This is a genomic window from Pseudomonas sp. EA_105y_Pfl2_R69 (genome assembly GCF_963970915.1).
Classification (GTDB): domain Bacteria; phylum Pseudomonadota; class Gammaproteobacteria; order Pseudomonadales; family Pseudomonadaceae; genus Aquipseudomonas.
Genome location: NZ_CAXAOO010000010.1, coordinates 1 through 57464, shown reverse-complemented (window position 1 = coordinate 57464; position 57464 = coordinate 1). Strand labels below are relative to the sequence as shown.

52 protein-coding genes (1 of these 52 running past the window's edge) are annotated in these 57464 nt (G+C 61.9%); 23 read left to right on the top strand and 29 right to left on the bottom strand.

Annotation, left to right across the window (positions count from 1 at the left end; all coding sequences use genetic code 11):
• Positions 1-23: the 5' end (the start) of a LysR substrate-binding domain-containing protein gene (locus AACY13_RS21760; protein WP_339463679.1), read on the bottom strand. The gene continues 847 nt to the left of window position 1, outside the view; 23 of the gene's 870 nt are visible here — the first part of the coding sequence; its start codon is at positions 21-23; the stop codon falls past the left edge of the window.
• A 110-nt stretch (positions 24-133) separates the two neighbouring features.
• Between AACY13_RS21760 and AACY13_RS21755 the strand changes: the two genes are divergently transcribed.
• Positions 134-559, top strand: a complete 426-nt coding sequence (locus AACY13_RS21755; protein ID WP_339463678.1) for a VOC family protein — start codon at positions 134-136, stop codon at positions 557-559.
• Positions 560-747: 188 nt separating this feature from the next.
• Here AACY13_RS21755 and AACY13_RS21750 read toward each other — a convergent pair whose 3' ends face one another.
• The 5 genes from AACY13_RS21750 to AACY13_RS21730 are packed head-to-tail and all read right to left on the bottom strand — an operon-like array spanning position 748 to position 4703.
• The gene (locus AACY13_RS21750) at positions 748-1380 is read right to left on the bottom strand and encodes an SCO family protein (protein ID WP_339463677.1); all 633 of its coding nucleotides are present in this window, start codon (positions 1378-1380) and stop codon (positions 748-750) included.
• An 11-nt stretch (positions 1381-1391) separates the two neighbouring features.
• Positions 1392-2291, bottom strand: coding sequence for a heme o synthase (gene cyoE / locus AACY13_RS21745; RefSeq protein ID WP_339463676.1), 900 nt, complete (start codon positions 2289-2291; stop codon positions 1392-1394).
• A 24-nt stretch (positions 2292-2315) separates the two neighbouring features.
• Positions 2316-3356: a COX15/CtaA family protein gene (locus AACY13_RS21740; RefSeq protein ID WP_339463675.1), complete on the bottom strand. Its 1041-nt coding sequence runs from the start codon at positions 3354-3356 to the stop codon at positions 2316-2318.
• A gap of 56 nt (positions 3357-3412) precedes the next feature.
• Positions 3413-3997 (bottom strand): hypothetical protein, encoded by a 585-nt coding sequence (locus AACY13_RS21735; protein WP_339463674.1) that lies wholly within the window; start codon positions 3995-3997, stop codon positions 3413-3415.
• Complete coding sequence (locus AACY13_RS21730) at positions 3972-4703, bottom strand: SURF1 family protein (protein ID WP_339463673.1); 732 nt, start codon at positions 4701-4703, stop codon at positions 3972-3974. Before AACY13_RS21730 ends, AACY13_RS21735 begins: the two co-directional genes overlap by 26 nt.
• Positions 4704-4777: 74 nt before the next feature.
• Between AACY13_RS21730 and AACY13_RS21725 the strand changes: the two genes are divergently transcribed.
• Positions 4778-4981: a twin transmembrane helix small protein gene (locus tag AACY13_RS21725; RefSeq protein ID WP_339463672.1), complete on the top strand. Its 204-nt coding sequence runs from the start codon at positions 4778-4780 to the stop codon at positions 4979-4981.
• Between the two features lie 43 nt (positions 4982-5024).
• On the opposite strand, the gene AACY13_RS21720 is transcribed toward AACY13_RS21725, so the two are convergent.
• The 4 genes from AACY13_RS21720 to coxB are packed head-to-tail and all read right to left on the bottom strand — an operon-like array spanning position 5025 to position 9246.
• Entirely contained in the window at positions 5025-5921 is an 897-nt protein-coding gene (locus AACY13_RS21720) for a cytochrome c oxidase subunit 3 (protein ID WP_339463671.1), read from the bottom strand.
• Between the two features lie 11 nt (positions 5922-5932).
• Positions 5933-6499 (bottom strand): cytochrome c oxidase assembly protein, encoded by a 567-nt coding sequence (locus tag AACY13_RS21715; RefSeq protein WP_339463670.1) that lies wholly within the window; start codon positions 6497-6499, stop codon positions 5933-5935.
• Between the two features lie 12 nt (positions 6500-6511).
• Positions 6512-8116: a cytochrome c oxidase subunit I gene (ctaD, locus tag AACY13_RS21710; protein ID WP_339463669.1), complete on the bottom strand. Its 1605-nt coding sequence runs from the start codon at positions 8114-8116 to the stop codon at positions 6512-6514.
• Between the two features lie 5 nt (positions 8117-8121).
• Positions 8122-9246, bottom strand: coding sequence for a cytochrome c oxidase subunit II (gene coxB, locus AACY13_RS21705; protein WP_339463668.1), 1125 nt, complete (start codon positions 9244-9246; stop codon positions 8122-8124).
• Between the two features lie 360 nt (positions 9247-9606).
• Between coxB and AACY13_RS21700 the strand changes: the two genes are divergently transcribed.
• Positions 9607-10263, top strand: coding sequence for a hypothetical protein (locus AACY13_RS21700; RefSeq protein WP_339463667.1), 657 nt, complete (start codon positions 9607-9609; stop codon positions 10261-10263).
• Positions 10264-10311: 48 nt separating this feature from the next.
• Here the strand turns inward: AACY13_RS21700 and AACY13_RS21695 are convergent, their stop codons facing one another.
• From AACY13_RS21695 to AACY13_RS21670, 6 genes are all read right to left on the bottom strand, one after another.
• The gene (locus tag AACY13_RS21695) at positions 10312-11025 is read right to left on the bottom strand and encodes a carbonic anhydrase (RefSeq protein ID WP_339463666.1); all 714 of its coding nucleotides are present in this window, start codon (positions 11023-11025) and stop codon (positions 10312-10314) included.
• A 154-nt stretch (positions 11026-11179) separates the two neighbouring features.
• Positions 11180-12238 carry a PA0069 family radical SAM protein gene (locus AACY13_RS21690; RefSeq protein WP_339463665.1) on the bottom strand — a complete coding sequence of 353 codons (1059 nt, stop codon included), beginning with the start codon at positions 12236-12238 and terminating at the stop codon, positions 11180-11182.
• Positions 12239-12590: 352 nt separating this feature from the next.
• Complete coding sequence (locus AACY13_RS21685) at positions 12591-13370, bottom strand: DUF1835 domain-containing protein (RefSeq protein ID WP_339463664.1); 780 nt, start codon at positions 13368-13370, stop codon at positions 12591-12593.
• 252 nt (positions 13371-13622) lie between these two features.
• Complete coding sequence (locus AACY13_RS21680; protein ID WP_339463663.1) at positions 13623-13898, bottom strand: YheV family putative zinc ribbon protein; 276 nt, start codon at positions 13896-13898, stop codon at positions 13623-13625.
• A complete protein-coding gene (gene prlC / locus AACY13_RS21675) occupies positions 13895-15943 on the bottom strand; it encodes an oligopeptidase A (protein ID WP_339463662.1) in 2049 nt (682 codons plus the stop codon). Before prlC ends, AACY13_RS21680 begins: the two co-directional genes overlap by 4 nt.
• Positions 15944-16133: 190 nt before the next feature.
• Positions 16134-17843, bottom strand: coding sequence for a 7TM diverse intracellular signaling domain-containing protein (locus AACY13_RS21670; protein ID WP_339463661.1), 1710 nt, complete (start codon positions 17841-17843; stop codon positions 16134-16136).
• A 385-nt stretch (positions 17844-18228) separates the two neighbouring features.
• Here AACY13_RS21670 and AACY13_RS21665 point away from each other — a divergent pair, with 385 nt between their 5' ends.
• The gene (locus AACY13_RS21665) at positions 18229-18774 is read left to right on the top strand and encodes a gamma carbonic anhydrase family protein (RefSeq protein WP_339463660.1); all 546 of its coding nucleotides are present in this window, start codon (positions 18229-18231) and stop codon (positions 18772-18774) included.
• Between the two features lie 11 nt (positions 18775-18785).
• On the top strand, positions 18786-19433 hold the full coding sequence (locus AACY13_RS21660) for an HAD family hydrolase (RefSeq protein WP_339463659.1): 648 nt from the start codon (positions 18786-18788) through the stop codon (positions 19431-19433).
• 103 nt (positions 19434-19536) lie between these two features.
• Here the strand turns inward: AACY13_RS21660 and AACY13_RS21655 are convergent, their stop codons facing one another.
• Positions 19537-19767, bottom strand: a complete 231-nt coding sequence (locus AACY13_RS21655; RefSeq protein ID WP_339463658.1) for a DUF1161 domain-containing protein — start codon at positions 19765-19767, stop codon at positions 19537-19539.
• Positions 19764-20906: an aminopeptidase gene (locus AACY13_RS21650; protein ID WP_339463657.1), complete on the bottom strand. Its 1143-nt coding sequence runs from the start codon at positions 20904-20906 to the stop codon at positions 19764-19766. Before AACY13_RS21650 ends, AACY13_RS21655 begins: the two co-directional genes overlap by 4 nt.
• Positions 20907-21255: 349 nt before the next feature.
• On the opposite strand from AACY13_RS21650, the gene AACY13_RS21645 reads away from it, so the two are divergent.
• Complete coding sequence (locus tag AACY13_RS21645; protein ID WP_339463656.1) at positions 21256-21669, top strand: PA0061/PA0062 family lipoprotein; 414 nt, start codon at positions 21256-21258, stop codon at positions 21667-21669.
• 30 nt (positions 21670-21699) lie between these two features.
• Here AACY13_RS21645 and AACY13_RS21640 read toward each other — a convergent pair whose 3' ends face one another.
• The 3 genes from AACY13_RS21640 to AACY13_RS21630 all read right to left on the bottom strand — a co-directional run bounded on the left by AACY13_RS21640 (position 21700) and on the right by AACY13_RS21630 (position 24182).
• Positions 21700-22695 carry an LLM class flavin-dependent oxidoreductase gene (locus tag AACY13_RS21640; RefSeq protein ID WP_339463655.1) on the bottom strand — a complete coding sequence of 332 codons (996 nt, stop codon included), beginning with the start codon at positions 22693-22695 and terminating at the stop codon, positions 21700-21702.
• A gap of 270 nt (positions 22696-22965) precedes the next feature.
• Complete coding sequence (locus tag AACY13_RS21635) at positions 22966-23181, bottom strand: dodecin (RefSeq protein ID WP_339463654.1); 216 nt, start codon at positions 23179-23181, stop codon at positions 22966-22968.
• 92 nt (positions 23182-23273) lie between these two features.
• Complete coding sequence (locus AACY13_RS21630; RefSeq protein WP_339463653.1) at positions 23274-24182, bottom strand: LysR family transcriptional regulator; 909 nt, start codon at positions 24180-24182, stop codon at positions 23274-23276.
• A gap of 167 nt (positions 24183-24349) precedes the next feature.
• Between AACY13_RS21630 and trpB the strand changes: the two genes are divergently transcribed.
• The 3 genes from trpB to AACY13_RS21615 all read left to right on the top strand — a co-directional run bounded on the left by trpB (position 24350) and on the right by AACY13_RS21615 (position 27114).
• The gene (gene trpB / locus AACY13_RS21625; RefSeq protein ID WP_339463652.1) at positions 24350-25564 is read left to right on the top strand and encodes a tryptophan synthase subunit beta; all 1215 of its coding nucleotides are present in this window, start codon (positions 24350-24352) and stop codon (positions 25562-25564) included.
• Positions 25561-26370 (top strand): tryptophan synthase subunit alpha, encoded by an 810-nt coding sequence (gene trpA, locus AACY13_RS21620; RefSeq protein ID WP_339463651.1) that lies wholly within the window; start codon positions 25561-25563, stop codon positions 26368-26370. Before trpB ends, trpA begins: the two co-directional genes overlap by 4 nt.
• A 111-nt stretch (positions 26371-26481) precedes the next feature.
• Entirely contained in the window at positions 26482-27114 is a 633-nt protein-coding gene (locus AACY13_RS21615; RefSeq protein ID WP_339463650.1) for a TetR/AcrR family transcriptional regulator, read from the top strand.
• Positions 27115-27167: 53 nt separating this feature from the next.
• On the opposite strand, the gene AACY13_RS21610 is transcribed toward AACY13_RS21615, so the two are convergent.
• From AACY13_RS21610 to AACY13_RS21600, 3 genes are all read right to left on the bottom strand, one after another.
• Positions 27168-29120 (bottom strand): DUF7844 domain-containing protein, encoded by a 1953-nt coding sequence (locus AACY13_RS21610; protein WP_339463649.1) that lies wholly within the window; start codon positions 29118-29120, stop codon positions 27168-27170.
• The gene (locus AACY13_RS21605; protein WP_339463648.1) at positions 29117-29437 is read right to left on the bottom strand and encodes a DUF2388 domain-containing protein; all 321 of its coding nucleotides are present in this window, start codon (positions 29435-29437) and stop codon (positions 29117-29119) included. Before AACY13_RS21605 ends, AACY13_RS21610 begins: the two co-directional genes overlap by 4 nt.
• A 160-nt stretch (positions 29438-29597) precedes the next feature.
• Positions 29598-29915 (bottom strand): DUF2388 domain-containing protein, encoded by a 318-nt coding sequence (locus tag AACY13_RS21600; RefSeq protein WP_339463647.1) that lies wholly within the window; start codon positions 29913-29915, stop codon positions 29598-29600.
• A gap of 392 nt (positions 29916-30307) precedes the next feature.
• Here AACY13_RS21600 and AACY13_RS21595 point away from each other — a divergent pair, with 392 nt between their 5' ends.
• The 14 genes from AACY13_RS21595 (at position 30308) to AACY13_RS21530 (ending at position 46336) form a co-directional block, all read left to right on the top strand.
• Positions 30308-31810 (top strand): glycosyltransferase, encoded by a 1503-nt coding sequence (locus AACY13_RS21595; protein WP_339463646.1) that lies wholly within the window; start codon positions 30308-30310, stop codon positions 31808-31810.
• Positions 31807-33369: a glycosyltransferase gene (locus tag AACY13_RS21590; protein ID WP_339463645.1), complete on the top strand. Its 1563-nt coding sequence runs from the start codon at positions 31807-31809 to the stop codon at positions 33367-33369. The genes AACY13_RS21595 and AACY13_RS21590 overlap by 4 nt, the downstream gene beginning before the upstream one ends.
• Positions 33366-34238, top strand: coding sequence for a class I SAM-dependent methyltransferase (locus AACY13_RS21585; protein WP_339463644.1), 873 nt, complete (start codon positions 33366-33368; stop codon positions 34236-34238). The genes AACY13_RS21590 and AACY13_RS21585 overlap by 4 nt, the downstream gene beginning before the upstream one ends.
• 43 nt (positions 34239-34281) lie before the next feature.
• Positions 34282-35127: a class I SAM-dependent methyltransferase gene (locus AACY13_RS21580; RefSeq protein WP_339463643.1), complete on the top strand. Its 846-nt coding sequence runs from the start codon at positions 34282-34284 to the stop codon at positions 35125-35127.
• Between the two features lie 13 nt (positions 35128-35140).
• Entirely contained in the window at positions 35141-36310 is a 1170-nt protein-coding gene (locus AACY13_RS21575) for an acyltransferase family protein (RefSeq protein WP_339463642.1), read from the top strand.
• A 13-nt stretch (positions 36311-36323) separates the two neighbouring features.
• Complete coding sequence (locus AACY13_RS21570; RefSeq protein ID WP_339463641.1) at positions 36324-37193, top strand: FkbM family methyltransferase; 870 nt, start codon at positions 36324-36326, stop codon at positions 37191-37193.
• A 110-nt stretch (positions 37194-37303) separates the two neighbouring features.
• Positions 37304-38224 (top strand): GDP-mannose 4,6-dehydratase, encoded by a 921-nt coding sequence (locus AACY13_RS21565; RefSeq protein WP_339463640.1) that lies wholly within the window; start codon positions 37304-37306, stop codon positions 38222-38224.
• On the top strand, positions 38224-39195 hold the full coding sequence (locus AACY13_RS21560; protein ID WP_339463639.1) for a GDP-mannose 4,6-dehydratase: 972 nt from the start codon (positions 38224-38226) through the stop codon (positions 39193-39195). Before AACY13_RS21565 ends, AACY13_RS21560 begins: the two co-directional genes overlap by 1 nt.
• A gap of 4 nt (positions 39196-39199) precedes the next feature.
• Complete coding sequence (locus AACY13_RS21555) at positions 39200-40639, top strand: mannose-1-phosphate guanylyltransferase/mannose-6-phosphate isomerase (RefSeq protein WP_339463638.1); 1440 nt, start codon at positions 39200-39202, stop codon at positions 40637-40639.
• The gene (locus tag AACY13_RS21550; protein ID WP_339463637.1) at positions 40639-41436 is read left to right on the top strand and encodes an ABC transporter permease; all 798 of its coding nucleotides are present in this window, start codon (positions 40639-40641) and stop codon (positions 41434-41436) included. Before AACY13_RS21555 ends, AACY13_RS21550 begins: the two co-directional genes overlap by 1 nt.
• Entirely contained in the window at positions 41436-42716 is a 1281-nt protein-coding gene (locus AACY13_RS21545; protein WP_339463636.1) for an ABC transporter ATP-binding protein, read from the top strand. Before AACY13_RS21550 ends, AACY13_RS21545 begins: the two co-directional genes overlap by 1 nt.
• Positions 42697-44091 carry a glycosyltransferase family 4 protein gene (locus tag AACY13_RS21540; RefSeq protein ID WP_339463745.1) on the top strand — a complete coding sequence of 465 codons (1395 nt, stop codon included), beginning with the start codon at positions 42697-42699 and terminating at the stop codon, positions 44089-44091. Before AACY13_RS21545 ends, AACY13_RS21540 begins: the two co-directional genes overlap by 20 nt.
• Entirely contained in the window at positions 44075-45208 is a 1134-nt protein-coding gene (locus AACY13_RS21535) for a glycosyltransferase family 4 protein (protein ID WP_339463635.1), read from the top strand. Before AACY13_RS21540 ends, AACY13_RS21535 begins: the two co-directional genes overlap by 17 nt.
• The gene (locus AACY13_RS21530) at positions 45209-46336 is read left to right on the top strand and encodes a glycosyltransferase family 4 protein (protein WP_339463634.1); all 1128 of its coding nucleotides are present in this window, start codon (positions 45209-45211) and stop codon (positions 46334-46336) included.
• A gap of 24 nt (positions 46337-46360) precedes the next feature.
• Here the strand turns inward: AACY13_RS21530 and AACY13_RS21525 are convergent, their stop codons facing one another.
• The 5 genes from AACY13_RS21525 to AACY13_RS21505 all read right to left on the bottom strand — a co-directional run.
• Positions 46361-46567, bottom strand: coding sequence for a DUF1127 domain-containing protein (locus tag AACY13_RS21525; protein ID WP_339463633.1), 207 nt, complete (start codon positions 46565-46567; stop codon positions 46361-46363).
• 310 nt (positions 46568-46877) lie between these two features.
• Positions 46878-47093 (bottom strand): DUF1127 domain-containing protein, encoded by a 216-nt coding sequence (locus AACY13_RS21520; protein WP_339463632.1) that lies wholly within the window; start codon positions 47091-47093, stop codon positions 46878-46880.
• Positions 47094-47574: 481 nt separating this feature from the next.
• On the bottom strand, positions 47575-54693 hold the full coding sequence (locus AACY13_RS21515) for an autotransporter-associated beta strand repeat-containing protein (RefSeq protein ID WP_339463631.1): 7119 nt from the start codon (positions 54691-54693) through the stop codon (positions 47575-47577).
• Between the two features lie 138 nt (positions 54694-54831).
• Positions 54832-55821 carry a helix-turn-helix domain-containing protein gene (locus tag AACY13_RS21510; protein WP_339463630.1) on the bottom strand — a complete coding sequence of 330 codons (990 nt, stop codon included), beginning with the start codon at positions 55819-55821 and terminating at the stop codon, positions 54832-54834.
• A 258-nt stretch (positions 55822-56079) separates the two neighbouring features.
• Positions 56080-57464, bottom strand: a 1385-nt coding sequence (locus AACY13_RS21505) for an NAD(P)(+) transhydrogenase (Re/Si-specific) subunit beta (RefSeq protein WP_339463629.1), incomplete at its 5' end; no start/stop codon positions are given.

Here is a 57464-nt window from a genome sequence, read left to right as displayed (position 1 = left end):
AAGGTTTTCAGCTCACGCAGCATCGAGGCCCCGACTGATCGATTTTATTTGTGCTTGCGAGCAAGAATATTCGCTTTTAATCAGTATCACTGCTGCTGAGAATCGACAGACCGCACTTCCAAGGAGTCAGCACATGGCACTCGCCCCGTTTCACCTGGCTATTCCCGTCTACGATCTGGCGGCCGCACGGCACTTCTATGGCGAGGTGTTCGGCTGCGCCGAGGGCCGCAGCAGCGCGCACTGGGTGGATTTCGACTTTTTCGGCCATCAACTGGTGATCCACCAGGCAGCGAAAATGGCCTACCAGCAGGATGCCCACAGCAACCCGGTGGACGGTCACGACGTACCGGTGCCGCATTTCGGCGTGGTGCTGGGCTGGGACGATTGGCAAACCCTGGCGGCGCGGCTAAAGGCCAAAGGCACGCCATTCGTGATCGAGCCCTACGTGCGCTTCGCCGGCCAGGTCGGCGAGCAGGCCACCTTGTTCCTGCTCGACCCCTGCGGCAACGCCCTGGAGTTCAAGGCGTTCAAGGATATCGGCCAGCTGTTTGCCAAATAGGCGGTTAGAACTTGTTTAAAGCCTAGCGAGCTAGAGTCATGCAAGGCGCTACGTAGTAACAGCCTCCGGCTGGTCAAAACGGCGAGGAAGCGGACTGGGCTCGCACGCGAGTTTACTGGTGTAAATGAGCATTCCGAGCCTGTTTTTAACGCAGCAGGGCCGACGCGCAGCAGACATTAAACAGGTTCTTAGGGGCGCTCAAGCAACCCGGGCAACTGCGCCGCCAGCTTGGCGTTGTTGATCGGCGCACGGATAAAGCCGCGCTGGGTACCGTCCGGACCGATGATCACCAGGTTGCCGCTGTGATCGACGGTGTAGTTTTCCTTGCTGGTGTCGGCCGGGATATAGGGAATGCTGACCGCATTGGCGAGCTTTTGCAGGGTCGCCTCCTCGCCGGTCAGGCCGATAAAGCCGGCGTCGAAGTAATCCAGGTACTTTTTCAACTGCTCCGGCGTGTCGCGCTTGGGATCGACCGTGACCAGCACGATACGCAGATTGGCGCGGGTTTCCTCCGGCAGCAGGCCTTGCAACTGACGCAGCTGGGCGAGGGTCGCCGGGCAGATATCCGGGCAGAAGGTATAGCCGAAGAACAGCAGGCTCCACTGCTCCTTGAGCTGGTCGACCGCCACGGCCTGACCGTCCTGATTGGTCAGGCTCAGCTCCGGCAGTTTGCGGCTCTGGGGCAGCAGGACGATACCGGCGTCGAGCAATACCGTGGGATCGCCCTGGCCTTTACCGTTCAGAACCTTGTTGACGGTCAGGCCGAGGACGAGCGCCACAATGGCAACGAGAACAAAAACGGTGATCTGGGTTCGGGTCATGGCACCAACAATTACAGGTTGAGCAGCAGGTAGTGGTCGACCAGCAGGGCGATAAACAGCGCAAACAGGTACCAGATACTGTACTTGAAGGTGTTGATCGCGGCGTGTGGTTTGCTGTCACGGTACAGCACCCAGGACCAGTGCAGGAAGCGCGCACCCAGACCGATCGCACAGACCAGGTAAAGCAAGCCGCTCATATGGATGGCGTAGGGCAGCAGGGTGACGGCGAACATCACGCAGGTGTAGAGCAGGATATGCACCTTGGTGTAGTGCTCGCCATGGGTCACCGGCAGCATGGGGATATTGGCCTTGGCGTACTCGTCCTTGCGGTGAATGGCCAGGGCCCAGAAGTGCGGCGGGGTCCAGGCGAAGATGATCAGCACCAGCAGCAGCGGCTCGGCGGTCAGCTCACCGGTGACCGCGACCCAGCCGAGCAGCGGCGGCGCGGCACCGGCGAGGCCGCCGATAACGATATTCTGCGGCGTGGCGCGCTTGAGGAAGCCGGTGTAGATCACCGCATAGCCGAGCAGGGAGGCCAGGGTCAGCCAGGCCGCCAGCGGGTTGGTAAAGATCAGCAGCAGCGCCATGCCGCTGACAGCCAGCAGCAGGGCGAAGCCCAGGGCGGCGACGGGGGACACTCGGCCGCTGGTGACAGGACGCTTGTGGGTGCGCGCCATGATCGAGTCGATGCGCCGGTCCACCACATGATTGACCGCCGCGGCCGCACCGGCGCACAGGCCGATACCGAGGTTGCCGAACAGCAGAATCTGCCAGGGCACCCCGGCACGGGTGGCGAGGAACATGCCGACCAGCGAGGTGATCAGCATCAGCACCACCACCTTGGGCTTGGTCAGCTCCAGGTAGTCGCGCCAGGTGGCGTGGGCTTGCTGTTCACGCAGTAGAGTAGCCATCGGGTCTCTCCTCTATTTTTCTTGTTATTTGCCTGGCAACGGGGCAAGGCCAGCTTGCGCGACTGTCGCCTTCGATGCCAGCGCTACGGCGCTGCGCACCCGGTAATTGATCAGCACCAGGGTCAGCAGCAGCATCGCGCCGCCGAGGTTGTGCGCCACCGCCACCAGCAGCGGCAGATGGAAGACCACGTTGCTGATGCCCAGGCCGATCTGCAGCGCCAGTGCCAACAGCAGCAGGCCGGCCAGGCGTGGCAGGCCGTTGGCCCGGAGTCTCCAGGCCAGCAGCAGCAATACCAGGGTCAGCAGCAGTGCGCCCAGGCGGTGGCTCATATGGATGGCGGTGCGCGCGTCGCTGTCGAGTTGGCCACCCAGGTAGTTGGGGCCAATGTGCTGGGTCAGATGGAAGCCGTTGGCGAAATCCATCGCCGGCCACCACTCGCCATGGCAGGTTGGCAGGTCGACGCAGGCGACCGCCGCGTAGTTGCTGCTGACCCAGCCGCCGAGGGCCACCTGGCCGACCACCAACAGCAGCGCCAGCGCCGCCAGGCTGCGCAGCCGGGCGGAAAGATGGGGCATCAGCGCCGCCCTGCCGGATAGACGCAGGGTCAGCAGGAACAGCAGGCTGAGGGTGGCAAAACCACCGAGCAGATGGGCGGTGACCACCTGCGGCCAGAGCTTCAGGGTTACGGTCCACATGCCGAAGGCCGCCTGCAGACACACCAGGGCCAGCAGGAACAGCGGCAGCTTCAACGGCTGCCCGGGCTCGCCGCGACGACGCAGGGCCTGCACGGCCAGGCCGAGAATCACCAGGCCAAGGGCTCCGGCGAAATAGCGATGGACCATCTCGTACCAGCCCTTGGCCACTTCCACCGGTGCCTCAGGGAAGCGCGCCTCGGCCAGCGTCTGCTTGAGCTCGCTCATGGGCACGCCGAGAAAGCCGTAGCAGCCGGGCCAGTCCGGGCAGCCGAGACCGGCATGGGTCAGGCGGGTATAGGCTCCGAGCATGACCACCACGACCGCCAGCACAGTGGCGAACAGGGCAAACCGGTAACCGGGTCTAGCCATCGAGGGACTCCTTGTTACGACGCAGGATGGGGGCAACCCATCAACGCGCCGATGGGTTAACCGATCTGCGAGATTTTCAGCAGATGACGCAGATCGTTGAGGATCGCCTTGCCCTTGCTGGTGGCGTCATAGCGCAGCACCAGATTGCCATGGGGGTCGACGATCCAGAGTTGCGCGCCGGAGTCCGGGCCGGCGGTTTTGCCGTAGGCATCAAGCTCCAGCTGGTAGCGCGTCAGTTGCGGATATTCGCGCTGCAACTGGGCGTCATAGTCCGCGGTCAGGGGCTGGGCAACGGCCAGGGCATGGCTGGCGCGGGACACATCGCGGTTCAGGCCGATATGGATCTGCCGGGCGAGAAACACCAGCTCCTTGCAGGCGCTGTCACAAGCTTGCGGCACCGTCACCAGCAACTGCCAGCGGGTTTCCACGGCGTCTGCGATGCCCAGATCGGCGCGGCTCTGGCCGTTGCCGATCAACTCGCCATGGTAGCTGCGGGTTTCCGGCACCCAGAAGCGCCACTGGTACATGGCGCTGGCGAGGATCATCGGGGCGATCACCACGGCGAGGATCAGGATCAACTGCAAGCGCCCGCGTCGACGCCGTACGGGCGGTGCGTCAGGCAGAGTGATGGCTGGGTTCATGGCGAGTCTCCCGCGCGTTATACAAACCAAAATAGATGAACAAACCGAGCAGGGCCACCGCCAGGGCGAACCATTGCACGGCATAACCGAGGTGTTTGTCCGGGCTCATGGCCACTACCGGCCAGTCGGTCTGGAGTGAGGCTGGCCCAGGCTCCAGGCGCGCCTCGTAGGCCAGCCCGCCGCGGCCCAGCTGTTGCCACAGGGTGTCGATGCTGACCGCGCTGACCAACCGCGGCCAGTCGCCGGCGGGCTGCTCGGCCTGCAGTTGCCAGGCCTCGCCCGGCGGCACATAGATCGAGGCCTGCAGGCGCAGTGGCGTGTCAGGGGTGGCAAAGGTCGGGGGAATGCGCCGATCCGGCCAGGGCAGCCAGCCGCGGTTGAGCAGCAGCCAGAGGCCGCTGGCCTGGTCATAGAAGGGTTGCAGCACCTCCACCCCGGCCTTCCCGCCACGAGTGCGGTTGTCCAGCAACAGGCTGTGCCGGGCATCGAAGAAGCCCTGCAGCCGCACCCGCACGTAGGCCGGGCTGGCCAACCGCTCCAACTCGCTCAGTTCGATGGGGGCGGCGCTTTGCCGGGCCTGGTGGGCGGCCAGCAGCTCGCGCTTCTCCTCGGCGCGGGCCAGTTGCCAGAACCCCAGAGCGATCAGCCCGGGCAACAGCAACAGAACCAGAACGCTGGGCAGCAGACCGGGGCGGAAAGCGCTCATAACGCCCGCCCCGAAGGCCTGCCGCAGCTGGCTATACTGCACCTGTACCCCATTTGCTTCCCCCGGAGTTACGCATGCTCAAGGCCGCGATCGTCCTGTTACTACTGGCTACAGTGGTCAGCTTATTCAGTGGCCTGTTTTTTCTGGTCAAGGATGAAGGTCAGACCTCCAAGGTGGTTAACGCTCTGACGCTGCGCGTCAGTCTCACGGCCTTGACCGTCGCCCTTATTGCCTGGGGCTTTTACACGGGCCAACTGGGTACAGCTGTTACCTGGTAAGGCGCGGGGCCACGAGTGCGGCCCCGCAAACTGGTTGCCGACATCACAGCACGTAAACGAACACGAACAGCCCCAGCCATACCACATCGACAAAGTGCCAGTACCAAGCGGCGGCTTCGAAGCCGAAGTGCTGCTCGGCGCTGAAGTGCCCGCGCATCACCCGCACCAGCATCACCGTCAGCATGATCGCGCCGAAGGTCACGTGGGCTCCGTGGAAGCCGGTGAGCATGAAGAAGGTCGCACCATAGATGCCCGAGCCGAGGGTCAGGCCCAGTTCGGTGTAGGCATGGATGTACTCCTCAGCCTGGAACACCAGGAACGCCGCACCGAGAATCAGGGTCAGCGCCAGCCAGAGGGTCAGCGGTTTGCGGTGATTCTTGCGCAGCGCATGGTGGGCGAAGGTCAGGGTAAAGCTGGAGCTGACCAGCAGTATGGTGTTGAGCAGCGGCAGGCCCCAGGCGCTGATCACCCCGCTGGGAGCCGGATAGAGCTTCGGATCAGGCGTGTTAAGCAGCGGCCAGGTGTATTCGAAACCCGGCCAGAGCATGTTGCTCACCCCCTTGTCGCCCTCGCCGCCGAGCCAGGGTCCGGCCCAGGTGCGCACGTAGAACAGCACGCCGAAGAAGGCAGCGAAGAACATCACCTCGGAGAAGATAAACCAGCTCATACCCCAGCGAAACGAGCGGTCCATCTGCGGGCTGTACATGCCGGAGCGGCTTTCCTTGATCACGTTGCCGAACCAGCCGAACAGCATATAGGCGAGGAACAGGCCGCCGACGAAGAAGATCAGCGGACCGCTGGAGCCCTCGCGATTGGCCGACAGGTCGTTGAACCAGGTGCCGACCCCGTAGACCGAGATCAGCAGGCCGAGGGTGGCGATGATCGGCCACTTGCTCTGGGCCGGGACATAATAGTTTTCGTGACTCTCGTGACTCGACATTGTTGTTCTCCTTATGGAGCCGCCCGGGAAAGGGGCGCCTGGGCCACCGGCGGCTTGCGCGCAGTGATATCGAACAAGGTGTAGGCCAGGGTCAGGTGGCGTACATCGGCCGGCAAATCCCGGTCGACGATAAAACGCACCGGCATTTCGATGCGTTCGCCTGGCTGCAGAACCTGCTGGGTAAAGCAGAAGCACTCGGTCTTGTGGAAGTAGGCGGCCGCCTTGGAGGGCGCGACACTGGGGATGGCCTGGGCGCTCATCGGCTGGTCGGTGGGGTTGTAGGCCACATAGACCATCTCGGTGCTCTGGCCGGGGTGCACCGCCACCTCATCGGCCAGCGGGCGGAATTCCCAGACCATATCCGCCGAGTTGGTGGCGAGAAATTGCACCCGCACCTGGCGCGATGCATCCACGCCTTGTTCCCCAGCCTCGTAAGCACCGGCGGTCTTGCCGTTGATGCCGAAGGCCTGACACATCACGTCGTAGATCGGCACCAGAGCGAAACCGAAGCCGAACATTGCCACCACCACCAATGACAGGCGGATTACCAGGCGGCGAGTCGTCAGGGTTGCGCTCATGGCCACAGCTCCCTATTTCACTTCCGGCGGGGTCTGGAAGGTGTGGTAGGGCGCAGGCGACGGCACCGTCCATTCCAGGCCTTCGGCGCCATCCCAGGGCTTGGCCGCGGCCGGCTTGCCGCCACGGATGCACTTGATGACGATAAACAGGAACAGCAACTGGGTCGCGCCGAACATAAAGGCACCGATGCTCGAGACCATATTGAAGTTGGCGAACATCATGTTGTAGTCGGGGATGCGCCGCGGCATGCCGGCCAGGCCGACGAAGTGCATGGGAAAGAACGCCAGGTTCATGCCGACGAAGCTCATCCAGAAATGCAGCTTGCCGAGGGTCTCGTCGTACATGTGCCCGGTCCACTTCGGCAGCCAGTAGTAGGCCGAGGCGAAGATGCCGAAGATCGCACCCGGCACCAGCACGTAGTGGAAATGCGCCACCACGAAGTAGGTGTCGTGGTACTGGAAGTCCGCCGGGGCGATGGCCAGCATCAGGCCGGAGAAACCGCCGATGGTGAACAGGATGACGAAGGCCACCGAGAACAGCATCGGCGTCTCGAAGGTCATCGAACCCTGCCACATGGTGCTGGCCCAGTTGAACACCTTCACCCCGGTCGGTACGGCGATCAGCATGGTGGCGTACATAAAGAACAGCTCGCCGGTCAGCGGGATGCCGACGGTGAACATATGGTGCGCCCAGACGATAAACGAGAGGAAGGCGATCGACGCCGTCGCATACACCATCGAGGTATAGCCGAACAGCGGCTTGCGCGCGAAGGCCGGGATGATCGCACTGACCGCGCCGAAGGCCGGCAGGATCATGATGTACACCTCGGGATGGCCGAAGAACCAGAACACGTGCTGGAACAACACCGGATCACCACCACCGGCGGCGCTGAAGAAGCTGGTGCCGAAGTGCACGTCCATCAGCATCATGGTCACGCAACCGGCCAGTACCGGCATCACCGCGATCAGCAGGAAGGCGGTGATCAGCCAGGTCCAGACGAACAGCGGCATCTTCATCAGGGTCATGCCGGGGGCGCGCAGGTTGAGAATGGTGGCGACCACGTTGATCGCACCCATGATCGAACTGATGCCCATCAGGTGCACGGCGAAGATAAAGAAGGTCACCGACTCCGGCGCATAGGTGGTCGACAGCGGCGCGTAGAAGGTCCAGCCGAAGTTGGGCCCGCCGCCTTCCATGAACAGGGTGCTGACCAGCATGCTGAAGGCCGCCGGCAGCAGCCAGAAGCTGAAGTTGTTCATCCGCGGCAGGGCCATGTCCGGCGCGCCGATCATCAGCGGGATCATCCAGTTGGCCAGGCCGACAAAGGCCGGCATCACCGCACCGAACACCATGATCAGGCCGTGCATGGTGGTCATCTGGTTGAAGAACTCCGGCTGCACGATCTGCAGGCCCGGCTGGAACAGCTCGGCACGAATCACCATGGCCATGCTGCCGCCAAGGAGGAACATGGCGAAGCTGAACCACAGGTACATGGTGCCGATGTCTTTATGGTTGGTGGTCAGCACCCAGCGCATCAGGCCCTTGGCCGGGCCGTGGTGATGGTCATGCCCGGCATGACCGTGGCCAGCGTGGCCCGGATCGATCACTGCACTCATGTCCCTTACTCCTGAGCCTGTTTGAAGGCAACGATGTCCTGTGGGGTGACCATGTCACCGACCTTGTTGCCCCAGGCGTTGCGTTCGTAGGTGATGATGGCGGCCAGATCGACTTCCGACAGTTGCTTGCCGAAGGCGGCCATGGAGGTCCCGGGCTTGCCGTTGACCACGATGCCGATATGGCCTGCGGCCGGGCCGGTGGCGATGGCCGAGCCCTTGAGCGCCGGGAACATCGGCGGCAGGCCCTCGCCGGTGGGCTGGTGACAGGCGGCGCAGGCAGTGACATAGGCCTTCTCGCCGCGCTCCAGCAGCTCGTCCATGGTCCATTGCTTGCTGGTCAGCTCGCGCTCGGCGGCCGCGGCCAGCTTGCGCTCGGCCAGCCAGGCGGCGTAGTCCTCCTTGGACTTGGCTTCGACCACCACGGGCATAAAGCCGTGATCCTTACCGCACAGCTCGGTGCACTGGCCACGGTAGATGCCGGGCTCCTCGATGCGTGTCCAGGACTCGTTGATAAAGCCGGGAATGGCATCCTTCTTCACCGCCAGGGCCGGTACCCACCAGGAGTGGATGACATCGGCGGCGGTGATCAGGAAGCGCACCTTGGTGCCCACCGGTACCACCAGCGGCTCGTCCACCTCGAGCAGGTAGTGCTCGCCCTTTTCGGCCTGATTATGGATCTGGTTTTGCGGCGTGGTCAGGTTGCTGAAGAACTCGACGTCCTCACCCAGGTACTTGTAGTGCCACTTCCACTGGTAGCCGGTGACCTGGATATCCAGCTCGGATTCCGAACTGTCGTAGATCTCGATCAGGGTCTTGGTGGCCGGTATGGCCATCACAACCAGAATGGCCAGCGGTACCACGGTCCAGAGAATCTCGACTGTGGTGCTTTCGTGGAAGTGCGCGGGTTTGTGGCCGGTGGAACGGCGGTGGACGAGCATCGACCAGAACATGGCACCGAACACGATCACGCCGATCACGACGCAGATCCAGAAGATGGTCATGTGCAAATCGAATACTGAGCGGCTGACCTCGGTGGCACCGGGCATCATGTTGACGCCCCAGCCGGCGTAAGCCGAGCTGAATACCAACCACAGCAGGAGGCCCATCCAAACTCGTGGATGTCGCATCATTGCGGGTTCCCCTTATGATTCTTGTTATCCCGCCGAATAGGCCTGCGGCCAGGGCCCGGGCGTTCAAAAGAGTACGAACGCCAACCCGCCCTATCCATGCCGAGGTTTATCCGGTGTTATCAGGTACTGCCTTTCGAGGTCGAGTATAGACACGGACCCGCACCTGGCAACGCAGAAACAGAAATGAATCGCCTGGCCGCGCCATGGGCAGACGGCCACCGTTACGGCGACGGGGGACACTGGGTCGGCCGCGCCATATAGCGGACTCGCATAAGTATTTAATAATTATGACAATCGGGTCTTAGCCACGCTGCTCAGCCAGCTATGGTTCACGCCCATGTCCTTTTTTTCGGAGCCGTCATGAATATTGCTGCCTTACACGAACTGATCGAGCGTGCGCACCAGCACGAAGCCAGTACCGGTCAGCTGGCCGCGCAGATGCACGCCCAACTGGAACGCCTGCATCCCTCCATTCGCGTACCAGGCGATGATAGTTCGGGCGTGTTACAGGGTTTTGTCAGCGCCTACATCGACCAGGTGCCCGAGGTCTTGCAGGCGGCCAATCAGGTCGCACGGGAGGCCGGCATCGAGGCGCAGATCAAGCCGGTGCTGAAAGTCGCCGAGCAGTTCTTTCTCCAGCCGCCGGCGCTGATGGCCGGCCACGAAGGCCTCGACGGCCTGCTCGACGAGGCCTACCTGGCCCACCGCCTAGTCGAAGAAGTCAACGATCGCTATATCACCCACCTCGGCCAGCCGCTGATTCCGCTGGATACCACGGTGGCCAATCTGATCGCCCACCAGCTGATCGGCGAGCCCTTCGCCAACCAGCTGGACGAAGCCGTGCAACATGCAGTGGAGGGCATGCTCGATGACGCCAGCTTTACCCAGGACTCGGTGCAGGCCTACCGCGAACGCCTGAGCGACCCGCAGACCGAGGCGGCCTGGCAGCGCTGGCCGTGCCTGTCGCGTCAGCTGGGGCTGGAGTTGCAGCTGGACGAAACCCGGGCGGCCGGCTGAGCGGAGGTCGCCTCCCGCTAAGGCAGTCACCGCTATGCGACCTTCTGGTTAGCCCGGCAGGTAGCGCGGACGCGGCGTGGCCATGGGCAGCGGACCGTCGCCGATCAGGCGGAATGCACCCTGCTCGGCATCATAAGCCTTGATCTCGCTGGTCTCGATGTCGTACACCCAGCCGTGGATAAACAACTGGCCGCAGGCCAGGCGTGAGGCCACCGAGGGATGGGTGCGCAGGTGATCGAGCTGGGCCACCACATTCTCTTCCGTGAGGATGCCAAGGGTGGTGTGGTCGGCGCAGCCGCAGTTGTCCGCCACCACCGTCTTGGCCACTTCGGCATGGCGCAACCAGGCCTTGACCGTGGGCATGCGTTCCAGGGTCTGGGGGTCGAGTACCGCCTTCATCGCGCCGCAGTCGGAATGCCCGCAGATGATGATGTGCTGCACGCCGAGGGCCATCACCGCGTATTCGATGGCGGTGGACACCCCGCCCATCATCTGCCCATAAGGCGGTACCACGTTGCCGACATTGCGGGTGACGAACAGATCGCCGGGATCGCTCTGGGTGATCAGCTCGGGGACGATGCGCGAGTCGGCGCAGGTGATAAACATGGCCCGTGGCGTCTGCTGGTGGGCGAGCTTCTTGAACAGCGCCTGCTGTTGCGGAAACACCTCCTGACGAAAGCGCTGGAAGCCCTCAACGATGTGTTGCAGTGCCTCTTGCGCGCTCTCCGCCGGACTGCTGGTCTGCTGCTGTTGCTTATCCATAGGGCCAACCTCGAAAGCTGCAAACGTCTAAATGTTGCCGGCTCGGCGCCGCTGCGAGCCGCACGAATACCGGCCCATACAGGACTCCCCAGAAGGTGGCCGAGTCACAGCCGCCGCCAGTCTGATCCCTGCAGATTACAGCCAGGCCGTGGCCTTAGAGCAAGGCCAGTTGACCGCCAGGCGGGCAGAAGCGCGAACAGTCCAGGTTGAAGCCGTCGCGCTGGTTCAGGCGCAACTTCCTGATGGCCAGGGCAAAACGCTGGGCCAGCAGATCGGCGAAGGCCCCCTGGCCGCGGAAGCGATGGCCGAAGCGACTGTCATAGAGTTCGCCGCCGCGGCTCTGGCGGATCAGGCTGAGCACATGCTCGGCACGCTGCGGGTAATGATTGTGCAGCCACTCCTCGAACAGCGGCGCGACCTCGCGCGGCAGGCGCAGCAGCATATAGCCGGCACTCTGCGCCCCGGCATCCTTGGCCGCGCTCAGCAGCTGCTCCAGCTCCATATCGTTGATCATGGGGATCATTGGCGCACACAACACGCCCACCGGAATATGGTTGTCGCGCAGCACGCGGATCGCCCGCAGGCGCGCTGCCGGTGCCGCCGCGCGGGGTTCGAGGATGCGCTTGAGTTCGTCGTCCAGGCTGGTCAGGCTGATATACACCGCCACCAGACGCTGGCGGGCCAGTTCGCTGAGCAGGTCGAGGTCGCGCAGGATCAGCGAGCCCTTGGTGACGATGGTCAGCGGATGGCGATAGTCGAGCAGCACCTTGAGGCTGTTGCGGGTCAGCAGGTGCTGGCGCTCGATGGGTTGATAGGGGTCGGTGTTGGAGCCCAGGTTGATCGGCGCGCAAACATAACCGGGTTTGGACAGCTGCTGCTCGAGCAGGGCCACGGCGTTGGTCTTGGCGATCAGCTTGGTTTCGAAGTCGATGCCCGGCGACAGGTCCCAGTAGGCGTGACTGGGCCTGGCGTAGCAGTAGATGCAGCCGTGTTCGCAGCCCCGGTAGGGATTGAGCGAGCGGTCGAAGGGCAGGTCCGGCGACTGGTTGCGGGTGATGATGGTTTTCGCCGTTTCGTTGCGCACCTCGGTGGCGCGACTGGGCGGCACCTCCTGCAACCAGCCGTCGTCCTCCGCGACCGAGCGGGTCGGGGCAAAGCGATTATGCGGGTTGCTGGCGGTGCCGCGACCGCGCGGCGGCAGAGTGGCTGACATGGCAGGCTCCTAAATATACTGTATAAAAATACAGTATATTTATCCCGAACACCAAGTGCCGGCGGTCGCCGTCAGTAGCATGCGCCCCAACCGAGGGGCTCAACAGGTACCCGTATAACCTGCACCGCCTCGGCCGCTGCCGGCAGCTCCAGCGCCTCACCATCAAGCAGTTGCGGCAGGGCTTATCCAAGCTAGGAAACGGGTCGAGCCGGGTCCTGTAGCCCTTAGCCAAACGGCTATGTGCCCATCATTTGTTGGAGGGAGATGCGGCTGCAATGGATAGGGTGACGCGGGGCCGCCCGGGTCGTGCGCAGCAAGAATCTGCAGCGGCCCCTGGTGCGCACGGCGCACCCTACAAGATCAGGCGCGCCTGCAACCCGCCATAGCCATGGGCACCCGCCTCGCCGCTGAGCACGATATGCCCCGCCGCGGCGAGTTCGCGGGCACGCCAGAACAGCAAGTAGTCGGTGGCGAAAAAACCGTCGCAGTGCGCCATGACATCGGCCATCACCCGCGCCAGCGGCTTGCCTTCGGCCGGGCAGAATTGCAACAGGCTGGCATCGATGCGGCCGAAGTCCTCGCCATGGAAGGTGCCGGCATGCCAGCGGCGCACCAGGGCCTGGTCCAGCAATGCCGTGCGCCACTGGCCGGCAAGCTGCCGACGTCGCGTGGCATCGACCTCACGCGGTTTAGCCAAGGCCGCCAGCGCCTCGGGCGCATGCATGGCTACCGCGCGGCGGCTGGCGACACGGCTGTCGCCAGTGCCGCAACAGACTTCCCACAACGGCAGCGCACTGTCCGCCAGGGCGTGTGCTACACGCGCCAGCAGCAGTTGCTCGGAGGCACTGTCGCCATGCCAGACGGTGACCGGCCGCGACTGCTCGGCCAGGGCCGCGATCCAGCGCGCATCCGCGGGCAGGTCCGTGGCGAAATCCGGCACCGGCCGCACAGCCTCGGGCCACAGCGCCCGCCAGAAGGCAGCGCGAGCGGCGCAGGGTGGCATGTCCACATCCGCCAGCGGGCCGACGGCGAGATCGTCGCGCAGCACGCGCAAACCCGCTTCGGCCTCGTGCGCACCGATTACATGAGTCACACCTGCTACCGCGTTGTCACCACACACCAGATGCCACATAAGCCCTCCTTGGCCAGCTGTTATTCCGTCGGCTTTTATGGCCTGCCATCCCTGGCGGCCACCCTACGGGCCGTCGCTACGCGACGTTAAAAATGACTCCCGGTCATTTTTTATGGCCTGCCATCCCTGGCGGCCACCCTACGGGCCGTCGCTACGCGACGTTAAAAATGACTCCCTGCTATTTTTTATGGCCTGCCGCCCCTGGCGGCCACCCTTCGGGCCGTCGCAAGCGACGTTAAAAATAGCTCCCTGCTATTTTTTCAGCTTGGGATTGGGAAAGAACTGCACCGCCTGCACCTTGGGGTCGGCGGCCTTGGGTTTCAGGGTGCTGACGTTGACCCGGGTCGACAGCTCACGGGGCACCGAGTTGCCGCGTTCGTCGAGGGTGTCGGCATAGCCGCAGGCCACGCATTCGCGGTGCGGCACGCCGCCCTCGTCCCACATCTGGATCTTGTCCATCTCGCTGCACGCCGGGCACACGGCACCGGCGATAAAGCGCCTCTTGCTTACCTTGGCTTCGTCGCTCATGCCGCCTCCTGACTCAGGCCCAGATGACGCAGCAGCGGGTCGATGCTCGGTTCGCGGCCGCGGAAGTCGACGAACAGCGTCATCGGCTCCTGCGAACCGCCTCGGGCCAGGATCGCCTCGCGGAAGGCGCGGCCGGTGTCGCGGTTAAATACGCCCTCTTCCTCGAAGCGCGAGAAGGCATCGGCCGAGAGTACTTCGGCCCATTTGTAGCTGTAGTAACCGGCCGCATAACCGCCGGAGAAAATATGCGCGAAGCTGTTGGGGAAACGGTTGTAGGCCGGCGGACGCAGCACCGAGACCTCGCTGCGGATGCCTTCGAGCACGTCCAGCACACCGCGACCATCGCCGTGGCTGGCGTGCAGTTCGAAGTCGAACAGACTGAACTCCAGCTGGCGCACCATCATCAGCCCGGACTGGAAGTTCTTCGCCGCCAGCATCTTGTCCAGCAGCTCCTGCGGCAGCGGTTCGCCGGTCTCATGGTGGCCGGCGATCAGCGCCAGGCCCTCGGGCTCCCAGCACCAGTTCTCCATGAATTGGCTCGGCAGCTCGACCGCATCCCAGGCCACTCCGTTGATCCCCGACGCGCCGGCATGCTCGACGCGGGTCAGCAGGTGATGCAGGCCGTGGCCGAACTCGTGGAACAGGGTGGTGACTTCATCGTGGGTCAGCAGCGCCGGCTTGCCGCCGACGCTAGGCGTGAAATTGCACACCAGATTGGCCACCGGACTGATCAGTTTGCCGCTGGCGTCGCGGCGCTTGTCGCGCGCGCCGTCCATCCAGGCCCCGCCGCGCTTGTTGGCACGGGCATAGAGGTCGAAGAAGAAGCGGCCAACGTGCTGGCCGTTCTCCTTGATCTCGAACAGGCGCACATCCGGGTGCCAGCCGTCGAAGCCGCTCAGTTCCTCGATCTGAATCCCATAGAGCTGCTCGACGATGGCGAACAGGCCGCCGAGTACCTTGTCCACCGGGAAATAGGCGCGGAGGATTTCCTGGGAAATGCTGTAGCGCTGCTCGCGCAGCTGCTCGCCGTAATAGCCGACATCCCAGCTCTGCAGGTCGTTGCAGCCCTGCTCGGCAGCGAAGGCCTTGAGTTCTTCCAGGTCCTGGGCGGCGAACGGCTTGCTGCGCACTGCCAGGTCGCGCAGAAAGTGCAGCACCTGGTCGGTGGTCTCGGCCATTTTGCTGGCCAGGCTCAGCTCGGCGTAGTTGGCAAAACCCAGCAGCTTGGCCAGTTCCTGGCGCAGGGCGAGGATTTCCAGCATCAGCGGGCCGTTGTCGTTCTGCCCGGCGTTCGGCCCCTGGTCGGAGGCGCGGGTGCAGTAGGCGGCATAGACCTCTTCGCGCAGGGCGCGGTCGTCGGCATAGGTCATCACCGCGAAATAGCTGGGGAACTCCAGGCTGATCAACCAGCCGTCCAGGCCCTTGGCCTCGGCCGCCTGCTTCATCTGCGCCTTGGCCGAGTCGGTCAGCCCGGCCAGCGCCGCTTCGTCGCCGACCAGCTTGGTCCAGGCCTGAGTGGCGTCGAGCAACTGGTTGGAAAACTTGCTGCCCAGCTCCGAGAGTTTCATCTGCACCGCGCCATAACGCTGCTGCTCGGCCTCCGGCAGATCGATACCGGACAGGCGGAAATCGCGCAGGGCGTGTTCCAGGATGGTGGTCTGCGCCACCTCGAAGCCTTCGGCCTGCGGGCTGCTCGCCAATGCCTCGTAGGCCTGGAACAGCGCACGGTTCTGCCCCAGTTCGGTGGCGTATTCCGACAGCTTGGGCAGGCAGGCCTCGTAGGCTGCACGCAGTTCGGCGTTGTTGCACACCGCGTTGAGGTGGCTGACCGGGCTCCAGGCGCGGCCGAGACGCGCATTCAACTCATCGAGGACCAGCACCAGCCCTTTCCAGTTCGGCGTGCCAGACTGCTGCTTGAGCAGCTCGGCAATCGCCGCGCGGTTGTCGGCGAGAATGGTGTCGATGGCCGGCTCGATATGCTCCGGACGAATGACGGAGTAGGGCGGCAGGTCGAAGTCTTGCAGCAACGGATTGTTCGCAGTCACGGGGGCACCTTGGCTGATTCGGGCGGCGTCGAACGCGCCGTAATGGCCGCTATCTTAATACAAGCCGGGCCGGTGGCCGCAGCAAAGCGTTCTATCGGCACGATTGACCCGCCGGGGGCACCAGCACTGTCAGGCCGTTGAGCAACCTAGGCGAGGCCGCCGCGCCGGCCTTTAACGCCCCGGTCGTTTATCAAGAGCGGCCCGCAGGCAGCTCTTCAACAGCCTGCGACGCCCCCGACCGCAACGCGAGCCCCTGGTAGCACGCCACCTGGTCCCGTCCACCGTGCTTGGCGGCATAGAGCGCCTGGTCGGCAGCCGCGAACAACTGCTCCGGCCGCTCGAAGGGGCCATCGGCCAGGCTGGCCAGACCGATGCTCAGGGTCAGTGCCAGGAGCGCCTCGCCCTCGACCAGCCTGGCCAGTTCGCGGCGCAAGCGTTCGGCCAGCACCCTGGCGTCCTCCACGCTGCTATTGGGCATGATCACGGCGAACTCCTCGCCGCCGTGACGGCAGGCGATGAACGGCTTGCGTACCTCGCACTGCAGCAGCCGCGCCACCGTCTGCAAGGCGCGGTCGCCGGCCTGATGGCCATGTTCGTCGTTGAAGCGCTTGAAGTGGTCGACGTCCAGCAGTAGCAGGCTGAGCGGCCGGTCGAGCCGACGCGCTTCTGGTAGTTCCTCATGCAACTGGCTGTCGAAATGGCGGCGATTGCCCAGGCCGGTCAGGGCGTCCAGGTAGCTGCCGCGCTTCAACTCGCGCACCCGGCTGCCGAGGGCCAGCGACAGCAGCAGCATCTCGATCAGTGCGCCGAGCTGGAAGGCGTTCTGCGTCAGCATGTTGTGCGGCAGCCAGCCGAAGGTCTTCAGCATGTAGATCAGCACACCGATCAGCAGTGCGCTCCAGGCCAGCAGGAAATAGCGCGCCGGGCGCGCCCCGGCCAGTAGCGCGACCACCCCGAGCAGCAGCAACTGCAAGGTGATCACCAGGGTCAGCGCGGCGAACGGCTGGATCAACTGACCATAGCTGAACGCGGGAATACCCAACATCAGCAGGACGCAGCCACCCTGTAGCACCTGGCTGAGTCGATCCAGACGTGGTGCCAGCTTACGCGTGGTGAGGATGTCGCGGGCAAACTGCAGGGCCCAGAGCAGCGACATGCCGAGCAGCAGCAACAGGCTATCGTTGGCCAGGCTCGGGCTCTGCGGCCAGAGGAACTGGTAGGCCAGACCGTTGTGCACGGCCATGTACAGGCCGTAGCAACTGACATACAGCAGGTAGAAGAAGAACGCCCGGTCACGCACCACCAGGAGCATGAACAGGTTGTACAGCAGCAGCGACAGGAGGGCCCCGTAGTAGCAGCCGTAGGCCAGTTGCTCGAGACCGATGCGCTCGAGCAGCGCCTGCGTCGAGGACAGACTCAGGCCGATGTTGATCGGCCCGGCGGAGGCGAAGCGCAGGTAGTAGGTCTGTTCGCTGTGAGGCGGCAACTCGAGGCTGAAGATGAAATCGCGGTGCTGAATCTCGCGGCTGGCGAACGGCCGCCGGTCGCCGCTGCTGCGCACCTGCCAGCTACCGTCAGGCTGGCGGGACCAGAATTCGAGCCAATCGATCAGCGGATAATCCTGACGCAGCAGCAGCTGACGGGTTTGCTCGCTGGGATTGCTCAGGTGAAAACGCACCCACCAGGCCGAATGGCTGAAGCCGAAGTTGGCCGAGTCCGCCTGATTGTCGCGAAAATCCGCGGCTTGAACCTGCTCCAGACTGAGCTGGCCACCCGGATCCTCCAGCAGCTGCAGGTAGGAAGACAGGTTGAGCACCTCGCCTTGCGGCGCTATTAGCGCCTCCCCCACCTCGGCCTGGGCCAGCCCCGCACACAAGCCAAGCAGCAGTCCAGCAAACACGCGAACAACAGCGGCCCTTACTTCCAGTACCTTACCCGCAACCATCAGCAACCCAACTCTCTTCGCTATGCCCCCGCGGCGAATGGGCGAAGGCTATTTTTTGTTCTATGTCCCATCAGCTGCCGCATGGGATCTAGCCCTTGTATGGCAGCGGCATTATCCGCGATCAGCCCCTAAACACTGAGGACATCTCGCGACTGAAGCCACGCTCAGCGGTTATGAACAGCTCCAACACTTAGCGGCTACAGGACCATTTTTCCAACACTCTGCCAGCGACAATGGCCTGGGGCCATCAGCCTCCGGCGAACGGTCATGCGCGCAAGACCGGCGCCATGCGCCGTGGTTGATTACACTCATAGCAAAATCAGCTCGGGAGACTTCCACCATGGCGATACGCACTTACCAACAGTTCACCCCGCAGCTCGGCGAGCGGGCCTTCGTCGATGCCTCGGCCGTGATCCTGGGCGACGTGGAAATCGGTGCCGACAGCTCGATCTGGCCGCTGGTGGTTATTCGCGGCGACATGCACAGCATTCGCATCGGCGCACGCACCAGCATTCAGGATGGCAGCGTGCTGCACATCACCCACGCCGGCCCCTTCAACCCGCGCGGCTACCCGCTGAACATCGGCGACGATGTGACCATCGGCCACAACGTCACCCTGCACGGCTGCACCATCGCCGACCGGGTGCTGATCGGCATGGGCAGCATCATCATGGACGGCGTGGTGATCGACGAGGAAGTGATGCTCGGTGCCGGCAGCCTGGTCGCACCGGGCAGCCATCTGGAAAGCGGCTACCTGTATGTCGGCAGCCCGGCCAAGCAGACCCGCGCGCTATCCGATAAGGAGCGCAGCTACTTCCGCTACAGCGCCGACAACTACGTGCGCCTGAAGGATCAGCACCTGATGGAAGGCTATGCCGCGCAATGAAGCATTGCGCCATGCACTATCAGCACATCCTCTTCGACCTCGACGGCACCCTGACCGACCCGCGCGAGGGCATCACCCGATCGGTGCAGCATGCGCTGGCCCAGCTCGGTATCGATGAACCCGATTTGCAGGCGCTGGAGCACTTTATCGGGCCGCCGCTGTTGCAGTGTTTCATGCACACCTATGCCTTCGACGAGGCCACGGCCTGGCGTGCGGTGGGGCACTATCGCGAGCGTTTCGCCGAGATCGGACTGTATGAAAACCAGCTATTCGCCGGGGTGAACGAGCTGCTGCAGTTGCTCGGCGAACAGGGCCGCACCCTGTATATCGCCACCAGCAAGCCGCGGGTGTTTGCCGAGCAGATTGCCCAGCACTTCGATTTCGCCCGGCACTTCAAGCTGATCTACGGCAGTGAGCTGGACGGCACGCGCACCGACAAGGTCGAACTGATCGCTCATCTGCTCGAACAGGAAGGCTTCGCGGCGGACAGCGCCTTGATGATCGGCGACCGCAAGCATGACCTGATCGGCGCGCGGCACAATGGCCTGGACGCGGCGGCGGTGGGCTATGGTTTCGGCAGTGTCGAGGAACTGCAGGCCGAAGCGCCGCGCTATCACTTCGCGACCCTGGCCGAGCTGCATCGGGCCTTCATAGGGTAGCCCAGGGAGGGCGGCGAAAACCTGCGCCGGCAAGCGCACCGCGGCCGGGGATCCTCGCGCTCGGAGCGCGCCTACGGGCCGTAGGCAGGCGTGGTCGAATGGCTCAGTCGTTGCGCTGGTAGATGATCTTCTTGCTGCCGCCGTCGCAGCTGCCGACCACCATGTTGGGGTCCTGGGCTTCGTCGTTGGGCACTATCTCCAGGGTGTAACTGGCAACGCCGGCGGCCTGGATCTTCACTTCGATCTCCTGCTTCAGTTCCTCACAGGGCTTGGGTGCCGCCAGGGCGGCGCTGCTGAGCGCGCCAAGCAGCATGGCCAGGGTCCATTTGTTCATTGCGTCGCTCCTCTGCCGGAATGGCAGTTCTGTGAGTTTGACCGCTGATCCGCCGGGCAAGTTCTAGGCCCGCCGGACAAGGCCTGCAGAGCCTGCTCGCGCTCGTCCGCGGACAGTTTGCCGAGAGCCGCGACGCGCTGGTAGAAGCGCGGCCAGTCGCCTTCGGCCTGCTCGAACAGGGCGGCGAAAGCCGGTACCCAGCGATCATAGAGGCCGAACGGCAGCAGTTTGGCATTGTTCAGCGGCGTGGCCATCCAGCCATCATAACGGCCGACACCGCCCCATACACCCTCACGCAAGGCCTGGTACTCGGCGCGCAGGCGGGCGAACTCGGCCTGCTTGCCGGCGCGCATCCGCTCGGCCGACAGGTCGCGGGCATAGAGGCGTTTCAGCCGCGCCCGGCTGGCCAACACCAGGGCCGTGAACTGTTCGCGCTGGCGTTCGCCCTGAGGATCCGCCGGGGCCAGGCCGCGGGCCGCTCGCCATTGGCCCAGGCCCCGGCGCTCGACAAAGGTGGCGAAGGATTCGTTGAAGGCGGTGTCGTCGGCGACATACAGCTGCTGGTGCGCCAGTTCGTGGAAGATCACCGCCACCAGGCGCTGATCATTCCAGCGCAGCATGGTGTTGAGAATCGGGTCGTCGAACCAGCCCAGGGTGGAATAGGCCTCCACACCGCCCAGGTAGGTATCCAGCCCGCGCTGCTCGAGCAGCGCGGCCATGCCCCGGGCTCGACCCTGGCTATAGAAGCCGCGATAGGCCACGCAGCCGGCAACCGGGAAACAGTACAGCTCCGGGTCCAGGGAAAACTCGGCGGTGGCGAACACATTCCACACCACAAAAGGTCTCTGGATATCGGCGTACAAGCGATAGCTGCGATTGTCCGGCAGGTGCAGCGCGGCACTGGCGAAGCGGCGCGCCTGCAGGGCCACGGCCAGGCGTTGCTTGAGCCCGGCATCGGTGCCCGGATCGGTGAGCAGTTCGGCGATGGGTTCGCGGGCCTGCAGCAGTTGCAGGTGACCCTGGGCCAGGTGGCCGTAGTAAGTCAGCGTGCTACAGCCGCCGAGCAGCAGCGCCGCGGCCAGTGGAACCCAGGGGCGGCAGGCGAAGTCGATAAGAAGGCGAGCAAGGCTATTGGTCATGCCCGGCAAATTAGCGCATTGCTGCTACTGCCTGCACTAGGGTCTGTTGCCGTTTCGTCGCGAGCCGCGTTGCCGCGAAAAATCTCGCCAGGCTAGGCGGAGGACACAGGTAATGGTTGTTCCCTTGCCAAGTCCTCCAACACCGCATGGCGAGATTTTCCGCGCAACCCGAAGGGCCGGGCCTGTTTTAGCGCGATACTGCGTTTCTCGACACTCATTTGGAACAACCAAACTTCGTGTCTCGTGCCTTGCCTCGCGCTAAAACAGGCTCCGGCGCGGCCGCGAACGAAACAGCAACAGACCCTAACTGGCGTAAGCTGATTGCATCGCGCCAACCCCGGAGGCTCCCATGCGTTACCTGGCCCTGCTTGTCAGCCTTTTGCTTCTCGGCGCATGCGCCTCGCCGTTGCCCGCCCGCGACCCAGGGATGGCCTGGGTCGATCTGTACACCCCCGCCAGCGATCTGTTGATGGCCGAGGAGCTTGACGGCAAACGCCTCAACGATGGCCGTTACTTCCAGGTAAGCCCCGGGGCCCATGAACTGATCGCGCGGTTTCGCTTCGAAGTGCAGGGCGGCGGCAGCCTGATGGCCGAGCCGATACAGCGCACCTGCGAGATCCGCGTACGCTACGACGATTTCGCCGCCGGCCAGCGCTACCGGATCGAAGCCCGGACGCTGGCGATGAGCGCCCAGGCCTGGCTCTACGACGAGCAGCGCAATGTGCTGGCGCGGGCCAAGGTGCTGCGTTGCGGGGTGTTCTAGCCAACCATCCCCCGACATGCCCAGGGCGGCTTAGCGCAACCCTGCGAGCAGTTCGAAGGCATGCAGGCGATCGGCGAAGTCGTAGAGGTCGCAGGTGAAGATCAGCTCGTCCGCGCCGGTCTGCTCCAGCAGCACGTCCAGGCGGGCGCGGATTTTCTCCGGCCCGCCGATCATCGCCATGCCGAGGAAACTGCCCACCGCCTCCTTCTCGTGGGGCAACCACAGGCCCTGCATGCTCGCCACCGGCGGCTTCTGCACCAGGCTGTGGCCGCGGATCAGGGCGAGGATGCGCTGGTAGGCCGAGGTGGCCAGGTACTCGGCCTGTTCGTCGCTGTCGGCGGCAATCAGCGGTACGCCGAGCATCACATAGGGCTTGTCGAGCACCGCCGAGGGTCTGAAGTGGTTGCGGTAGAGGCGAATCGCCTCGTGCATATAGCGCGGCGCGAAGTGCGAGGCGAAGGCATAGGGCAGGCCTTTCTCGCCGGCCAGCTGGGCGCTGAACAGGCTGGAGCCGAGCAGCCAGATCGGCACGTTGGTGTCGCTGCCGGGCACGGCGATCACCCGTTGATCCGGCGTGCGCGGGCCGAGGTAGCGCTGCAGTTCTTCGACATCCGCCGGGAAGTCGTCGGCGTTGCCAATCCGGTCGCGGCGCAGGGCCTGGGCGGTGAAGTGGTCGGCCCCCGGCGCGCGGCCCAGGCCCAGCTCGATACGGCCCGGATACAGGGTGGCGAGGGTGCCGAACTGCTCGGCGATCACCAGCGGCGCATGGTTGGGCAGCATCACCCCGCCGGAGCCCAGGCGAATACGCGAGGTGCCGGCGGCCAGGTAACCGAGCAGCACGGCGGTGGCCGAGCTGGCGATGCCGTCCATATTGTGGTGTTCGGCGACCCAGAAGCGCTCGAAGCCCAGGCCCTCGACATGCTGGGCCAGGGCCAGGGAGTTGCGCAGGGCCTGGGCGGCGTTGCCGTCATCGCGGATCGGGGCCAGGTCGAGGGTGGAGAATTTGCTCTGTGCTATCGCGCTCATCGGCCCTACCTGTTGGTTACTCGTCGTCATTGAGGCCTGATTGCCTCAATGCCCGAGTTCAATAGTGGGGCTTTTTCCACGGATTCCAAGGGCACTGGAGCGACGCGGGACGATCACCGGAGTTTATCCGCTCTCGTAGGCGAATAAGTGCAGCACAGTCCAAGGTCTCAATCCCGGATTGCGCCAAGACGTATCCGAGTTGCGGGGTCTGTGTCATCCACCCCATGAGGTCGCAGGCCTTGCCACTGGCGGCATATGGCCGCACCGGACTCAGCTGTTGCTCAGGCGAAAGCCGACCTTCAGGGTGACCTGGTAGTGGGCGACCTTGCCGTCGACTATATGACCGCGGGTTTCTATCACTTCGAACCAGTCCATATTGCGCACCGACTTGGCACACTCGGCCAGGGCATTTTCGATAGCGTCCTCGATACTGGTCTTGGACGAACCGATGACTTCGATTTTCTTGTAGGTGTGATGATCGGACATGCGGATTTCCCTCGGAGCAGTTAGGCATCAGTGCCATAACTTCACGCTAGCCAAACCGGGGGAAAGCACAAGGACGCCGCCCGCTATCTGCACTATGGCGCGTGCCCGTTGCGCGAATCGCCGAGTTCGCCGGCCAGCCACTGGGCCAGCCGTTCGGCGCGGTTGTCGCGGCTGCGCAGCGGTCGCCAGAGCACCAGACGCGCCGAGGTTTCGACAAAGCCCCAGGGCGCGACCAGGCGACCGGCGGCCAGGTCGTCGGCCACCAGCTGCTGCGGCGCGATGGCCACCCCCAGCCCGGCGGCGGCGGCTTCCAGCAGGTAGTAAAGGTGCTCGAAACCCTGGCCGTAGCGCAGTGCGCCGCTATCCAGGGCATTGCCGCTGGCCCAGCTCGGCCAGGCCTGGGGCCGTGAGCTGGTGTGCAACAGCGGCTCGCCGAGCAGCGCCGCGGCAGGGGCCCCGTGCAATTCGGCGAAGCGGGCGTAACGCGGGCTGAGCACCGGGCCGATGCGCTCGACGGCCAGCTCATAGACCTGCATATCGGCCGGCCAGGGCGGCTCGGTGAACCACAGGGTCGCATCCACCCCGGGGCGACGCGGGTCCAGCTCGCCTTCGCTGGCCGAGAGCTGCAGGCGCAACTCCGGCAGCTCGCGGTTGAGCCGGTCCAGGCGCGGGATAAACCAGCGCGCCAGCAGGCTGCCGGGGCAGGCGAGGACGAAGGGTGCATCGGCCTGGCCCTGTTGCAACTCGGCACAGGTGCTGCGCAGGCGGGCAAACAGCTCGCTGCTGACATCGCGCAGGCGCACCCCCGCATCTGTGAGTTTAAGGCCGCGACCTTCCCGGGCGAACAGGGCGAGGCCCAGATGCTCCTCCAGGGCTCTGATTTGCCGGCTGACCGCCCCGTGGGTGACATGCAGCTCATCTGCCGCCTGGCTTACGCTGTGCAGGCGGGCGGCGGCCTCGAAGGCGCGCAGGGCATTGAGCGGCGGAAGGTCCTGGCTCATCTGTGAGTTTTCCTGACAGGTTGCGGCGATCTTATCGCTTTTGCCGCGCGCGCTACAGCCTTATCCTGTGACCACTGCCGTAGGAGCGGGGGGACGCCTAGTCGCCATGCCCGCGAATCGCGCCCACGGCGCGCCTACCCTCCTTTCATTCCCCAGTGGAGAACGCCATGACTTCCTTCCGCAGCGGCCCCGATGCCAACGGCCTGTTCGGCTCGTTCGGCGGCCAGTATGTCGCCGAAACCCTGATGCCGCTGATCCACGACCTGGCCGCCGAGTACGAGAAGGCCAAGCTCGACCCCGAGTTCGCCAAGGAACTGGCCTACTTCCAGCGCGACTTCGTCGGCCGGCCGAGCCCGCTGTATTTCGCCGAACGCCTGACCGAACACTGCGGTGGCGCGAAGATCTACTTCAAGCGCGAGGAGCTCAATCACACCGGCGCGCACAAGATCAACAACTGCATAGGCCAGGCCCTGCTGGCGCGGCGCATGGGCAAGAAGCGCATCATCGCCGAGACCGGCGCGGGCATGCACGGCGTGGCCACCGCCACCGTCGCGGCGCGCTTCGGCATGGAATGCGTGATCTTCATGGGCACCACCGATATCGATCGGCAGCAGGCCAACGTGTTCCGCATGAAGCTGCTGGGTGCCACCGTGATCCCGGTGGTCGCCGGCACCGGCACTCTGAAAGACGCGATGAACGAAGCGCTGCGCGACTGGGTGACCAACGTCGACAACACCTTCTACATGATCGGCACCGTGGCCGGCCCGCATCCGTATCCGGCGATGGTGCGCGACTTCCAGGCGGTGATCGGTAAGGAAACCCGCGAGCAGATCCTCGCCCAGGAAGGCCGTCTGCCCGACAGCCTGGTGGCTTGCATCGGCGGCGGCTCCAACGCCATCGGCCTGTTCCACCCCTTCCTCGACGACCAGGACGTGCAGATCGTCGGCGTCGAAGCGGCGGGTTACGGCATCGCAACCGGCAAGCACGCGGCCAGCCTCAACGGCGGCGTACCGGGCGTGCTGCACGGCAACCGCACCTTCCTGCTGCAGGACGACGACGGCCAGATCATCGACGCCCACTCGATTTCCGCCGGCCTGGATTACCCCGGCATCGGCCCCGAGCACGCCTGGCTGCATGATGTCGGCCGGGTCGAATACACCTCGGTGACCGACGACGAAGCGCTGGCAGCCTTCCACACCTGCTGCCGCCTGGAGGGCATCATCCCGGCCCTGGAAAGCGCCCACGCCCTGGCCGAAGTGTTCAAGCGCGCGCCCACGCTGCCCAAGGAGCACCTGATGGTGGTCAACCTCTCCGGCCGTGGCGACAAGGATATGCAGACCGTTATGCACCACATGCAAGAACAGAAGGAAGACGTCGTATGAGCCGCCTGCAGACGCGCTTTGCCGAGCTGAAACAACAGAACCGCGCCGCCCTGGTGACCTTCGTCACCGCCGGCGACCCCAACTACGATGCGTCCCTGGCGATTCTCCGCGGCCTGCCGGCTGCCGGTGCCGATGTGATCGAACTGGGCATGCCCTTTACCGACCCGATGGCCGATGGCCCGGCGATCCAGCTGGCCAATATCCGCGCGCTGGAGGCCAAGCAGAACCTGGCGAAAACCCTGCAGATGGTCCGCGAGTTCCGTGAGGGCGAGCAGGCCACGCCGCTGGTGCTGATGGGCTACTTCAACCCGATCCACAAGTACGGCGTCGAGCGCTTTATCGCCGAAGCCAAGGCCTCCGGCGTCGACGGCCTGATCGTGGTCGACCTGCCGCCGGAACATAACGTCGACCTGTGCGACCCGGCCCAGGCCGCGGGCCTGGACTTTATCCGCCTGACCACCCCGACCACCGACGACAAGCGCCTGCCGAAAGTCCTCAACGGCAGCTCGGGCTTCGTCTACTACGTCTCGGTAGCGGGCGTGACCGGTGCCGGTTCGGCGACCCTGGAGCATGTCGAGCAGGCCGTCGCCCGCCTGCGCCGGCACACCGAGCTGCCGATCAGCATCGGCTTCGGCATCCGCACCCCGGAGCACGCCGCGACCATCGCTCGCCTGGCCGACGGCGTGGTGGTGGGCTCGGCGCTGATCGACCAGATCGCCAATGCCGCCGACAGCGAGCAGGCCGTGGCGGGCGTGCTCAGCCTGTGCAGCCAGCTGGCTGAAGGTGTGCGCGGCGCGCGCAGCTGATAAAGCCGCCATGCGGATGGGCATGCCGGCATGCCCATCCGCACCGGTTGCCGCTTGCGAGCGGGGCGCTGCCTGGCGTCCAATAGCGCCTCCATCTGCCTGAGTCTCGCCATGTCACGCCCGCCTATCGTCCGCAAACCCCGCGCCAGCAGCCAGAGCCGTATCGTCGGCATCCTGGCCGCGGCCCGCGAGTTGCTCGCCGAGCAGGGCGTGGCCAGCCTGTCGATTTACAGCGTGGCCGAGCGCGCGGGGATTCCGCCGTCTTCGGTGTACCACTTCTTCGCCGGCGTGCCGGCCCTGCTGGAAGCCCTGACGGCGGATATTCACGGGGCCTTTCGCGCCTGCCTGCAGGAGCCGGTGGATCACCCCAGCCTGGGTGACTGGCGTGATCTGTCGCGCCTGGTGGAACAGCGCATGCTGGCGATCTACGCCGCCGATGCGGCGGCGCGCCAGCTGATTCTGGCCCAGCACGGCCTGGCCGAAGTGACCCAGGCCGATCGGCAGCACGACATCGAACTGGGGCGGCTGATGCAGTCCTTGTTCGACCGCCACTTCCCCCTGCCGCAGCTGCCGGACGACATCGATGTATTCGCCCTGGCCATGGAACTGGGCGACCGCGTGTATGCCCGCTCGGTGCAGCTGCACGGGGTGATCACCCCGCGCATGGCCGAGGAAGGCATGCGCGTGTTCGATGCCTATCTGGGCCTCTACCTGCCGCCGCATCTGCCGAAAAGAGCCCTGTAGCAGCGGCCCTGGGCACGAGCCGGGTTTATCCGGCGCAGACAGGCCCTCTATCCCTACGGCAGGATCAGGCCGCCACTGGCCTTGTGCAACTCACGCAGGTGCGCGCCAAGCTGCGCCAGGTTGTCCTCGCTGGCTTCCAGCTCGGCCAGGCGCTGGGGCTCCAGCAGGCTGCGCACCTCCTGGTCAAGATCGTCGCTGAGCCGGCGCAAGTGCTGCTGACGGCTGCGACTTTCGGCTTCCAGGTGCTGCCATTCGCTGCTTTGCGGCAGGCCATAGCCGCCCTCGAGCAGCTCCGCCGGGCGGCTGAGAAAGCCGCTATTGGCCAGGATCTGCTCCAGCGCGCCGCCGGCCTTGCCCAGGCTCGCCTCCTGGCCGGCGCGACCGCTGAGGTAACGCTGTTTGAGCTCCTCCTGGGCCAACAGCAACTGACGGCGCAAGGCCGCCTGCTCGAGCAGCAGCAGCGCGGCGCTGGCGCGCAGGTCGGCCTTGGCAAACCAGGGTCGACGCGCCGTGGCGGGTTGCTCCAGCCAGTCCTCGACCCTGGTCTGCTCGATCGGCAGACGCTGTTGCAGCACCGCGAACATGGCCTGGTAACGCTCGCGGAAGGAGTCGAAGCGATAGCCCAGGCGCAGGGCTTCGCGCGGGTCATCCAGCACGCTGCCGTCGGCCAGGCCACGGGCCAGCAGGCTGTCGAGCAGGCCGTTGGGCATAATGCTGTCGAGCGTCTGCAAGCGCGGATGCTGGCTGCCGCTGCGCAACAGCTTGAGGGTTTCCACCGCGCAGTTGTTGGAGATGAAGTAGTAGTCGCCGTCATAGCTCCAGTGCTGCTCGGCGGCGCGGGTCACCAGGTTTTCCAGCTGCTCACGGGTCAGCTGCAGCGGGATCGAGGCCAGGCTGCGCAGCTCGATCTTGGTGTATTCCTCGACCACCTGCTCCAGCGGCAGGACGAACAGCCGCGAGGGGTAGGCACCGGTCAGGCCATCCCAGCTGGACAGCTGCACGTCGCCGACAAAGGCGCGGTAGGACAGCACCAGGTGCTGATCCAGGTCCAGCCGGCAATCCGGCCCCAGCGGCCGGCCGGGCGCGCAGATCACCAGGCGCAGCATGCTATGGCCCCAGCGACTGGCCCAGGCATCGTTGGCCTCGGCCAGCAGGTAGTCGACGGCATAGACCCGTGCCGGCTCCAGCCTGCCCAGGGGCTGACGGGCGAAATTGCGGCCGGCATTCAGGTAGGCATAGCCTTCATCGCACGCCCCCTGGCGGGGCGGCGTCCAGGCGAAGTGCCGGGCCAGATGGCGAGCCAGGGACGGGCGGCGACAGGCATAGTCGGGGTCGAGGAGAAAGTACTCCATATTCACCGCGACGAACTCCCGCGGGTTGCTCAGCTCGTAGCTGTCCGGGCTGCGCGCCACCTGGGCGTTGCTCTGCTCGCGCTGGCCACGGCGGCCAACCTGCTGCGGCCAACCGGCCAGATCGAGCAGCTGCGGGTCGTCACTGAGGCTAAAACGCCGTGCGGTCTGGCCGCGACAGTCATCGGGCAAGCCCACCGGACCGAGGCTATCGAGCCGCTGGCGACAACGCTGCAGCAGTTTTTTCTGTGCCGGCGACCAGAGCTGGGCACGGTCGTAGAGGTGGGTCAGCTCATGCAGCACGGTGGCCAGCAGCTCGCGGCGCACGCTGCCGTGGGGCCGCTCGGTGCGCGCATGGGCGGCGCTGCCATCGGTGAGGGCTGGCAGCAGCAAGGCATTGAGTTCGATACCGCTAAAGCGTCCGGCACGGCCATAGACTTCGGCCGGCAGCTTGCGCCAACGCAGTTTCACCCGCCGATCCAGTTGCTGCTGAAAGCCTGGCGGCAGAGCCTTCAGGGCCTCATCGAGCAGTGCCTGAGTGGCCCGGCGCTCGGCCTGACTCAGATCGCCGTCGGTCAGTACCAGACGCAGTTCAGCCTGGCTGCCGACACTGACCAACAGCGCCAGTAACAGCAGCCAGGCCCGCAGCCCACTCACAATGCCAGGATGGCTTCGGCCAGTACCAGGTCGGAAGCGCCCTGCGCTTCAGGCACACGACTGCGGATGGTGCCGAGCGCGGCCTCCAGCTGCGCGCCGCGGATGGCCCCGTGGCTGGCGACGAAACTGGCGGCATCGTCACGGGCCGCCAGGACGATTTTCGAATCGCGAATCGAGGTGGTGGTGTCCGAGGTGAAGTCGAACGTGCGATCCACCGCACGGATGATCACATTGCTACTGGCCACCAGAGTCTGTGCCTGGACACTGCCGGCAAACAGGGCAACAACGGCTACAGCGCTAAGCAGGGAACGGTGCATGGCAATCTCCGGTAGGCAGGGAAAAGCAGAAAGGACACTGATTGGAACCCGCGACCCGCCGCTCGGTTCCAGCGCGCGAACAACGCCCTGGTCACAAAGCCGCCGCGCAGCAAAACGCCGGCTCCGGAGTAGATCCGCAGCCGGCGCGAACAGCCCTTGCTTAGAGGCTGAGGATGGCCTGAGCCAACTGCAGATCGTCCGCTTGCAGCTGTGGCGCGTGCTGGCGGATATGCTGCAGCGCGGCCTCCAGTTGCACGCCACGGATACCGCCCTGAGTGGCGACGAAGCTGGCGGCATCGTCACGCGCGGCGAGCACGACCTTGTCATCGCCCAGCGAGGAGGAAATATCGGACGTGGCTTCCGATGAAGCGGCCAGCCCGGAAACCAGGGAATCGGTGGTCACCACAAAGCTGGTGGCCGAAGCGGCGCTGGCCAGGGTGAGCAATGCGGCGGCACTGAAAAGACGAAAAAGGGTCATAACGAAGCTCCATACAAGCAAGGACAACGCAAACAGCACGGTCGCTGCTTGCGGTTGCAAGACTAGCTCAAGCATGCTGGCTCGGGTCAACTACTTGATGCCTGGTTCATTGCGCAAGGCAAGACCGCAGCGGCGCACGAGGTAACGGATTAAGGGGCTGTTTTGGACGGAGATTAGCCGCGCGGCTTTGTGTAAACTGCGGCCAATATCCGCGTAATGGTGCCATTTACCCCGGATCATGTACGCTCCGCAGGCGAAGTTGCAGACATGGAAAGATGCGCAGAAGAAGGCAACTGCAGGGCAGCGAACCTCTCTGGATAGTGGCAACCGATAACAATTAATTACGCTGACCGGAGCACATGGGTACGGCGTACAGGAGTTTTTCTCGCAACATGATCATCCTCGTTGGGTCGAAAATCGATCAGGCCAGCATCCAGGGCTCTCTCGGTAAGCCGGAATACAGTTACTTTTTCCTGATGAAGGACTTCCTCCCGGCGCTGGAGCGCCTGGGGACTGTGCTGCTGGTCAAAAGTACCGATGAGATAGAACGGCTGTCCGAGCAGTACCGGGCGGCCGGCGAAGAGGTGGTATTTCTCAGTTTCAGCCCGCCTCACCAGGTCCCTCTTGGCCTGAGCTGCCCGACCGTGGTGGTCTTCGCCTGGGAGTTCGATACCCTGCCGTCAGTGGCCTGGGATGACAACCCACAGAACGATTGGCGCTATACGCTGGCCAACCTGCAAGGGGCCATTTGCACCAGCCAGGAAACCGCCAGCCTGGTTAAACAGGCCACGGCTGAGGACTTTCCGGTTATCTCACTGCCGGCACCTGTCTGGGATCGCTATAAAAGCCTAGGCAGCGCCGGCGGATTGCCCGTCGAACTAGGCGACCGAGTATTCCCATTCGCCGGCATCGTCATCGACAGCCCCCTCTTGGGGCTGTCCGCCGATGGCTTGGTACGCAAGCCAAGCGAAGTGCCCGCTGAACCCGAACCCGAACCCGAACCCGAACCCGAGCTTCCGCCGCCATCAGGAGCACTTACCCAGGCCTGGCAACTCAGTAAAGCGTTGTTTAACGGCTGGCTGGAAGAAATTAGCCGCCCTCTACAACTCGCCTCACAGATCGCCCCCACGACAGAAACCTCGACACCTGCCGTTGCGCCAGCCGATAACGCAGCACCTGCAGCACCGCCGCTGCATCAGGTCAATGTCTCCGGCGTGGTCTACACAACGGTGCTGAACCCCGCAGACAGTCGCAAAAACTGGGTCGAGTTGATTACCGCCTTCTGCTGGGTATTCAAGGAGCGCGAGGATGCCACCCTGGTCGTGAAAATGACCCATCACGACCTGGAGTACTACCGCATCGTATTGATCACCTTGTTATCGCGGCTGGCACCCTTCAGCTGCAGGGTGATTGTGCTACATGGCTTTCTCGAGGATGAGCAATACCGTGAGCTTATAAAGGCCTCGACCTATTACGTGAACGCCTCTTCCGGAGAAGGCCTGTGCCTGCCCCTTATGGAGTTCTTGTCCGCCGGCAAACCGGGCATAGCACCCGTGCACAGCGCCATGAGCGACTATGTCGACGAACACCTGGCGTTTCTCCTCAAGTGCTCACTGGAACCCTTTTGCTGGCCCCACGATCCTACGGGCGTGTTTATGACCCACCGTCATCGCCTGAACTGGCACTCCCTGGTGAAGGCTTACCAAGACAGCTATCAGGTTGCCCAAGCGGGGCCTGAGCATTACCGCAACATGTCGCAACATGCCTTTAAGAAAATGCAGGCATTCGCCTCGGTTGATGTTGTGACTACGCCACTGGATACGTTCCTGCGCGCGCTGATACACGACCGCAACAGCGAAACGCTCGTGCAACGGGAAGAGGGCATGCTGCCATGAAGTTTCTGGTTTACTCGGAAGTCACGGCTGCACGTATTGCCACCAGCATGGGGTTGCCGGAGTACAGCTATTACTTTGTTCTGCGTGACTTCTTGCCTGTACTGAAAGCCTTGGGCGATGTGCAGGTGGTCGAAGACCCCGAACAGCAAGTCGATGCGCTCTATGATCAAGCCTGCGCAGCAGGCGAACGCTGCCTGTTCCTGTCATTCTCGCCACCCCAGAAAACCCTGCTGGGGCTCCGCTGTCCGACCATCCCGGTGTTTGCTTGGGAGTTCGACAGTATCCCCACTGAATCCTGGCTGGATGAGCGACAGCAGGACTGGCGGTATGTCTTGAATGCGTGCGGCAGTGGCATTACTCACTCGCAGATGATCGTCGATGCAGTGCGCAAGGAAATGGGCCCGCAATTCCCAATTATTGCGATCCCCTCGCCGGTCTGGGACAAATTTGCCACGATCAGGGCGCAACCCGCCGAGTTGCCGCTAGCCAGCACTATCGCCATCAGCGTCCGCACAGGAGTAGTCGTCGATAGCCACGACCCGGCGCTAAGCCCCTATATCTTCGGCAAGCATGCGACGGCCAGAGTGGTGCAGGCCATCCGCGAACACGAACAGGCCATGGCCCGCCAACAGCCGGTTAAGAACGCCGTTGCAACACTCGCCACTCGCCAGCAATCACGCTACCAAGTGACTCGGCGCTATCTGGGCGAGTGGTACCTGAAGGTGCTGCGCCAGAACATGCCCTTCCTGCCCAACGCCAAAGAAAATGCACTTCCGCGGTTCGAACTGGTTCGCGAAGATCCCGACAAGCGCTTGGAGCCTCGCAACACCGTTGAGCCGCCGCATCCGCTCGCTACGGGCGTCAAACCGCTGATGCCCGAATGGCTGCCGGGCGACTCTGAGCTGAAATTGTCCGGGGTGATTTTTACCGCGCTGTTCAACCCCTATGACGGCCGCAAGAACTGGGCAGATATGCTGACCGCATTCTGCGCAGCGTTCCGCGACACCCCCGATGCCACGTTAGTGTTCAAGCTTGGGCATAACGAATATCTATCCGCCATGCACGACATGCTGATATGGATGGCGCGCATGCCCAAATTCCAATGCCGGGTAGTCCTGCTTCACGGCTACCTCGACGGCAGTGAGTTCGACGCTCTGATTCGGGCGAGCGCCTTCGCAGTCAATGCCTCCCACGGCGAAGGTCAGTGCCTGCCATTGATGGAGTTCCTTTCCTGCGGCAAACCCGCGATTGCCCCCCGCCATTCGGCAATGGTCGACTACATGGACGAAGGCGTGGGCTTTGTTGTCGACAGCTGGCTGGACGCAACCGCCTGGTCCCATGATCCACGCCTGGCTTATCGCACGCAGCGCCATCAGATTGACTGGGCGTCCCTGAAAGAGGCCTACCTGGCAGCCTATGACTGCGCCAAGAACCAGCCCGAGCGCTATCAACAACTCTCGCTAAATGCCATCGCACGCATGCGCGACCACTGCTCTCGACAGGCCGCGTGCGAAACCCTGTCGGCATTTCTTAAAACTGATCAGAGGGTGGGCGCATGACGCGGGTACTGAACTGGTGGCAGCGGTTGCTCGCGCCCGCCCGAGTGCAGGCACCGCCTGTTGCCGCCCCGGCCACCGACTATGTCGACGCCCGTGACTGCGGGCTGGTAGATGCCGTGCAGAGCGGCTGGTTCCTCAACGCCAGTGATGAACTGTTTTCCGGCTTCCCCATCGGCCCACAGGATGTTGTGCTGGATGTTGGCTGCGGCGCAGGGGGCGCGACTTTGTTCTGCGCCAACCGCGGTGCCCACGTGGTATTCAGTGATGTGGTGCCAGAGAAAATCGAGGCCCTGCGGCAAAAACTTGAGCAAACCCCGGCCCGAGCCGTTGAAGGCCTGATATCCGATAGCAGCCCGCTGCCACTGGCGGCTGGCTATGCCACCCGGGTAATTGCCTTGGAGATGCTCGAGCACGTTGATGACCCGGCAGCCGTGCTGCGCGAACTGGTCCGGGTAGGCCGTCCTGGGGCGCTCTACCTGTTAGCGGTGCCCGATCCAGTTGGCGAACACATCCAGCAGGGTTGCGCACCTGCGCATTATTTCCAAACACCCAATCATATTCATATTTTCGAGCGCGAAGCCTTTGGCCAATTGGTGGAAGACGCTGGCCTCGTTATCGAACGGCGCGCCTCCTACGGCTTTTATTGGAGCATGTGGATGATGATCTACTGGTCACAACTCAAGGCCTCCGGCGAGCAACAGGCTGGTGAAACCCATGACGTCGTGCATCCACCCTACTCACCACTGCTCGATGACTGGGCGGGCCTGTGGCACCGACTGATCCAAATGCCCGAGTTTTCCCCGGTTAAACAGCAACTGGATCGCCTGATGCCCAAGAGCCAAGTGATAGTTGCCCGCAAGCCCGGTTGATACACACCTTCGCTGCCTGCCGCCCCATTATGAGAACTCGCCCATGCTCAATCGGCTCAAACGCCTGCTGACCTCACCTCCCGAGCCACAGCCCGTCTGCGCGCCAGTGCCAGCGCCTGAGGTGCTGGCACCCACGGAACCCGAGATCGATATCGGCCTGGTCGATATCCACCTCAGCGGCTGGTTACAGAATGAGACCGGCGAGCTGGTCAAGGGCTTTGCTATCGGCCCCGAGGATTCGGTGCTCGACATAGGTTGCGGCGAGGGCGGTTATGCTCTGTTCAGTGCCCGCCAAGGCGCGGAAATGCTACTTGCCGACGTGGATGCGCAGAGGCTCGAAACGGCCATGCAGCGCTTACAGGCGGAAGGGGCGCGCAGTGTGCAGACTCTGGTTACCGACGCCAATCCCATCCCCTTGCCGGATAACCGGGTGAGCAAGGTTGTCGCCATGGAGGTGCTGGAGCATGTCGATGACCCCGCCCAATTTATGGCCGAACTGGTCCGCGTCGCCAAACCTGGGGCGCAATTTCTACTGACCGTGCCCGATGAAGTCATCGAGGGCGTGCAGAAGCATATCGCCCCACCTGTCTATTTCCAGAGCCCTAACCACATCCGCGTCTTCAAGCGAGGTGAGCTGGAACGCTTGGCGCTGGACGCTGGGCTCATCATCGAGAGCAGTACGCAATATGGCTTCTACCACTCGGTGTGGTGGTCGCTGTACTGGGCGTGTGAAAACCAGCCACTTTCGCCGCCCTGGCATCCGCTGCTGGAAAACTGGGCGCAAACCTGGTCGACCCTGTTGTCGCTTCCCGCCGGCCCGCGCATTAAACACGCACTGGATGCGGTAATGCCGAAAAGCCAAGTGATAGTCGCGCGCAAACCAGCTTGAATGGACAGCATAAATGAACAATAAGATCCAAGATATTGAATGGTTGCGGGGAGTCGCTATTCTTTTAGTGGTAATCCATCATGCAAATATAAATTTGTTCGTGTGGAGCACTCCTGGCTTACAGTTGTTCTACACCTATTTTGGCGGAACAGTTGGTGTTGATATTTTTTTCGCAATCTCTGGATTTGTAATTGCAAAGGATCTTCTGCCGCGACTGGAGCGGGCTGCGAACGGAGAGTTGGCGGCGCGAGAAATTATAGCTTTTTGGATTAGAAGGGTTTGGCGCCTTCTACCTTCAGCATGGCTTTGGCTGGCTATTATTTTGTTTTTGGTGGTGTTCTTTAATTCCTCTGGGGCATTCGGAGGATTTCGAACTAATTTCGAGGCTACTGTGGCGGCAGTGCTGCAGGTAGCAAATTTTAGGCTTGCAGAAGCATTTGGACGCTTTGAGTATGGTGCAAGCGCTGTGTATTGGAGCCTATCTCTCGAGGAGCAGTTTTATTTAATATTCCCTTTAGCAGCGATCTTACTTCGAAAGTATTTGATTTTCTTAGTGATGGCACTTGCTCTGTGGCAGCTATTCTCCGTCCGTTCAGGGTTGGATATGTTCGCTATTTGCTTTAGGACGGACGCACTATGCCTGGGTGTCATGTTGGCGATTTTTTCAAATAATGGCTATTACGCAATTTTTAATCCGATGTTCTTAAGATGTCGGCTCGTGTCTGCCGGTCTAGTTTTTGTTCTGCTCATGTGCATTTTGGCACTTGGGTCAAATGCTCTTCATATTGTAAATATCAGATTGAGCTTGATTGCACTGATATCCGCACTGTTAGTATGGATTGCTTCATTTAATGCAGGTTATCTGAGTAATTTCTCTTCGCCATTACAACCTGCGATGCTTTGGTTAGGCTCAAGATCCTACGCTATATATTTGATTCATATGCCTGCCTTTTACTTGACCCGAGAGATCTGGTTTCGCACGGATGCAGCAGTGCAAGGTTTTAATGAGAACTTCTTCTATCCGTTCGTAATTACGGCTTTCCTGCTAATCATAGTGTTGAGCGAACTGAACTATCGCCTTCTGGAAGCTCCATTGCGCGACTATGGGAAGCGTGCCGCACTAAGAATCAGGGATGGAAGCGATGGCGTTGCAGATATGTCGGACCCGGTCAGATCTCAATAATGCAGTGGAACCCATGAATAATCAGGACTCCGTATCCCCGCAATTTATTTCCTACGCCCAGAATTTCGAGGACGTGATGCTTTGGCGTACCCTGAAGCTTTTCGGCCCTGGTAATTACGTCGACGTAGGGGCCAATCACCCCACCCTGGATTCGGTGACCCGCTCGCTGTACGAACGCGGTTGGCGCGGCATTAATATCGAGCCGGTCCTGCATTACTACGAAACCCTGTGCGACGAGCGCCCGCTGGACACTAACCTATGTATGGCGGTAGGCGATCAGGAAGGCGAGTTGGTCTTCTTCGAGTCGTCTGATACCGGTCTTTCGACCCTGAGCCATGAGATGGCCGAACTGCAACAGGCCGAAGGCATTCCTTTCCTGCAACGTACGGTGCAGACGAAACGGCTTGTCGACATCTGTGATCAGCACCTGCCTGTCAACGCGCCCTTTCATTTCCTCAAGATCGATGTCGAAGGCTTTGAGCGCAATGTCCTTCAGGGCATGGATTTTCAACGCTGGCGGCCATGGATCATTTTGATCGAGGCCGCCTTCGACAAGACACCCGAGTGGGAGGAGTTGATTCTGCAGGCAGGCTATCAACCTGCCCTGTGCGATGGTATCAACCGCTATTACGTAGCCCAGGAAAAGCTCGAGTTACTTGTGCCACTGTCCATGCCGCCTAATTTCCTCGATGAATTCCAGCTGTGTTACGGGCACCGCTTCAGTCATCCCATTGCGGATATCGAACCGCTGCAGGTGAACCTGCAAAAAGCGACGCAACGTGCCGATCTTGCCGAAACGCAGTTAGCCGCGATTTACAACAGCCGTCTATGGAAGGTGGCGAGGCTGATCACCTCGTTGAAACGATTGATTGCCACTCGTTAGCTTAAAAGCGGATGGCTGCACAAAGCATCTGGGCAGATAACCTTCGCTCAACTAAAACCTCGGTAACGTTGTCTACTTGGCCTGATCCGCTGCAAACAGGTTGAACAAGCATGAGAAAAAAACTGTTGGTCACCGGGCTTTCCGGGTTTGTCGGGCAGCACCTACAGCGAGTTCTTGGCGGCGCACGGCCCGCACTCGACTGGCAGTTACTGCAGCCTGAGGGCAGTTACGATCTGCTCGATAGCGCTGCACTCAACCGCATGCTGGAGCAGCACCAGCCAGATGCCGTGATCCACTTAGCCGGACAAACCTTCGTCCCCGAGGCCTTCCGCGATCCTGCACACACCCTGCAGGTCAATCTGCTGGGTACGCTTAACCTGCTACAGGCCCTCAAGCGGCGAGGCTTCAGCGGCACCTTCCTTTACGTCAGCTCGGGCGACGTCTACGGCCAGGTTGCAGAAACTGACTTACCAGTCGTCGAAACCCTGGCACCCCAGCCGCGCAATCCCTATGCAGTCAGCAAAGTTTCAGCTGAACTGCTGTGCCGGCAATGGAGCTATACAGAGCCCTGGCGCATCATGGTGGCACGCCCGTTCAACCATATCGGCGCGGGCCAGGGCGAGTCCTTTGTTGTCGCCAATATGGCCAGACAAATAATTCGGGTTCGCCAAGGGTTGCAGCCACCGCGCCTGGAGGTCGGCGATATCGATGTAACCCGCGACTTTCTGGATGTTCAGGATGTTATCGAGGCTTATCTGTTGTTGCTGGAGAAGGGTCGTAATGGCGAGGTCTACAACGTCTGCTCCGGGCAGGAGCGGCGAGTTCGCGACCTGATCAGCGAGATGGCCGAACTGGCCGGGGTGGAGGTGGAACTGCTGCAAGATCCGACGCGCATGCGCAGGGCCGAGCAGCGGCGAGTTGTCGGCAGCTCCGACAAACTGCAAAAAGAGACCGGGTGGAAACCTGGCGTAAATATCACGGAAACCTTGCGCAGAGTGCTCTCTGACTGGGAAGAAAGAGAACGACAATAATGACTAAAAGTGCACTGATTACGGGGCTTACCGGGCAAGACGGGGCCTATCTTGCGAAACTGCTGCTGGACAAGGGCTATCAGGTTCACGGCCTGGTGGCCCGGCGCAGCAGCGATACCCGCTGGCGGCTGCGTGAACTGGGCATCGAATCGCAGATCAACTACCTGGATGGCGATCTGGCCGATGCCTGCTCGGTACAGCGCGCCGTGCTCAAGGCCAAACCCGACGAGCTGTATAACCTGGGCGCGCAGAGTTTTGTCGGCAGCTCCTGGGATCAGCCGATCACCACCGGCATTGTCGATGGCCTGGGCGTGACCCATATGCTTGAAGCGATACGCCAGTTCAGCCCGCAGACGCGTTTCTATCAGGCATCGACCAGTGAAATGTTCGGCCTGATCCAGGCCGAGCGCCAGGATGAGAATACCCCGTTCTATCCACGCAGCCCCTATGGGGTGGCCAAGCTGTATGGCCACTGGATCACCGTCAATTACCGCGAAAGCTTTGACCTGCATGCCTCCAGCGGCATCCTGTTCAACCATGAGTCGCCGCTGCGCGGCATCGAGTTCGTCACCCGCAAGGTCACCGACGCGGTGGCGCGGATCAAGCTGGGCAAGCAGCGCGAGTTGCGCCTGGGCAATATCGACGCCAAACGCGACTGGGGCTTTGCCGGCGACTATGTCGAGGCCATGTGGCTGATGCTGCAGCAGGACAAGGCCGACGACTATGTGGTGGCGACGGGCGTGACCACCACGGTGCGGGAGATGTGCCGCATTGCCTTTGCCTATGTGGAACTGGACTACCAGGAACATGTGGTGATCGATCCTGCGTTCTTCCGCCCCGCGGAAGTGGAAGTGCTGCTGGGCAACCCGGGCAAGGCCGAACGGGTACTGGGCTGGACACCGAAAACCAGCCTCGAAACCCTGATCCAGTCGATGGTGGATGCCGATCTCAAGCGCGTAGCCAAGGAGTAGGTTGATGCTCGTTCCCGTGATTCTCTCCGGCGGTGCCGGCACCCGGCTGTGGCCGGTCTCCCGCGAGGGGCAGCCCAAGCCCTTTATGCTGCTACCCGATGGCGAGTCGTTACTGGCCAAGACCTACCGGCGGGCCGCCGAGCTGCTGGCCCAGGGCGGCGATATCGTTACGGTGACCAACCGTGACTACTACTTCCAGAGCAAGGATCACTTTCTTGCCGCCAAGCTGCCGCGTCAGCACGCGCACTTTATCCTCGAGCCCCTGGGCCGCAATACCGCACCCGCCATTGCCGCGGCGGCACTGGTGTTGCGCGAGCGCTACGGTGACGAGGTAATGATGGTGGTGATGCCCGCCGATCATCTGATTCAGGACTCGGATGCCTTTGTCGCGTCGGTTGCACAGGCTGCCGCGCTGGCCGCGGATGGCTATCTGGTCACCTTCGGCATCCGCCCTACTGCACCGGAAACCGGCTTTGGTTATATCGAGGTCGGCACCTCCCTGGATCAGCAGGGTGCAGCCCTGGTCGAGCGCTTTGTCGAAAAACCCGACCAGCCAACCGCCGAACACTACCTGGCCAGTGGCAAGTTCCTGTGGAATTCGGGCATGTTCTGCTTCACCGCCAGCACACTGCTGGGGGAGCTCGAGGCCCATGCCCCCGAGCTGCTCGAATTGGCCGCCGCCTGCGTGGCAGCGAGCCCGGCCCAGGATCTGGGCGCGGTGATGCAACAGGAACTGAATGCCGAACACTTCGCGGCCCTGCCGGATATTTCCATCGACTATGCGCTGATGGAGCGCTCGACCAAGGTCGCGGTGGTCCCCGCCAGCTTCGGCTGGAGTGATATCGGTTCCTGGGGTGCAATGAGTGGCTTGGTCGAGCCGGATGCGCAGAACAATCGGGCGACGGGCGAAGCGATCTTTATCGACAGCCGCAATACCTTCGTGCAGAGCGATGGCCGCCTGGTGGCGACAGTCGGCGTGGAGGACTTGATCGTCATCGATACGGCCGATGCCATTCTGGTGGCCCACGCCGACCGCGCCCAGGATGTGCGGCAGGTGGTCAAACGCCTGAAAGACAGCAACCACGATGCCTATCGCCTGCACCGCACCGTGAGTCGACCCTGGGGCACCTATACCGTGCTGGAGGAAGGGCCGCGCTTCAAGATCAAGCGTATTGTGGTCAAGCCCGGCGCGGCGCTATCGCTGCAGATGCATCACCACCGCAGCGAGCATTGGGTGGTGGTGCAAGGCATGGCCAAGGTGACCAATGGCAACGGGGCGCGCCTGGTCAACAGCAACGAGTCGACCTTTATCCCGGCGGGGCACAAGCATCGCCTGGAGAATCCCGGGGTGATCGATCTGGTCATGATCGAAGTGCAGAGCGGCGAGTACCTGGGTGAGGACGATATTGTCCGTTTCGAAGATCAATACGGCAGGACTCTCTAGTGGCAGTCGGTATGGTACGTGCGGTCTGGAATTACCGCGGTTTTGTCCTGGGCAGCGTCAAGCGCGAGTTTCAGACGCGCTACCGCAACTCCTTGCTGGGCGCGACCTGGACGATTCTCAACCCGCTGTCGATGATCATCGTCTACACGGTGATCTTTTCCCAACTGATGAAAGCCCGCCTGCCTGGGGTGGATAACAGCCTGGCTTACGGTATTTATCTGTGCGCGGGGATTCTCGCCTGGGGCTTTTTCGCCGAGGTGATCGGCCGCAGCCAGTCGGTGTTTCTCGAGCACGCCAACCTGATCAAGAAGCTCAGTTTCCCGCGTATCTGTCTGCCGCTGATTGTGGTGATGAATGCCGGAGTCAACTTCGCGATCATTTTCGCGCTGTTTCTCGGCTTTCTATTGGTGACCCAGAATTTTCCCGGCTGGGCCATTCTCGGCGTGATCCCCGTTCTGCTGATACAGATCGCCTTCTCCATTGGCCTGGGCATCATCCTCGGCGTGCTCAATGTGTTTTTCCGCGATGTCGGACAATTCACCGGGATCTTCCTGCAGTTCTGGTTCTGGTTCACCCCCATCGTCTATCCATTGTCGATTCTCCCCGAAGAAATCCAGCCGTGGATCGCGATGAATCCGATGGTGCCGCTGATTTCCGCGTATCAGGGCATTTTCGTCTATGGCCAATGGCCCGACTGGTTTGCGCTCTGGCCGACTGCGCTGCTCGCGGCAGCACTCTGTCTGCTGGGCATGCGCCTGTTCCGCAAGCGCTCCGGTGAAATGGTGGATGAACTCTGATGGGCAGTATTCGCGTTAGCCAACTGGGCAAGGCCTACAAACAATACCCCACCCGCTGGTCGCGTCTGGCGGAGTGGCTGATCCCTTTCTCGGCACCGCGGCATCAGCTGACCTGGGTGCTGCAGGACGTCTCCTTCCAGGTCAAGCCTGGCGAAGCGCTGGGGATTATCGGGGTCAACGGTGCGGGCAAAAGCACGCTGCTGAAAATGATCACCGGCACCACCCAGCCCAATGCAGGGCATATCCAGATCGAGGGGCGCGTCGCCGCGCTGCTCGAACTGGGCATGGGCTTTCACCCGGACTTCAGCGGCCGGCAGAACGTCTTTATGGCGGGTCAACTGCTGGGCCTGAGCATGGAAGAACTGCATGCCCTGATGCCCGAGATCGAGGCCTTTGCCGAGATCGGTGAATATATCGACCACCCCGTGCGCACCTACTCCAGCGGCATGCAGATGCGCCTGGCCTTCAGCGTGGCCACGGCGCGCCGCCCCGATGTACTGATCGTCGACGAGGCGCTGTCGGTGGGCGACGCCTATTTCCAGCACAAGAGCTTCGACCGCATCCGCGAGTTCCGCAAGGCGGGCACCACCTTGCTGATCGTTTCCCATGACCGCCAGGCCATTCAGTCCCTCTGCGACCGGGCCATCCTGCTGGCCAGCGGCCGGCTGGCGCTGGAAGGCGCGCCCGAGGAGGTGATGGATTTCTACAGCGCCATGCTGGCCGAGAAAGAACAGCAGACGGTACGCCAGGAGCGCTTGGCCGGTGGACAGATTCGCACCATCTCCGGTACCGGCGAAGCCAGCTTTGCCGATATCGCCCTGCTCAACGAACAGGGCCAGCGCATCGAAGTGGTCTCGGTCGGCAGCACCGTCACGCTGCAGGTAACAGTGGACATCAAGGCCGATATTACGCGCCTGGTGCTGGGCTTTATGATCAAGGATCGCATGGGGCAGGCCATCTACGGCATCAATACCCATCGCCTCAATCAGCCACTGGAAAACCTCAAGGCGGGTGAGCAGGTGACTTACCGCTTCGAGTTTCCCGCGCGCCTGGGCAAGGGCAACTACTCCATCGCCTTGTCATTGTCGCGTTTCGACTCGCACCTGGATACCAACTACGAATGGCGCGATTTCGCCCTGGTATTCCATGTCATCAATATCCGCCAGCCGGACTTCGTCGGCTGCGCCTGGCTGGACTCACAGGTGGCGATCGAGCGAACGCCGCCTGCGGCAACACCGCCCAATACCGAAGGACTGAGGGATCATGCGCTTCCTGATTGAATGCACCTATGTCTATGAGCACCCGCAGGACAACTCCGGCATTCAGCGGGTCGTGCGTAACGTCATCAAGCAATTGGCTCACCTGCCGGGGGATGTCGAGTGCATTCCGGTGATGATGAATGGTGGGCAGCTGTACCAGGTGTTGAGCCTGGCCCCGCTGAAGCCTCGCAAAGAAACGCCGCTGCGCCAGGCGCTGATTATTCGCCTGGATCACGCCCGCAACCGCTATTGGTGGTGGCACTCGCGGCTTGAGCGTTTTCGCCCGTTCAGCTCATCGCATACGGCCCGACGCGCGCTGTTCTTGCTGTGCAAACTGGCCAGCCTGGCGATCACCCTGCCGCTACGCGGCCTGCTCTGGCTCAACCGCAATGCCCAACCGGCACCTGAGCGCGCCGTACCCTTGCAGGTGCAAGAGGGCGATCAGCTGTTGCTGCTCGACTCGTCCTGGCATGCCGATTTCTTCGCCCTGGCCGAACGCCTGAAACAGCAAGGCGTGGGCATCGTTTCGGTGATCTATGACCTGATTCCACTGACCCACCCGCAGTTCTGCGACGCCGGCCTGGTCAAGGTCTTCGATCACTGGTTCGACTGGATATCCAGAACCGCCGATGGCTTTATGGCGATTTCCAAGACTATCAGCGAGCAGGTCGAGCGCGAACTGCAACTGCGCCTGGGCGCGGATGAAGCCGGCAGGCGCTGGCACGGCCACTTCCATCTGGGCTCCGAGTTAGACCTGGCGCGCGCCGACGCACCGCTACAGCCCGAGCTGCGGCGCATGTTTGCCCAGAAAGAGCCGGTGTACCTGATGGTCAGCACCATCGAGCCGCGGAAGAATCACGCCTATCTGCTCGACGCTTTCGAACTGCTGTGGGCGCAGGGCTCGACCGCGCGCTTGTGCATCATCGGCAAGGTCGGCTGGAAATGCGAAGCGCTGATCGAGCGAATAAATAAGCATCCGTTAAACAACAAGCGCCTATTCATGTTCAACGGCATTAACGACAAGAGCCTGGAGTACGCCTACTCGAATGCCCGCGCGCTGGTCTTCCCCTCCTATGCCGAAGGCTTCGGCCTGCCGCTGGTGGAGGCAATGCAGCGGGGTTTGCCGGCCATGGCCAGCGACATCCCGGTATTTCGCGAGATCGGCGGCGACTTTATGGCCTATTTCGACCTGAATGACCCGCAAACCCTGGCCGAGCATATACGGACCTTCGAGACCACGGGCCAATTCCCGGCCGCGCGTCCGGTGAGCGAATGGCAGTGGGTCGACTGGAACGGTGCCGCTCGGCAATTGATCAGCGGGACGCTGAGCGGCATTCGGCGCGCCTCCAAGCCCTCCGTGCAAGTCGCAGCGGTGGTGCATGCGGATTGCCCTTAACGCGCGGATTCTGCAGGCACCTCGCACAGGGATCGGCCAGTACCTGGTCGAGCTGATCGAGGCACTACGCAATGATCCGCAGATCGAGCTGGAGCTTTTCCATGGCTGGGGCTGGAGCCAGGAGGTGCCGCAGTCCGCGCTGCCCGGCTATAGCCGCTGGGCGGCGCTGGCCAAACAGGTACCCTGGGCCTACCAGATTCGTCGCGCCTTGGATCAACAGCGCTTCGACCGCGGCGCGCGAAAGCACCAGATAGACCTCTACCATGAGCCAAGTCTGTGGCCCCTGGATTTCTCCGGGCCTATGGCCATGACCCTGCATGACCTGACCCATGTGCATTATCCCCAGACGCAACCGCGCGACCGCTTGGCCGAGATCGAGCGGCGAATCGGACCGGCGCTGGAAAGAGCGCAGTGCATTCTCACCGACTCCCAGTTTGTTGCAGATGAAATTACCCGGCACTATGGGGTGGCGCGCGAACGGTTGCAGGTCGCACCTCTGGGCTACGCGCAACGCTTCCATCCCCGCGAGCCCGAAAGCCTGCACAGCTGTTTAGCTGCCTTCGGACTCGAACCCGGCGGCTACCTGCTGTGCGTCGGCACCCTGGAACCGCGCAAGAACCTCGCCCAGGCCCTGCGCGCCCATGCCTTGCTTCCCGAGACGCTACGCGCACGCTTCCCACTGCTGATTGCCGGCATGGCCGGTTGGCGCAGCGACTGCTTTGCAGCTGAGCTGCAAACGGCGTTGGCCGGCGGTCATGTGCGCCTGCTTGGCTATCAGAGCGACCAGACGCTAGCCGAACTGCTGGCCGGCGCACGTTTGCTGCTGTTCCCGTCTCTCTACGAAGGCTTTGGCCTACCCGTACTGGAGGCGATGGCCAGTGGCGTGCCGGTGTTGTTGTCGCCGCAGGCCGCCTTGCCCGAGGTGGCCGGCCCCGCAGGTATCTATCTCGAGTCGGGGGACGACCATGGCTGGTGCGAGGCGATTATTCGCGTGATCGAGGATCAGGCGGAGTGGCAGCTGCGCCGGACAATGGGCTTACAACAGGCGCAGCATTTCTCCTGGAAACGCTGTGCGACTATCACTACTGCCGCCTATCGGCAGGCGTTGGAGCACTAAATGCGGATTCTGCACGTCTTCAAGACCTACTTGCCGGAAACCGTAGGCGGTATCGAACAAGTGATCTATCAGATCTGCCAGAGCGGTATTGCCCACGGCATCGAGAGCCATGTGCTGACGCTGAGCGCCAACCCCGAGCCGCGCGACCTGATGCTCGCGGACCACCATGTGCATCGCGCCAAGCTGGATCTGCAACTGGCTTCCACCGGTTTTTCTTACAGCGTCCTGGGTCGCCTGAAGGCGTTGGCCGCCGAAGCCGACGTGGTCAACTACCACTTCCCCTGGCCCTATATGGACATGCTGCATTTCGCCGCGCGGATCAAGAAGCCGACGGTGGTCACCTATCACTCGGACATCATCCGCCAGAAACACCTGCTCAAGCTCTACCGTCCGCTGATGAAGCGCTTTCTGGACAGTGCCGATCGCATCGTGGCGGCCTCGCCCAACTACCTGGCGACCAGCGATGTGCTGACGCAGTACCGCGACAAGACCTCGGTCATCCCCTATGGCCTGGATAAGGCGGCCTACCCGGTACCTTCCGCGGCATGCAGCGCGCAGTGGCGACAGCGTTTCGGCAAGCGTTTCTTCCTGTTCGTTGGGGTGATGCGCTATTACAAAGGCCTGCATATTCTGCTCGAGGCCGCACAAGGCACCGGCTATCCGGTCGTGATAGTTGGCAGCGGCCCCCTCGAGCGGGAGTTGCGCGCCCAGGCACAAGCCTTGGGGTTGGACCACGTGCACTTTGTCGGGCGTGTGGACGATAACGACAAGGTGGCCTTGTTGCAGCTGTGCAGCGCCATCGTCTTCCCCTCGCATCTACGCTCCGAGGCTTTCGGCATCTCTCTGCTGGAAGGCGCGATGTATGGCAAGCCGATGATCTCCAGCGAAATCGGCACCGGCACCAGCTATATCAATATCCATAACCAGACTGGCCTGGTGGTGCCGCCGAGCGACCCACAGGCCTTCCGCGCAGCCATGCGCACACTGTGGGACAACCCCGAGCTGGCGGAGCAGATGGGTCAGCATGCCGAACGGCGCTACGAGCAGTTGTTTACCGCCGAGCGCATGGGGCAGCAGACAGCAGCCCTCTATCGAGGACTGCTGGCAAGCAAGCACACTCGACCTTGATCACCAGTGCCGTCGCACTGCCGGTCAATCCCAGAATGGTTTGCTCAATTCAGCCTGGCGCTGCGCCTCGCTGATCCCGGCATCGGCCAGCTGCCGCGCATCCAGGCGCGCCAGCTGACGGCGCGAGCGCAGGTTGCGCTGCCAGTACAACAGGGTGGCGTAAAGCCTTAACCAGAGCGAGTGCGCAGGCCGTACCTGCACTGGGGGTTCGCGTTTGAGTAGGCGCTCCATGGTGCTGTCCTTGTCTTAAACCCGGGATGGAAACTCATGGTGCGCGGAGGCAAGAGCGAAATGCAGACACAGCAGCACGAAATTGTCAGGGTGCAGTTGAGCATGTGTGAAAACTGTACCGCCCACATCATCGACAGACTGTTGCGGATAAAAACTGTCTGGAGCAACTCTTGACGTCGTGCAGCGACCGCCTGGAGAGTGTCCATCAAGGATGGCAGGACATAAAAAGAAAGCCCCAACGCGCAAGGGCGATGGAGCTTTCAAAAGTCCCAAAAAATGGGAGGAGCATGAAATCGGTGTCTGGCGGCAATCAGCGCCAGAAGGGCTTGCTCAGCTCGGCATGGCGCTGCGCTTCGCTGATACCGGCGTCGGCCAGCAAGCGGGTATCCAGGCGGGCTAGCTGGCGGCGGCTGACAACGCGGCGCTGCCATAGCATCAGGGTGCTGAGCATACGCAGCGGCAGGGCGCTGACGTTATTGGCTTGGCTGTGATCGAAAAACAGGTCGGAACTGAGTGTACGTTCCATGGTGGTCATCCTTCCGCTTGTGGCGGTTCTGGGGGGCTGCTTTAACTTGATGCCTATATTCCTCCAGTTGCACAACACTCAGTAGTCACAGCTGAACTAAATTGCAGGGCTAATAGATAGGTTGCTTTGTAACTGACCCGCCTGTTTCTTCGATAACTGTACCGGTCATAAGTTAATTACATCGAAATAATTATTAAATTGGCTTTTTATATCGTCAAATCACAGAAAAACAGTGATTACCTATAGGTACAGTTTTAAATTGACTGGCGAGTGTTGTTGATCTGTTGTTCAGCTTTTTATCGAATTCCGACACTACCCCGGGATAATCTGTATGGGTAACGCAGCCCTGCAGAGAAGCCGCAGGGCGAGAAGGCACCGCTCCTGCACGCAGGAAATCGCTTGGAGTAAACGCTTTACTGATCAGGCGGACCGAAAAAGCCGACGCCAAGACAGGTAATTCCGGGCAGTTAAGCGGACGACCTCACCACGCCATTCTGAAGGTGGCAGAGATGTCGTGACGATTGTCGGAGCCGGCGATTTCACCTTGGTATCCCAGATTCAAATAGGCCGTTTCGCTGACCTGCATGTCCAGGCCGATGCCCAGCCTGAGGCGGTCACGGTCCAACTCGGGCCCGCTGACACCGAAGCTGGTATTGGCTGCCGATGCAAAGCCGGCGCGCAGCCCTGCTTCGTTGTCCATGAATTCATGCACCCAGGCCAGCTCGACGGTGGGCTGGATACGGTTGCCGCTACGGGTCGCCCAGCTGTGTTCGAGACGAGCGCCGAGGGCCGAGCGCAGTGAGTCCTGCTGGTCGCTACCGACATGCAGATCGGCAGCACCGGCTCCCTTCTCGGTAAAGCTGGAACGCTTGATGTGGGCGTATTCCAGCCCGGCTAGTGGCGTGATGTGGGTATTGACGTTGAGGGCAAAGGTGCGGCCGGCCTCGATGGCGACGTTACCCGTCCAGGCGTCGTAGTCGGCTTTGGCCGTGCTGCTTGAAAGGCCGACGCTGACCTGACGCTTGGCATCGACGTCATGGTAACCGAGGCCGGCGATGCCGCTGGCATAGTAACCATCGTCGAACAGCCACCTGCCGTAGAGGGCAGCCTGATAGCTGTCGACCTCGAGACCGCCTTGCGCCAGATTGGCATCGCTACGGCTGTAACCGAATGCAGCCCCGAGGGTCAGCGAGTCATCCAGGTTGAAGTCGATGCCGGTAGCAGTGCCGCTGGCGTTGTAATGGGCACCGCTGACATTGCGTGAGCCATCAATTTCACCGTAGCTACCGGTGCCGCGCAGCCACCAGCCGCGGTCAGTCGCCGATTGGCTGCCCAGCAACTGCGAGCCGGCATCGCTCATGCTGCCGCTGTCGTCATAGGCCAGCATGAGCTGGCCGTTAGTCGCCAGGAACTGGTTGTTGCCTTGCAGGCGGTCGAAAAGCAGCCCCTTGAACTGGTTCAGCGACTGCAAGGCAATCTGGTTGCTGTAGGTGTGCTGCACACCGCTGAGCGAGTCATAGGCCTGGCTGGCACCTGCGGCACTCAACATATTGAGATTATTGAACAGCTCATCGAGGCCGGTGGCATCGGTGCTGAATATTGTATCGAGCGCGGTACCGACCGAACCCTGGTTGGCAGTCTCGGCAACCGAGGCATAGTCAGACGAATTGCGGCGCAAGTTGAGCAATACGTTGTTGGCATCGTAAGACAGCGTTGGCGTCAGGAAGGCAAGATTGGAACTGACACTGCCAAAGGTAGTGCCACCCAAACCGCCCGCCGCGGTGAGGATGCTGTAATCCGTGCTGACCTTGTAGTCGCCGGCTTCGGGCAACACCAGCACTGTGCCATTGGTGAGTACTGCACTGCCCGTGACATCGATACGGTCACTGTTGCCGGCGGCATCGACTTCCACCTCAAAAACGCCACCCGCAGAGAAGTCCAGATCGCCGGCCACATTGAGCGTGCCGATCGAGTTGCCGGGGGCGAGGACACCTCCATTGAGCGAGATACTGCCCACTATGCCGCTGCCACCCAGGGTGCCGCCTGCATTGATCGTGGTCGCTGAGTTGGCAATCGAGCCATTCACCGCCAGCCTGCCACCCTCAATGATGGTGGTACCGCTGTAGCTGCTCATACCTGAAAGCGTGAGCATGCCGGCACCGGACTTTATAAGACTGCCCGGACCCTTCATCACCCCGGCATAAACGCCGTCAGCCGCCTGGTCGAAGTTGATCATGGCATTGTTGCTGATGTCGCCCTGCAGGGACGTACTACTGCCCTGCAATATGCCGCCAGAGACCGTGGTACCCCCACTATAGCTGTTGACCCCGGAGAGGATCAGCGTGCCGCTACCGGACTTGCTCAGTGCACCGCTGCCACTGATTACTTCGCTGAAAGTACCGCTCGCGGCCTGCTCGAAAGCCAGCGTGGCATTGTTGATGATGTCGCCCTGCAGCGAAGCCGTCGTCCCCTGCAGCACCCCGGCGCTGATGGTGGTACCGCCGCTGTAGCTGTTGGCCCCGGAGAGGGTCAGCGTGCCGCTACCGGACTTGCTCAGTGCACCGCTGCCACTGACGACCGCGCTGAAAGTACCGTTCGCAGCCTGGTCGAAAACCAGCGTGGCATTGTTGATGATGTCGCCCTGCAGCGAAGCCGTCGTCCCCTGCAGCACCCCGTCGCTGATAGTGGTGCCGCCGCTGTAGCTGTTGGCCCCGGAGAGGGTCAGCGTGCCGCTACCGGACTTGGTCAGCGCACCGCTGCCACTGACGACCGCGCTGAAAGTACCGTTCGCAGCCTGGTCGAAAACCAGCGTGGCGTTGTTGATGATGTCGCCCTGCAGTGACGTCGTTGTCCCCTGCAGTACCCCGTCGCTGATGGTGGTGCCGCCGGTATAGGTATTGCTGCCCGTCAGGGTCAGGGTGCCCGTGCCGGTTTTGTTCAAGCGGCCGCCTGCGCCGGAGAGCACACCACTGAAGGTGGTAGAGGTGTTATCTGCGCCTGATGTCAAACTATAAGAGCCCAATGCACTCTTAAGAGTGACCGATCCATCGCCAGCCAATGAGCCAATGTTCAGATCATCAAAGAGCAGAAGCGCTCCACCGGAATTAACCGCCACAGCACTGTTGTTGCCCAAAGCCGATAGGTTGCGAGTCCCTAATTCTCCACTGTTGATGGTAGTGCTGCCGGTGTAGGTACTCGCTGCATAAAAAACCTGTAATGCATCGCCATCGATAATGATATTGCCTGTACCGGAAATAACGGCATCATTGCCGCCAGAGACACCTGAATTGCTACCTAAGGTTAACGTATTATCATTGAGTAATACTTGGCCACCACTCATGTTAAGGAAGCCTATCGTCTCATCACTGAGCAGCTCAAATTCGCCAACCCCAGTCAGCATTTGTGAATCCCCAATGGCATTGCCACCCTCTACTGCCAGGCGACCAGCGTTAATTCGGACAATGCCTACACCCGTTTGTGAATTGGTACCAGTCAAGGTTAAGGTTGCAGCGCCATTTTTGATAATCGCGTCTTGGGCCGTACCGCTAGCTCCCGAAAAATTACCGGCATAGGTCTGGTCCACCGTTTGATTAACGGTCAGAGTGCCTGAACCGCCTGCGCCGATATTGATAGTGCCGCCGCTACCCGAGAGATTCGCCACCGTCTCATTAAAATTGTTCAGATCGAAAGTGCCACCATTGATAACCAGGTCACTGGTATTTGCAATTCGATTGTTATCGCCTAACTGCAATGTACCGTCAGAAATAATGGTGTCGCCGGTGTAGGTATTATTGCCTTGCAAGGTAATCGTGCCAGCACCTGTTTTAGAAAGGCTGCCGGTGCCGCCAAGCGCCACATCAATTACTGCATTAACACCACTGTTAGCCCGCACGTCGGCACCGTTATCAGCCAGTACTAAAGCGCCATTATTGTCAGTGTCTTGCAGCAGGTAGTTATCGGTAACGAACTGTAGCCCTTGAACGGTATGAGAACCGTCAACCTCAACTGTTCCGGCAGTGCCGCCAAATACGGCGGTAAGTTCACCCGAGTTGCTGTTTGTGTTGCCGCTTTGATTTGTCCAGTTGGTGTCGCCAGCCGACCAGGTGCCATTGCCGCCGTCAACCGTTGCGTTTGCAATGTTGTTATTGCCGTCCCAGAACTGCAGGCCGGTGAAATCGGCCACCAAGGTAACGGCCCCCGCGGTGGCAGTATCGATGCTGTAGTTGTAGCCGGCCAATAATCCGGAGCCGAACGATATGACATTATCGATCAGCGTGCCGCCATAGTTGAACAGCCTGTAGCTGCCGGTATCGCCAGAGCTGACAGCAAAATCAAAGCCGCCCAGGTCGGTGATATTGAGAATGCCATCCAGCGTCAGGTTGCCGGTCACCGTGATCAGGTCGCTATCTACTCCCGCGATACCGCTGGGCGAAGCGAGCTCATAGTCGAGGACCGAGGCGTTATTCAGCAGTAACTCGCCCAGGGTCAAGTTTCCGGGCGAGTTACCGGCGGCCAGACGACCGCCATCGGCGACCGTGACACTGCCGGCGATACTGCCGCTACCACCGAGGGCGCTGCCGCTGGCGACCGTCACCGCACCACTTCCAGTGGCGCTACCACTCGTATTGTTCGCCACCAAGGTGCCTGCGCTGATGGTGGTGCCGCCGCTGTAGGTATTGCCGCCAGAGAGCAGCAAGGTGCCATTTCCGGCCTTGGTCAGTGCGCCAATGCCGGAAATGGCCCCAGCAACTGTTGTATCGGCAGCATCACCGACCGTCAGCCCTGCATTCAGTACAACCGTAGATCCCGCCGCCGCCGAAAGCGACCCGATGGTCTCGGTCGCGCTGTTGACGGTCAGACTACCGGTGCCATTGAGCGTCACACCCGCAGCATCGCTCAGCGACGCGCCATCGGCGATCAGGCTTGCGCTGTCTTCAACAACAACGCTGGCGGAGGCGATGCTGCCAGTCACGTCTAGCGTGCCAGCGGTCACCGCCGTTTGACCCACATAGGTGTTTGCGCCGGAAAGGGTTAGTTGCCCAGTACCGGACTTGATCAGGCCACCCGTTCCGCTCACCACACCCGAGAGCTCTGTGGAGCTGTTTAGCCCGCCGGTGGTTAGCGTGTGTGTGCCCAACGTGACGGCGCCAGATCCGGCGATGCTGCCGATTTCTTCATCCCCGGTAAGGGCAAGTACACCACTGTTAGTCAAGGCCGTAGCAGCGGCCAAACCGGTTGCCGCGCCACCTTGCGTGGTCAGCGTTCGCCCGGCGTTGATGGTCACATCAGTGGAAGCCAATGCACCCGCACCCGCAAGCGTCAGATTGCCCCCGGACAACAGTGTTGTGCCGGTGTACGTATTGCCCCCGCTTAGTGTCAGTGCGCCATAAGAAACATCCAGGTTTGAGGTGCCCGCGCCATCCGCGATAGTGCCGCCAAAGTTGGAGGTGCCCAGCGTTTGCAAGGTTGCGCTACCGGCGCTGGAGTTCACCGTACCGGTTCCAGAGAGGTTGTTGATTCTGACAAGCAGTCCAGCCATATCCAGCGTCGCGGCCCCAGCGACACTGGTCCCAGCAATGAAACCAAGTCCGCTGTTGATAAACTCGCCCGCCCCCACTCTGAGCGTTCCACCTGCCACGTTTACCCTCGCGGAAGCGATTGCGCTGGACAAATTCGAGGCAACTACCGTCCCTTCTTGCCCTGCCGCGCCAAAGTTCAGAACCGCGTTGCTACCTATTGGGTTAACGTTGCCCGTAAGGGTCAACGTTTTCCCGTTTGCGGCGGCAATCGTACTCGTGGTGCCGCTCTGAGTAGTCAAGTTTGCCTTGCCCAGCGTCAGGGTTTCCGTGGCTAACAACGTCCCCCCATCCAGCCGGACCCGCCCACTGTCCGCCCCCAGAGCGCCAGCATTGTTGATGGCAACTGTACCGGCCGTGAGGGTCGTATCCCCGGTATAGGTGTTCGTACCCGACAGCACCAAGGTGCCCGCGCCGGTTTTGCCGAGCCCGCCGCTGCCGCTGATCGCCCCCGCATAGTCGGCACTGCCACTGGTGGCATTCACTGTCAGGGTATTGCTGCCGAGCTGGATCGCGCCACCGCTGCCTGAAAGCGCGCCGATGGTTTCGCTGTCCGACAGCGTCAGGGTGCCGCCGTTAACCACCACAGCGCCGGTGTCGGCAATCGCCGCGCCCCCTGCAAGCGTCAGGCCGCCCGCTTCCAGGGTTGTCGCACCGGTATGGGCATTAGCCCCGCTCAGGGTATGAGCACCGCTGGCGTTATTGAAGGTTAAGCCGCCCGTTCCATTGAAAGCGTTGGAAATGGTAGCCGTGGCAGCCCCCGCAATGGTCAAAACTCCGGGGTCAGTCAAGGTAACTGCACCAGTTCCGTTTATTTCCCCAATGGTTTCCGCCCCGGTAACAGTGAACTGACCGTCGTTGCTAAGCGTTGTCCCATCCGCCAGATGCTCGCCATTTGTCGAAAGCTCAGCGCCCGCATCAATCGTGACTGAAGTTGAGGCCAGCGACGACCCTGCGCCAAGCGCCAGGGTTCCTTCAGCAACCGTCGTGCTCCCGGTATAGCCGCTTGCACCGGTCAGCGTTGTCGCCCCCGCACCGCGCCGCACCAACGATAGGTTGTTGGTTGCACCGTCGTTGATAGCACCGGCAAACGTGGACGTATTTCTAAGGATCAACACACGGTCGGTTGCACTACTGTTGGTGACCGTTCCCGTCCCTCCGAGTCGGTTAACCGCTGTGTCGATACTGCCAATATCCAAAGTCGCGCCCGCAGCAACAGAGGTGCTGGAAATATTCGACAGAAAATTAGCAAACTGAGACCCGGCAGCGGCTAGGGTGCCACCGGCAACACTGATTGAAAAGTTGCTTCCATACGTACCGCCATTGGCTCTCATGACAACGCGACCGGTATCAGTGGCAGAACCAAAGGTAAGCGAGCCGGAGGGTGTCAAAGCGTCAAACGCACCTGTTTGCGTCAATGTGGTGCCTGTTGCTGCAGAAATCGTTGCAGCAGCGCTGCCACCAATCGCCAGGTTTCCGATGGTTCCACTAGTCGCCGCGCGGAAACTGCCGGAGTCATTCAGCGTAAGGGCACCACTTAAAGAACCGCCATCGTTCGTCAGGGTGCCCGTATCAGAGACGGAAACAGCGCCGGTAATATCCCCGGCGTTTTCTATCGCACCCGACCCGGATATGTTCACATCGGTTGAAACAAGGTTGCCACCGGCCGAAATCGTCAGCGTCCCGGCGGAAACGTTGGTTGCTGTCAGGCCCGGCGTTACGCTGCCAAGAGTTGGCTGGTTGCCTGCTGCGGTATTTATGTCTGCCGTACCGGCTGCGGCCGGCGTACCGCCAGTCCAGTTGGTTGCGGTATCCCAATTAGTATCGGTCGCCCCGGTCCAGGTCTGCGCACTCGCCATGCCCGCCATCGCCATCCCCGTCACCAACGCCGTGCATGCAAACAAAGGCGCACGTCTTGCGCCGCGCGCACTGCCACTGCTCTTGCCACGGGCTCTTGCTGTTTCGGGTACAGCCACCCAGGTGCCCAGAGCGGCATTGAATATGGAGCAGTAGATGCGATTCATGGCGGAACCTTCTAACCGAGATTCGCCGAGCCTATTGGCCGACTGGGACTACGGCTATCCGATTTCCGCAAACGTGTTGAGGTAAAACCTTATTACGGTTGGTTGTTGCAGCGTCACCAACGGGGCTATGCAGATGGATCAGCAAGCAAGCGTTACAGAGGGGGATTCGTCGAACAGTTGCCGATAATCCTGAGCAAAACGCCCAAGGTGCAAAAAGCCAAAGCGCATGGCCACTGAAGTGACCGTTGCGGTGTGCGGATCCAAGGCGCGCAAGGTCACGCGTACGCGATTGAGGCGGCACAGGCGCAGATAAGCAACTGGTGACAGGTCGACGTAGGCACGAAAGGCGTATTGCAGGGCACGCTCCGATACACCGATGGTTCTGCAGATATCGGTGACGGTCGGCACGGCATCGACGGCAAGGCTGTCTTCGACAAAGGTGCGGGCCATGCGGCAAATGTGAAAAGCCCGGGCGCGCTCAACCGGCGGTGGCTGTGATTCAGTCAGATTTGCAGTTGTGGCGACCTGCAGAATGTTTTCCAACAGCAGCCGGCGCATCAAGCTTTCATCCACAACGGGCATGTACGCGCCGAGTTCGCGGGTCATGCTGAACCAGTGATTAATTGCGCCTTTTAGTGTGGCTTGTTGAGCCGTCTGAAGTTGTTGCAACTGCTCGGGGGTTCGCTCCCATTGTTCGGGATTAAGTGCACGTGCGCCCTTCAGGAATTCGTCCTGGTCGAAGCTGACATAAGCCGTTTGCGCACCTGCGGGGACGTAGATGTCGAATTCCGTATGCTCAGGCATAAAGAAAAGGCTATCGGCCTCGCTGGCACCAATCTCGGAGAAGCGAAAGTTTGGCGTGGGCGTGCAGTACGAGAGTGTGCAGAGATTCGCCGGGGTAACGCCCAGCTTTTGCACGGACGTTGCCTGGGATTCGCGGACGATTTGTTGGCTGCCCAGATCCAGTGTTTCCATCCGCGCCAGCTGTTTGCCCGTGCTCAGCTGGTAACACTCCATCTCGATCCAGGGCTGCATAGCCGCCTGAACGCTGGCGTCTTCGATCACCGTCGAGCGTAGAGCCTTTGCGGCAAGTACGACCGAATCTCCAGTTCGCGGGCCTGATAGCATCCCTGCTCCTTGATCCACCGCGGATTTGTCTGGGCAAATGTTGCTTTTTATCTGTTTTGGCGCGGTGCCAAGCCACTATAAATTAATTGAAGCAAGGAGGAATTATTCCTGTTACGCCATCGCGCATGTGGAGTACGTATATATGCACTCGATGGCTCTAGCCCGGCGGCCGCAGCAGCTAGAAGCCGGCGCATAAAAAATGCCGCTCACTTGACTCAAGTGAGCGGCATTGGTTAGCAAGTGGAAGCCTCTCAGCCGTTACTCCACCGCCTTGACCATATCCTCGATGACCTTCTTCGCGTCACCGAAGACCATCATGGTCTTGTCCATATAGAACAGTTCGTTATCCAGGCCGGCGTAGCCGCTGGCCATCGAGCGCTTGTTGACGATCACGGTCTTGGCTTTGTAGGCCTCGAGGATCGGCATGCCGGCGATCGGCGACTTCGGATCGTTCTTCGCTGCCGGGTTGACCACGTCGTTGGCCCCGAGCACCAGCACCACGTCGGCCTGGCCGAACTCGGAGTTGATGTCGTCCATCTCGAACACCTGCTCGTAAGGCACTTCGGCCTCGGCCAGCAGCACGTTCATATGGCCCGGCATACGCCCGGCAACCGGATGAATCGCGTACTTCACTGTCACACCACGATGGGTCAGCTTCTCCGCCAGCTCCATCAGCGCGTGCTGGGCACGGGCTACCGCCAGGCCGTAACCCGGCACGATGATCACGGTGTCGGCGTTGGTCAGCAGGAAGGCGGCATCGTCGCTCGAACCGGATTTAACCGGACGTGCTTCTTTGGCACCGGCTGGGCCGGCTTCTGCAGGAGCGCCACCGAAGCCACCGAGGATGACGTTGAAGAACGAGCGGTTCATCGCCTTGCACATGATGTAGGAGAGGATCGCGCCACTCGAACCGACCAGGGAACCGGCGATGATCAGCATCGAGTTGTTAAGCGAGAAGCCGATACCGGCCGCCGCCCAGCCCGAGTAGCTGTTGAGCATCGACACCACCACCGGCATGTCCGCGCCACCGATCGGGATGATGATCAGCACGCCGATGACGAAGGCCAGGGCCAGCAGAATGGCAAAGGAAGTCAGATCACCAGTGAAGGTGTACATCAGGCCGAGGCCGAGAATCGCCAGGCCGATGGCCAGATTGATCCAGTGCTGGCCCTTGAACTGTACCGGTGCGCCCTGGAACAGGCGGAACTTGTACTTGCCCGAGAGCTTGCCGAAGGCAATCACCGACCCGGAGAAGGTGATGGCACCGATGGCCGCGCCGAGGAACAGCTCCAGGCGGTTACCGGCCGGGATCGCATCGCCGAGGCTGGCGACTATGCCCAGCGACTGCGGCTCGACCACCGCGGCGATGGCGATAAACACCGCCGCCAGGCCGATCATGCTGTGCATGAAGGCGACCAGTTCGGGCATCTTGGTCATTTCCACGCGCTTGGCCATCACGGTGCCGACGCTACCGCCGACCAACAGGCCGAGGATGACGAAGCCCAGGCCTTGAGTAGCCAGCTCGCTGCCCAGTTTGTACACCAGGCCGACGGTGGTGATGATCGCCAGGCCCATGCCGAGCATGCCGAACAGGTTGCCGCGCCGCGACGAGGTCGGGTGCGACAGGCCCTTGAGCGCCTGGA

Coding starts and splice junctions, on each gene's coding strand:
- AACY13_RS21755 (WP_339463678.1), top strand. CDS start 134: ATGGCACTCGCCCCGTTTCACCTGGCTATTCCCGTCTACGATCTGGCG.
- AACY13_RS21750 (WP_339463677.1), bottom strand. CDS start 1,380: ATGACCCGAACCCAGATCACCGTTTTTGTTCTCGTTGCCATTGTGGCG.
- cyoE (WP_339463676.1), bottom strand. CDS start 2,291: ATGGCTACTCTACTGCGTGAACAGCAAGCCCACGCCACCTGGCGCGAC.
- AACY13_RS21740 (WP_339463675.1), bottom strand. CDS start 3,356: ATGGCTAGACCCGGTTACCGGTTTGCCCTGTTCGCCACTGTGCTGGCG.
- AACY13_RS21735 (WP_339463674.1), bottom strand. CDS start 3,997: ATGAACCCAGCCATCACTCTGCCTGACGCACCGCCCGTACGGCGTCGA.
- AACY13_RS21730 (WP_339463673.1), bottom strand. CDS start 4,703: ATGAGCGCTTTCCGCCCCGGTCTGCTGCCCAGCGTTCTGGTTCTGTTG.
- AACY13_RS21725 (WP_339463672.1), top strand. CDS start 4,778: ATGCTCAAGGCCGCGATCGTCCTGTTACTACTGGCTACAGTGGTCAGC.
- AACY13_RS21720 (WP_339463671.1), bottom strand. CDS start 5,921: ATGTCGAGTCACGAGAGTCACGAAAACTATTATGTCCCGGCCCAGAGC.
- AACY13_RS21715 (WP_339463670.1), bottom strand. CDS start 6,499: ATGAGCGCAACCCTGACGACTCGCCGCCTGGTAATCCGCCTGTCATTG.
- ctaD (WP_339463669.1), bottom strand. CDS start 8,116: ATGAGTGCAGTGATCGATCCGGGCCACGCTGGCCACGGTCATGCCGGG.
- coxB (WP_339463668.1), bottom strand. CDS start 9,246: ATGATGCGACATCCACGAGTTTGGATGGGCCTCCTGCTGTGGTTGGTA.
- AACY13_RS21700 (WP_339463667.1), top strand. CDS start 9,607: ATGAATATTGCTGCCTTACACGAACTGATCGAGCGTGCGCACCAGCAC.
- AACY13_RS21695 (WP_339463666.1), bottom strand. CDS start 11,025: ATGGATAAGCAACAGCAGCAGACCAGCAGTCCGGCGGAGAGCGCGCAA.
- AACY13_RS21690 (WP_339463665.1), bottom strand. CDS start 12,238: ATGTCAGCCACTCTGCCGCCGCGCGGTCGCGGCACCGCCAGCAACCCG.
- AACY13_RS21685 (WP_339463664.1), bottom strand. CDS start 13,370: ATGTGGCATCTGGTGTGTGGTGACAACGCGGTAGCAGGTGTGACTCAT.
- AACY13_RS21680 (WP_339463663.1), bottom strand. CDS start 13,898: ATGAGCGACGAAGCCAAGGTAAGCAAGAGGCGCTTTATCGCCGGTGCC.
- AACY13_RS21665 (WP_339463660.1), top strand. CDS start 18,229: ATGGCGATACGCACTTACCAACAGTTCACCCCGCAGCTCGGCGAGCGG.
- AACY13_RS21660 (WP_339463659.1), top strand. CDS start 18,786: ATGCACTATCAGCACATCCTCTTCGACCTCGACGGCACCCTGACCGAC.
- AACY13_RS21655 (WP_339463658.1), bottom strand. CDS start 19,767: ATGAACAAATGGACCCTGGCCATGCTGCTTGGCGCGCTCAGCAGCGCC.
- AACY13_RS21650 (WP_339463657.1), bottom strand. CDS start 20,906: ATGACCAATAGCCTTGCTCGCCTTCTTATCGACTTCGCCTGCCGCCCC.
- AACY13_RS21645 (WP_339463656.1), top strand. CDS start 21,256: ATGCGTTACCTGGCCCTGCTTGTCAGCCTTTTGCTTCTCGGCGCATGC.
- AACY13_RS21640 (WP_339463655.1), bottom strand. CDS start 22,695: ATGAGCGCGATAGCACAGAGCAAATTCTCCACCCTCGACCTGGCCCCG.
- AACY13_RS21635 (WP_339463654.1), bottom strand. CDS start 23,181: ATGTCCGATCATCACACCTACAAGAAAATCGAAGTCATCGGTTCGTCC.
- AACY13_RS21630 (WP_339463653.1), bottom strand. CDS start 24,182: ATGAGCCAGGACCTTCCGCCGCTCAATGCCCTGCGCGCCTTCGAGGCC.
- trpB (WP_339463652.1), top strand. CDS start 24,350: ATGACTTCCTTCCGCAGCGGCCCCGATGCCAACGGCCTGTTCGGCTCG.
- trpA (WP_339463651.1), top strand. CDS start 25,561: ATGAGCCGCCTGCAGACGCGCTTTGCCGAGCTGAAACAACAGAACCGC.
- AACY13_RS21615 (WP_339463650.1), top strand. CDS start 26,482: ATGTCACGCCCGCCTATCGTCCGCAAACCCCGCGCCAGCAGCCAGAGC.
- AACY13_RS21605 (WP_339463648.1), bottom strand. CDS start 29,437: ATGCACCGTTCCCTGCTTAGCGCTGTAGCCGTTGTTGCCCTGTTTGCC.
- AACY13_RS21600 (WP_339463647.1), bottom strand. CDS start 29,915: ATGACCCTTTTTCGTCTTTTCAGTGCCGCCGCATTGCTCACCCTGGCC.
- AACY13_RS21595 (WP_339463646.1), top strand. CDS start 30,308: ATGATCATCCTCGTTGGGTCGAAAATCGATCAGGCCAGCATCCAGGGC.
- AACY13_RS21590 (WP_339463645.1), top strand. CDS start 31,807: ATGAAGTTTCTGGTTTACTCGGAAGTCACGGCTGCACGTATTGCCACC.
- AACY13_RS21585 (WP_339463644.1), top strand. CDS start 33,366: ATGACGCGGGTACTGAACTGGTGGCAGCGGTTGCTCGCGCCCGCCCGA.
- AACY13_RS21580 (WP_339463643.1), top strand. CDS start 34,282: ATGCTCAATCGGCTCAAACGCCTGCTGACCTCACCTCCCGAGCCACAG.
- AACY13_RS21575 (WP_339463642.1), top strand. CDS start 35,141: ATGAACAATAAGATCCAAGATATTGAATGGTTGCGGGGAGTCGCTATT.
- AACY13_RS21570 (WP_339463641.1), top strand. CDS start 36,324: ATGAATAATCAGGACTCCGTATCCCCGCAATTTATTTCCTACGCCCAG.
- AACY13_RS21565 (WP_339463640.1), top strand. CDS start 37,304: ATGAGAAAAAAACTGTTGGTCACCGGGCTTTCCGGGTTTGTCGGGCAG.
- AACY13_RS21560 (WP_339463639.1), top strand. CDS start 38,224: ATGACTAAAAGTGCACTGATTACGGGGCTTACCGGGCAAGACGGGGCC.
- AACY13_RS21555 (WP_339463638.1), top strand. CDS start 39,200: ATGCTCGTTCCCGTGATTCTCTCCGGCGGTGCCGGCACCCGGCTGTGG.
- AACY13_RS21545 (WP_339463636.1), top strand. CDS start 41,436: ATGGGCAGTATTCGCGTTAGCCAACTGGGCAAGGCCTACAAACAATAC.
- AACY13_RS21535 (WP_339463635.1), top strand. CDS start 44,075: ATGCGGATTGCCCTTAACGCGCGGATTCTGCAGGCACCTCGCACAGGG.
- AACY13_RS21530 (WP_339463634.1), top strand. CDS start 45,209: ATGCGGATTCTGCACGTCTTCAAGACCTACTTGCCGGAAACCGTAGGC.
- AACY13_RS21525 (WP_339463633.1), bottom strand. CDS start 46,567: ATGGAGCGCCTACTCAAACGCGAACCCCCAGTGCAGGTACGGCCTGCG.
- AACY13_RS21520 (WP_339463632.1), bottom strand. CDS start 47,093: ATGGAACGTACACTCAGTTCCGACCTGTTTTTCGATCACAGCCAAGCC.
- AACY13_RS21515 (WP_339463631.1), bottom strand. CDS start 54,693: ATGAATCGCATCTACTGCTCCATATTCAATGCCGCTCTGGGCACCTGG.
- AACY13_RS21510 (WP_339463630.1), bottom strand. CDS start 55,821: ATGCTATCAGGCCCGCGAACTGGAGATTCGGTCGTACTTGCCGCAAAG.